Origin of the sequence: Streptomyces sp. NPDC005878 (assembly GCF_040629815.1) — a bacterium.
GTDB lineage: Bacteria > Actinomycetota > Actinomycetes > Streptomycetales > Streptomycetaceae > Streptomyces.
On record NZ_JBEXWK010000007.1, the window covers coordinates 57672 to 115342 of the forward strand.

Sequence of the window (57671 nt, forward strand, 5' to 3'; positions counted from 1 at the left end):
CCGGGTCCACAGCAGGATGCCGTCGGGCAGCGGATCGCCGGAGGCGACGCCGTGCAGGAAGGCGGGGGCCGCGGCGGAGTCCGCGGCGGCGGCGGTCGCGCCGGCCACCAGGGGCGCGGCGACGACGGCGGTGGCGGCGGCGGCCTTGACGACCGTGCGGCGCGTGGGAGTTGAGGAGGTGAATCGACTGGTCACAGCCGGACACCTTACTGATGGGTAGAGCGAACGGGCAGACTCGCGACAGATGTTTGTCCGCCCGTCCGCCCGCGGCCACCTGAGCGTACGTCAGCGCCAGGGGGCCGCGGCGGGACCCGGGAGGGGCCTCAGCCCTTCAGGGCCTTGTCGATGGCGGCGGTGAACGCGGCCGGGTCCTGGGGGGCGTTGTCGCTGCCCGCACCGGTGATCTTCTTGCCGTCCATCTTCAGGGTCGGTGTCGCGGTCACACCGCTGTCGTCGAACTTCTTCGACATGGTGAGCGCCCACTTGTCGAACGTGCCGTCCTGCACGTCCTTCTGGAACTTGGCGTTGCCCTTGAGCGCCGGGACGCTGTCGGCGACCTGGAGCAGGTAGGCGTCCTTGGCGAACTTGTCGCTGGTCTCGGCCGGGTGCCACTTGGCCGAGTACAGCTGCGCCTTGTACTCCATGAACGCCTCGGGGCTCACGTTGAGCGCGGCGCCCAGCGCGCTGAGCGCGTTCTTGGAGCCGGTGCCCGGGCTGCCGTTGTCGATGAAGGTGGCGCCGATGAACTGGACCTTGTACTTGCCCGCGTCGACGTCCTTCTTGACCGTGGCACCGACCTGCTGCTCGAAGACCGAGCAGACCGGGCAGCGCGGGTCCTCGTACATCTCCAGGGTCTTCTTGGCGGTGGGCTTGCCGATGACGACGGTGGTGCCGTCGTCGCCCGTGGTGTTGGCCGGCTTGACCAGCGTCTTGTCCTTGGCCGCGTCCCACTCGCCGGGCTTGTTGGCCTGCATGACCGCGTAGCCGATGCCGCCGGCTATCGCGAGGACGCCGACGATCGAGGCGGCCACGACCACCTGGCGGCGCACCTTGTCCTTCTTGGCCTGGCGCTCGCGCTCCAGTCGCAGCCGCTCACGGGCGGCTGCCTTGTTGGCCTGGCTGTTGCGCTTGCTCATGATCGTTTTCTCCGTGTGGCAGGTGGGGCAGGTGAGAAGTGCTGGGGGCCCGGGTGCCCGGGCGGCGTGCTCGGCGGGCCGTCGCTCGGACGGCGGGGCCATCGCTCAGACGGCCAGGAGCAGCGCGGCGCGGGGCGGTCCCCGCCGGCCCACGCAGTGCACGAGCAGCCGCGCGCGCGAGGGCGGGGCCGCGCGCCGCGCGGGCCGCACCCGCGCCCGTACGGGACGGACCGCGCCGCCCACCGCGGCGACCGCCAGCAGCAGCGGCCGGAACGCCAGCACCCCGACCGTGCGCACCAGGCGCGCGAGGGCGGCCTCGCCGCGCCGCAGCCAGGCCGCGGCCAGCAGCCCGACCGTCAGGTGCGCGGCGAGCAGCAGCCACGGCACGGCCGGTCCCGGCCCCCCGAGCAGCACGGCCGCGCTCGCCCGGGACCCGGCGACGCCCGGCAGCTCGGCGCCCACGCCCCCACCGCACAGCACGTCCACGCCCACCGACCGCAGCGCGCCCGCGACCGGGCCGCCGGAGGGTCCGTAGCAGACGTGCTGACCGGTCGAGAAGACGGTGTCGGCGGCCAGCTCCAGCGGGACCAGCAGTCCGGCGATCGACCAGAAGCCGCGCTCACGGCCCGCCAGCGCGTACGCGATCAGGAACACGGCGCCGGCCGCGCCGGCGACCAGCCCCGCCGGCAGCGGGACGCGGGAGAGCAGGACGTGGGACGCGCTGGAGAGCGCCACGACGAGCGCCGTGAAAAGCGCCGCGCGTGCCGCTCTGAGCCGGGTCCCTGATACGTCCATCGGTGCTGAAGTCTGCCACGGCCCGCTGTCGGCGGAGCCTAAGAATTCAGTGAGACCCGAGACCCGGGATCCGACCGTTACGGAACAGGTCGACGAAGATCTGGTGGTCCGCGCGCGCCCGCGCGCCGTAGCCGTGCGCGAACTCCACGAGCAGGCCCGCGAAGCCCTCCTCGTCGGCCGCGATGGCCGCGTCGATGGCCCGCTCGGTGGAGAACGGCACCAGCTCCGAGTGGCCGCTCTCGTCGTCGGCCGCCGCGTGCATGGCCGCGGTGGCGCGGCCGAGGTCGGCGACGACCGCCGCTATCTCCTCCGGGTCGTCGATGTCCGACCAGTCCAGGTCCACCGCGTACGGCGACACCTCGGCGACGAGCTGGCCCGCCCCGTCCAGTTCGGTCCAGCCCAGCCACGGGTCGGCGGCGGCCTGGAGGGCGCGCTGCGAGATCACCGTGCGGTGGCCCTCGTGCCGGAAGTAGCCGCGCACCGCCGGGTCGGTGACATGGCGGGAGACCGCCGGGGTCTGGGCCTGCTTCATGTAGATCACGACGTCGTTCTCCAGCGCGTCGCTGTGGCCCTCCAGAAGGATGTTGTACGAGGGCAGACCGGCCGAGCCGATCCCGATGCCGCGCCGCCCCACCACGTCCTTGACCCGGTAGGAGTCCGGGCGCAGCAGGCTGGAGTCCGGCAGCGTCTCCAGATAGCCGTCGAAGGCGGCCAGGACCTTGTAGCGGGTGGCCGCGTCCAGCTCGATCGAGCCGTCGCCCTCGGCGAAGCGGCGCTCGTACTCGCGGATCTCGGTCATGGAGTCGAGCAGCGAGAAACGCGTACGCGCGCGTGCCGAGCGCAGCGCGCCGAGCAGCGGCCCCTCGGCCGTGTCCAGCGTGAAGGAGGGCGCCTCGTCATCCTTGGCGCCGGTGGCCAGCGCGTGGATCCGCTCGCGGTAGGCGCCGGCGTAGATCCGCACCAGCTCGGTGATCTGGTCGTCGCTGAGCGCCTTGGCGTGGCCGATCAGGGCCAGGGAGGCGGCGAAGCGCTGGAGGTCCCAGGTGAAGGGGCCCACGTACGCCTCGTCGAAGTCGTTCACGTTGAAGATCAGCCGGCCGTTGGCGTCCATGTACGTACCGAAGTTCTCGGCGTGCAGGTCGCCGTGGATCCACACCCGGCCGGTCCGCTCGTCCAGGTACGGCCCGCTGTGTACGCCCCCGGCGCCGCGCCCGGCGGTCTCCGCGTCCAGGTCCGCGTAGAACAGGCAGGCCGTGCCCCGGTAGAAGGCGAACGCGGAGGCCGCCATCTTGCGGAACTTGACCCGGAAGGCGGCCGGGTCGGCGGCCAGGAGCTCGCCGAAGGCGGTGCCGAAGACGGAGAGGATCTGCTCGCCGCGCTCATCGGCGGTGTGCTGCGGGACCGACATCGCCGGGTGCCTCCTGGTGCGTACGTGCGGGTAGAGATGCGCAACGGATGGGACGGGTGCTTCCGTCCCTTCCAACGCGTGACCGTACCCCGGAGTGCCCGCCCGCCGTCCGGCCGCCTCCCTTCGCCGGGGCGCCGGGTGCCGCGGCGGTTCCCCCACGGCTGTCAGTCGGCCGACGTAGACTTCTGGGCTGTCCCCCTCTCCCCGCCCTGGAGGCCCCCACCGTGTCGAAGCCGCCGTTCACGCACCTTCACGTACACACCCAGTACTCGCTGCTGGACGGTGCCGCGCGGCTCAAGGACATGTTCGACGCGTGCAACGAGATGGGCATGACGCACATCGCGATGTCCGACCACGGCAACCTGCACGGGGCGTACGACTTCTTCCACTCGGCGAAGAAGGCGGGGGTCACGCCGATCATCGGCATCGAGGCGTACGTGGCGCCCGAGTCCCGCCGCAACAAGCGCAAGATCCAGTGGGGCCAGCCGCACCAGAAGCGCGACGACGTGTCCGGTTCGGGTGGTTACACCCACAAGACGATCTGGGCGGCGAACGCGACGGGCCTGCACAACCTCTTCCGCCTCTCCTCCGACGCGTACGCCGAGGGCTGGCTCCAGAAGTGGCCCCGGATGGACAAGGAGACCATCTCCCAGTGGTCGGAGGGCCTGATCGCCTCCACCGGCTGCCCCTCCGGCGAGCTCCAGACCCGGCTGCGCCTGGGGCAGTACGAGGAGGCCCGCCAGGCCGCCTCGGACTACCAGGACATCTTCGGCAAGGACCGGTACTTCCTGGAGCTGATGGACCACGGCATCGACATCGAGCGCCGGGTCCGCGACGACCTCCTGAAGATCGGCAAGGAGCTGGGCATCCCGCCCCTGGTCACCAACGACTCGCACTACACGTACGCGCACGAGGCCACCGCGCACGACGCGCTGCTGTGCATCCAGACCGGCAAGAACCTCTCCGACCCCGACCGCTTCAAGTTCGACGGCACCGGCTACTACCTGAAGTCGACCGACGAGATGTACGCGATCGACGCCTCGGACGCCTGGCAGCAGGGCTGCGCCAACACCGCCCTGGTCGCCGAGCAGGTCGACGTCACCGGCATGTTCGAGGCGAAGAACCTCATGCCGAAGTTCGACATCCCCGAGGGCTACACCGAGGTCACCTGGTTCCGCGAGGAGACCATGCGGGGTCTGCACCGCCGCTTCCCGGGAGGCATCCCGGAGGACCGCATGAAGCAGGCGGAGTACGAGATGGACACCATCATCTCGATGGGCTTCCCCGGCTACTTCCTCGTGGTCGCCGACTTCATCATGTGGGCGAAGAAGCAGGGCATCGCGGTCGGCCCCGGCCGCGGCTCCGCGGCCGGCTCGATCGTGGCGTACGCGATGGGCATCACCGACCTCGACCCGATCCCGCACGGTCTGATCTTCGAGCGGTTCCTCAACCCCGAGCGCGTCTCGATGCCCGATGTCGACATCGACTTCGACGAGCGCAGGCGCGTCGAGGTGATCCGGTACGTGACCGAGAAGTACGGCGCCGACAAGGTCGCCATGATCGGTACCTACGGAAAGATCAAGGCCAAGAACGCGATCAAGGACTCCGCGCGCGTCCTCGGCTACCCGTACGCAATGGGCGACCGCCTCACCAAGGCGATGCCCGCCGACGTCCTGGGCAAGGGCATCGACCTCAACGGCATCACCGACCCCAAGCACCCGCGCTACAGCGAGGCCGGCGAGATCCGCTCGATGTACGAGAACGAGCCGGACGTGAAGAAGGTCATCGACACCGCCAAGGGCGTCGAGGGCCTGGTCCGGCAGATGGGTGTGCACGCCGCCGGCGTGATCATGTCCAGCGAGCCGATCGTCGACCACGCCCCCCTCTGGGTGCGCCACACCGACGGCGTGACCATCACGCAGTGGGACTACCCGAGCTGCGAGTCGCTCGGCCTGCTGAAGATGGACTTCCTCGGTCTGCGCAACCTGACGATCATGGACGACGCCGTCAAGATGGTGAAGTCCAACAAGGGGATCGACATCGATCTCCTCGGGCTGCCGCTCGACGACGCCACCACCTTCGAACTGCTCCAGCGCGGCGAGACCCTCGGCGTCTTCCAGTTCGACGGCGGCCCCATGCGGTCCCTGCTGCGGCTGATGAAGCCCGACAACTTCGAAGACATCTCCGCCGTGTCCGCGCTCTACCGCCCGGGCCCGATGGGCATGAACTCGCACACGAACTACGCGCTGCGCAAGAACAAGCAGCAGGAGATCACCCCGATCCACCCGGAGCTGGAGGAGCCCCTCAAGGAGGTCCTCGGCGTCACCTACGGCCTGATCGTGTACCAGGAGCAGGTGCAGAAGGCCGCCCAGATCATCGCCGGGTACTCGCTGGGCGAGGCCGACATCCTGCGCCGCGTCATGGGCAAGAAGAAGCCCGACGAGCTGGCGAAGAACTTCACGATCTTCCAGGCCGGTGCCAAGAAGAACGGCTACAGCGACGAGGCCATCCAGAAGCTCTGGGACGTCCTGGTCCCCTTCGCCGGATACGCGTTCAACAAGGCGCACTCCGCCGCGTACGGCCTGGTGTCGTACTGGACCGCCTATCTGAAGGCGAACCACCCCGCCGAGTACATGGCGGCCCTGCTGACCTCGGTCAAGGACGACAAGGACAAGTCCGCGGTCTACCTCAACGAGTGCCGCCGCATGGGCATCAAGGTGCTGCCGCCCAACGTCAACGAGTCCGAGTCCAACTTCTCGGCGCAGGGCGACGACGTGATCCTGTTCGGTCTGACCGCCGTGCGCAACGTCGGTCAGAACGTGGTGGACTCGATCATCAAGTCCCGCAAGGCGAAGGGGAAGTACACCTCCTTCCCCGACTTCCTCGACAAGGTCGAGGCGGTCGTCTGCAACAAGCGGACCGTCGAGTCGCTGATCAAGGCCGGCGCCTTCGACGAGATGAAGCACACCCGCAAGGGCCTCACCGCGCAGTTCGAGCCGATGATCGACAACGTGGTGCAGGTCAAGCGCAAGGAGGCCGAGGGCCAGTTCGACCTCTTCGGCGGGATGGGCGACGACGCCTCCGACGAGCCGGGCTTCGGCCTGGACGTGGAGTTCTCCGACGTGGAGTGGGAGAAGTCCTATCTGCTCGCCCAGGAGCGGGAGATGCTCGGCCTGTATGTGTCGGACCACCCGCTCTTCGGTCTGGAGCACGTGCTCTCCGACAAGAGCGACGCCTCCATCCAGCAGCTCACCGGAGGTGAGCACGCGGACGGCGCGGTGGTGACCATCGGCGGCATCATCTCGGGCCTCCAGCGCAAGATGACCAAGCAGGGCAACGCCTGGGCGATCGCCACCGTCGAGGACCTGGCCGGCTCCATCGAGTGCATGTTCTTCCCGGCGACCTACCAGCTGGTCTCCACCCAGCTCGTCGAGGACGCGGTGGTCTTCGTCAAGGGCCGGCTCGACAAGCGCGAGGACATCCCGCGCCTGGTCGCGATGGAGCTGATGGTGCCGGACCTGTCGTCGGCGGGGACCAACGCGCCGGTGGTGCTGACCATCCCGACGGTGAAGGTGACGCCGCCGATGATCAGCCGGCTGGGGGAGATTCTCGGCCATCACAAGGGCAACACCGAGGTGCGCATCAAACTCCAGGGGCCGCGCAAGACCACGGTGCTGCGGCTCGACCGCCACCGGGTCCAGCCCGACCCGGCGCTCTTCGGAGATCTCAAGGTGCTGCTCGGCCCGTCCTGTCTGGCGGGCTGAGCTCCGGCGAGCGGTTAATTCCCTGCGGAAGGGGCGCGTCCAATAGGGCGCGCCCCTTCCGTATTCACGGTGTCTGCTGTGCGGGGAATTATCAGTTGTGGCCGAAGCGACGCTGGTGCTTACGGGCAACATCCGCCGGGCTGCCCTGCGCCTGGGGCTGGGACAGCGCCTGCGCCTCCATCGACGACTTCTGGGCCTCCTGCTGACCGCGCTCGGCCTGCGAGGCGGGCTGCTGCTTACGGCCGGACTTGTTCTTGGCCATGGTGATGCCTCCTGGGGGGACTAGGGTCCAGGGCCGCTGTCAGACTCACACACCCCGACAAAGAACGCATTCCAGACGATTACCGTGCGTAATCCTCCGTAACGGCTGCGTAGACGCGGGTTCGCCACGCCGATGATCGAGTTCCGGCCGTCAACCCCCGCCGGGTCGGGCAGACTCGAAGGAAACCCGAAGTACGTTCCCTGATCTCTCGATCTCCTGCACTCTTATCTCCCTGATCTCCTTTGCCTCTGATCTTTTGATTTTCAAGGTTCTGAAAGAGGGTGGAACGCGTGGACCGCTGCGTCGTCCTTGTGGATGCGGGTTACTTGCTGGGCGCGGCCGCGAGCCTTCTGGCCGGAGAGCCTGCCCGTTCACGGATCACCGTCGACCACGCCGCCCTGATCCAGGCGCTGCGCGAGCGGGCGGAGGCCGACACCGAGCAGCCGCTGCTGCGGATCTACTGGTTCGACGGCGCCCCCGACCGGGTGCCCCAGCCCGAACACCGCAGGCTGCGGGTGATGTCCCGGGTGACGGTCCGCCTGGGGGCGCTGACCCGCAGCGACGGGCGGTGGGCCCAGAAGGGCGTCGACGCCGCGATGCACGCCGAACTCACCGAGTTGGCCAGAAACCGCGCTTGTTCCGATGTGGTTCTGGTGACCGGGGACGGCGATCTGCTGCCGGGGCTCATGTCGGCCAAGGAGCACGGGGTCGCCGTGCACCTGTGGGCCGTCCAGGCCGCCGACGGCGACTACAACCAGTCCGAGGACCTGGTGGCCGAGGCCGACGAGCGACGGGTCCTCGACCGGAAGTGGATCACCCAGGCGGTCCGGGTGAAGGAACTCAGCACCATGTACGCCCCGGCCGCCGCCCCCCGCCCGGAGATCGCCGCCATCCTCTCCGCGCCGCTGCCCGAGTCGGCGCTCGCCGCCTCCGCCGAGCGGGCCGCCGAGGCCGCCCAGGCCGCGGCCGTACGCAACGGGACCGCCCAGCCGCCCGCGGCCGTCGGCAACGGCACCGCGGTCGCCCCCGCGCCCGGCACCGCGGTCAAGGGCGTGCCCACCCCCAAGGACCTGGCGGCCCTGCGCGCGCCCGGCACCCAGGCCCCCGCGCCGCACACCGCGCACGCGACCCTGCGCTGGTCCTCCGACAAAGGGTGGGTGGAGCGCCCCGGAGCCACGCTCGGCGAGTCCCCGGAGACCGCCTCACTGCCCACCCTCGCCCAGCTGACCAGCGCCGAGCAGCGCTGGGCGGACCGCGAGGAGGACATCACCACCGTCGGCGGCGACCCGTACGAGGTGGGGCAGGTCTTCGCGCGCCGCTGGATGGAGCGGCTGCCGGAGACCACCCACGTACAGAAGCTGTCCACGATGTACCCGCGCATCCCGCACCGCATCGACGGCGAACTGCTGCGGTACGCGGCCCGGTTCGGGCTGCTCGCCCACAAGGACGACCAGATCGACGAGCACGACCGGTACGCGATCCGGGCCGGGTTCTGGCGGGAGATCGACGTCAGGGCGGCGGCCGAGCGGACCCCGGTCGGGGACTGAGGCGGCTTTGGGGCGGCTCCGTGCCCGCGCGGTCGTTCGGTGAACGGAACCAAACGGGGGTCCGGGGACAGCGCGGCCCGGCCGACCCCGTAGGCTCGTTGTCCGTGAGTACCGGCACAGCAGCGGCGCGGGCCGGCACCGTTTGCACGGTGCGGGGCCTCACCAAGACGTACCCCGCCGCGCGCGGACGGCGCGGCTCGGCCGGTACGCCCGAGATCAGGGCCACCGACGGGATCGACCTCGACGTGGGACGCGGCGAGATCTTCGGTCTGCTCGGGCCCAACGGCGCGGGCAAGTCGACCCTCGTGCGCCAGCTCACCGGGCTGATGCGGCCGGACTCCGGCAGCGTCGACGTCCTCGGGCACGACCTGGTGCGCCACCCCGAGCGGGCCGCCCGCCTGATCGGCTACCTCGGCCAGGAGTCCACCGCCCTGGACGAGCTCACCGTGGCGCTCGCCGCCGAGACCACCGGACGGCTGCGCGGCCTCCCCGCCCGGGCCGCGCGCGCCGAGCGCGACGCCGTACTGGAGGAGCTCGGGCTGACCGCGCTCGCCGGGCGGCCCCTGAAGAAGCTCTCCGGCGGACAACGGCGGCTCGCCTGCTTCGCCGCCGCGCTCGTCGGCGACCGGCCCGTCCTGGTCCTGGACGAGCCGACCACCGGCATGGACCCGGTGGCCCGGCGGGCCGTCTGGGCCGCGGTGGACCGCCGCCGGGCCGAGCGCGGCGCGACCGTACTGCTCGTCACCCACAACGTCATCGAGGCCGAGACGGTCCTCGACCGCGTCGCCGTCCTCGACCGCGGCAAGGTCATCGCCTGTGACACCCCGGCCGGGCTGAAGGAACGGGTCGCCTCCGAGGTCCGGGTCGAGCTGGTGTGGCGCGAGCGGGCGCCCGTCGAACTGCCCGAGGTCGCGGCGCTGCGGGCGGACGCCCAGGAGTCCGGGCGGCGCTGGGTGCTGCGGCTCGGCCCCGACGCCGCGCGCGCCGCCGTCGCGGCGGTCACCGGCGGCCCGGCGTTCGCCGCCCTCGACGACTTCACCCTGGCCACGCCGAGCCTGGAAGACGTCTACCTCGCCCTCGGCGGCCGCACGGAAGGTCTGGTGAAGGCGTGAGCGCGATTCCCCTGGAGGTTTCCGTGGAGGCTCCCGCGGAGGCGGTCGCCGTCCCGGCGCGGCCGGCCGTGGCCGCCGCGCCCCTCGCGCCCCGCGCGCGGCCGCTGCCCGCCCTCGCGGCCGTCTACCGGGCCCAGCTCTCCCGGGCGAAGGTGGCCCGCATCCCGCTGCTCTTCGTGGCGACCTTCCAGTCGATCGGGATCATGGTCCTGATGCGGGGGGTCGTGGACGGCGGGAGCGAGGCGCGCGCCGTGGTCGCCGGGTCGAGCGTCCTGGTGGTGGCCTTCGTCGCGCTCAACCTGCTCGCGCAGTACTTCGGGCACCTGCGGGCGGGCGGCGGCCTCGACCACTACGCGACGCTGCCGGTGCCGCCCGCCTCGGTGGTGCTGGGCACGGCCGCCGCGTACGCCTCGTTCACCGTGCCGGGGACGCTGGTCACCGCGGTCACCGGCTGCGTCCTGTTCGGGCTCCCGGTGGCGCACCTGTGGGTGCTCGCCGCGGTGATCCCGCTGGCGGGCGCCGCGCTCGCCGGGCTCGGCGCGGCCCTCGGACTGCTGGCGCCGCGCCAGGAACTGGCCACCCTGCTGGGCCAGTTGGGCATGTCGGCGGCGCTGCTGCTCGGCGTCCTGCCCGCCGACCGGCTGCCCGGACCGATCGCGTACGCCCGTGACCTGCTGCCGTCCACGTACGGGGTGGAGGCCTTCGCGCACAGCTTCGGCGCCCACCCCGACTGGGCCGTCATCGGACTCGACCTCGCGGTCTGCGCGGGCGTCGGCGTGGTGTCGCTGCTCGTCGCGACCTGGGCGTACCGGCGGGCGGCGGTCTCCCGGTGAGGCGCCGCACAGGAGCGCCTGGCACGATGGCGGGGTGACCGCACCTCTGACTCCGCCTCACCAGCCGCCGCCGGACGACGACGCCTGGCAGGACTCCGTACACCCCCGTTCCGGCCCGGGCGCCGAGGGCCCCGGGGCCCCGGCGAGCGAGGAGGGCACCGCGATGAGGACGGAGCTGCGGGACGCCGTGGTCGCGGCGGTCGCGGTGACGGTCATGGGCGTGCTGCTCGGGCTGCTGTGGGTCTGGCTGGCGCCCCGGGTGCCGCTCGTCTCCGACGACAAGGCGGTGTTCCTGAAGGACACCGAGGGCGAGGAGGCGATCGGGGCGGACGGAACGTTCATCCTGCTCGCGCTCGGATTCGGGGTGCTCTGCGCGGCCCTCGCTTTCCTGCTGCGCAAGCGCGGCGGCATCCCGCTGGTGGTGGGGCTCGCGGCCGGTGCGCTGCTGGGGTCCTGGGTGGCGATGGAGCTGGGGGAGTGGCTGGGGCCCACGGACGACGTGGTCGCCGCGGCGCGGGCGGCGGGGAAGGGGGTCGTCTTCGACGCGCCGCTTCGGCTGAACGCGAAGGGGGCGTTGTTGGCGTGGCCGTTGGCGGTGATGGGGGCGCATTTGGCTCTTACGGCGCTGTTCGCTCCGCGGGATCCGGAAGTGTGGCCGGCGCCGGAGCTTTGAGCCCCTCCCCGCCCCTTCCCCAAACCCTCCGGGGGTGGGCGGGCGTCCCGGAGCCTGCACCCCCGCCCCGCGCGCCGGGCTCCGCCCCGGCCCCCCTGGCGGGGGCTGCGCCCCCTGCACCCCTGGTACGTCTGCGACCCGGTGGCGGGCTGCTCGCGCAGTTCCCCGCGCCCCTCAAGAGGCCGGTGTTCGTCGGACGGTCGGGATGGGCTGGTCGCGCAGTTCCCCGCGCCCCTTAAGAGGCCGGTGTTCGTCTGACGGTCGGGGTGGGCTGGTCGCGCAGTTCCCCGCGCCCCTTAAGAGGCCGGTGTTCGTCGGACGGTCGGGGTGGGCTGGGTCGCGCAGTTCCTCGCGCCCCTTAAGAGGCCGGTGTTCGTCTGGCGGTCGGGGTGGGTTGCTCGCGCAGTTCCCCGCGCCCCTGGAAGCGGGTGGCTGAGCTGGGTTCTCCGGCTGCGGCGGACTACCCAGGGGCGCGGGGAACTGCGCGACCAGCCCCCACCGGCCCGCAGACGGATTCAGGCCCTTGAGGGGCGCGGGGAACTGCGCGAGTAAGCCACCACCGGGCCGCACACGACTCCCGGCCCATCAGGGGCGCGGGGAACTGCGCGACCGGCCCCCACCGGGCCGCGGACGTAATCAGGCCTTTGAGGGGCGCGGGGAACTGCGCGAGTAAGCCAGCACCGGCCCGCACACGACTCCCGGCCCATCAGGGGCGCGGGGAACCCCGCGAGCGAGCCCCACCGGACCGCAGGCGTACCCCCGGGCCGGCAGCCCGCCGCCGGCCGCACGCGGCCCCCGGCCGGCAAGGGAGCGCCCCCGGGCAAACCTATGCCGGGCGGCGTCCATGGTTTGAGCGGCCCTTGCGTACGCGCCACTTCCGCTTGCGGGTTCGTTTCGACATGGGGGCAACCTGCTCGCCCCGCGGGGAAGTGTCCAGGGGGATTACCGGACATCCCCGTCAGGGACGCCCCACCGGCGCCAGCACCGCCCCCGTCAGGGACACCAGGTCCTCGGGGGACAGTTCGACCTCCAGGCCGCGTCTGCCCGCCGAGACGCAGATCGTGGCGTGCGCCGACGCCGACGCGTCCACGACCGTGCGCAGCCGGCGGCGCTGGCCGAGCGGTGAGATGCCGCCCCGGACGTAGCCCGTCGTGCGCTCCGCCGCCACCGGGTCCGCCATCGCCGCCCGCTTGCCCCCGACCGCCGCCGCCAGCGCCTTGAGGTCGAGCGAGCCCGCCACCGGGACCACGGCGACCGTCAGCTCGCCGTCGACGTCCGCGACCAGCGTCTTGAAGACGCGGTCGGGGGAGACGCCCAGCGCCCGCGCGGCCTCCTCCCCGTACGACGCGGAGGACGGGTCGTGCTCGTACGCGTGCACGGTGAACGCCACGCCCGAGGCCGTCAGCGCCACCGTCGCGGGGGTGCCGCCCCCGGCCGCCTTCTTCTTCGCCACCGAAGCGTTCCCCGGGTCAGTTGGGGCTCGTGGGCGAGCGGGTCAGGTCCACCGCCGGGAGCGAGGGGAGATGGCGGATCACCGCGGTCTCCGCGCGCAGCAGCGTCAGCTCCTCCCGCAGCCGCGTCGCCGTGTCCGGCGCCTGGAGCAGCCGCTGCTTCGCCGGGACGTCGAGCACCGCGGCCGCCGCCACCAGGTAGGACACCACCGAGGGCTCGTCGGGCAGCTCGGCCGAGCCGGTCACCGAGCGCTCCCGGGCCCCGGCCAGCCGCTTCTGGTACGCCCGGAACGCCCGCAGCACCCCCTCCGCCAGCGCCCCCGCCTCCTCGCCCGGCTCCTCGGGCAGCTCCTCCACCTCGGCCGTCAGATAGGGGCCGCTCGCGTCGACCGAGAGGAGCTTGACCCGGGTCGTGCCCGTGGCCAGGACCTCGAAGCTGCCGTCCGCGCGCTCCCGGATCGTCGCCGCGTCCGCGATACAGCCCACCTGGTGGAACGCCTGGATCGGGTCGGGGCCGAAGCCGGCCGCCGGGCCCTTCTCCGGGACGGACGTCTGGTCGGGCAGTCCGGGACCGGTCGGCGCGACCTCCCGGCCGTCGCGGATCGCGACCACGGCGAACCGGCGCGGTTCGTCGCCGTCGGGGTCGGCGCCGGAGTCCGGGCCGGACTTCAGCAGATCGCGCATCATGGCGCGATAGCGCTCCTCGAACACGTTCAGCGGCAGGACGAGGCCGGGGAACAGGACCGAGTTGAGCGGGAAGAGGGGGAGGCGAGCGGTGGTCACAACGCTCAAGCGTAATGGTCGCCGGACCGGCTGCGTCCGGGCTTGCCCAGGGCGCCCGCGCCCGGGACCCCGGCGGCCCGGCCGGGCACGGGTGCGGGCGGCCGCCCCAGAGCGCCCAGGGGCGCGACCCGGATGCCCGCGGGATTCCGTTCGCGCCCCGGCTTTCGCGCGGCCACCTGCCGGCGCACCTCGTCGCGCAGCTCGGTGAACCGGCCCAGCGGATCGTCGTCGAGCCGCGCCCAGGGGAACGCCGTGGCATAGGGCCCGATCCGGCCGAACTGCTCCAGGGCCTCCTCCCACCGCTCCCGTACGACCAGGACGTACGCCAGCAGGTTGCGCACCTCGGCGGGCCACGGGTCGCCCGGCTCGTACGCCGAGGAGAGCGCGATGGCGAGGTCCGCCGCCGCGTCGATCCGGTCGGCGAACAGCTCCGGCGGGCTCTGGCGGCCGGTCGGCGCCCCGGTGGTCCCGGCGGCCAGGCAGGCGAACGCGGCCCGCACCGGCAGCGCCCGTACCAGCGAGCCGGGCAGCGCGTCCGCCGCGGCCTCCTCGGCGAAGCCGAAGCACTCCCGGTGCGAGCCGTACCACTGCGCCGAGAGGTACTGAAGGGCCGCGACATGGCAGCCGTAGTGGTGCGAGGAGCGCCCGACCGCCTCCGCCCACAGCGCCTCGAAGACGGTGTGCGGCGCGTGGGTGCCGCGCGCGTGGTCCAGCGCGATGCGCCACGGCACCGGGTCCGCGGGCTCGGCCGAGGCCGCCGCGTCGATCAGCGGGGCGATCTCGCGCAGCAGCTCCGCGCGGGCCGGCGAGCCCCACGCCCGTACGATCGCCAGCTCCGCCTTGACCAGCAGCGCGTCCGGGTCCCTGGGCGCGGCGGCCAGCCAGGCGGCGAGCCAGTCCGGGCGGCTCACCGCGAAGGCCGCCAGGCGCATGGTGTAGCGGTCGCGGTTCTCCCACTCGGCGGCTTCCCGGGTGGTGGCCAGCAGCTCGGCCGCGCCCGCGAACTCGCCCGCGGCGGCGGCCACCAGCGCGGGGCCGAGCCGCCCGTCGGGCGCGTCGAGGAGCAGATCCTCGTCGGCCGGGAGACCGGGGGAGGGCTGCGGGGTGTGCCTGCCCGCACGGGCGGCGCGGAGCAGGGCGCGTACGAATGACATGGTGCGAACCATTCAAAACCGCAGGTCGGAGCTTTGCCAGAGGTGTGCGGTGAAGAGTGTGTGGCGGCCGTGACGGTTGTACGGGGACGGGTCAAGGACCGGCAAATTTCAGCCACGCCGCAGCAGGCGCGAGGCTCCCGCCGCCACGGTCGTGGCCAGGATCCAGCCGAGCACGATGAGCACCGCCGAGACCCACTGCCAGCTGCCGTGCAGCTTCCAGTAGCCGTCCTGCCCCAGATTGATCACCGGGACGAGCAGATCGAGGGCGTACAGCGAGGCGTTCCAGTCCGGGTGCTCGTCCGGCTTGATGGGCTGCGGGTCGTAGTGCGAGAACGCCAGCGCGCCCATCGCCCACAGCACCGCCATCCACAGCGCCGCCCGGCCCGGCCGGTAACCGTAGGCGACGGTGATGTCCTGGAGCACGCCCCACGCCTTGCCCGCCAGCGGCAGGGTCTCGCGGCGCCGGCGCTGCTTGGCGAGCAGCACCTCGCGCGCGTCCGCGTCCTCGCCGCTGCCGCGCAGCACGGTGGCGAGCCGCTCGTACGGCTCCGGCGCGTACTCCGGAGTCGCCGCCGCCACCCACTCCAGCCGTCTGGTCAGCGGGAACTGTCCACGCGGGATCAGGTTGTCGTAGCTGAAGCCGCCCATCGCGAGGCCGCCGGGCCCCGGCCAGCTCGTCGACATGTCGACCAGGTTGACCACCCGGGCGCCCGAGAGCACCACCCGCCCCCGCTCCGGCCGCTCGCCCAGGAAGCGCAGCTCCGGCGTCTGCACCCGGCGCAGCGACACCTCCTGGTAGTCGCGCATCACGAAGCGCGCGCTCTGGAAGTCCACGGCGTCCCCGAACCGGCCGTCGTCCAGCCGCAGCCCGCCCTCGCAGACGAACGGCTGGACGCGGGTGCCCCGGGCCGGGGTGCCCTGGTAGGTCGTCCCGTACGGCGGCGTGGTGGTCTCGGTGGCGCCGGGTGTGACGGCCGCCGCCGTCATGTAGAGCGTGCGCTCCACGGTCAGCTGGGGGGCGTTCAGCGCGCGCCGCCCGTCGGGGTTCACCAGCCGGCTGCCGCGCAGGCTCAGCGTCACGCCCACGTTCGCCGCCCGCAGGCTCACCTCCCCGTAACTCTCGATCAGCTCGGCCTGGAGGTCCTGGGCGACCGAGAGGCCGTCCGCCGCGATCGAGCGGCCCTTGCGGTCGGCGCGGATCACGGCCTCGTTGAGCAGCAGGTCGGTCCCGATGTGGGCGTCGGTCAGCCGGATGCCGCGGGCGATGCGGCAGCGGGGCAGATGCAGGTCGCCCTCGGTCTGCAGGCGGGCCGCCTCGATCCGCGGGATCGCGCAGTTCACCATCCGCACGGTGGTGACCCGGCACTCCGGCATCAGCACCTCGCCCTCGAACCGGCAGTTGGTCAGCTCCACGTACGGGGTGACCGTGCCGCCCGACAGGTTGAGCGTCCCGGTGATCTGCACCCCGTTCAGCTTCAGCGCCGCGACCCGGCCGGGCAGCGCCGGCGGTCCGCTGAGCAGCAGCAGCGCCACCGCCCGGGCCTTCACATAGCGCTCCGGCCCCCAGACGCGCCCGGAGAACGGGTCGTCCCGCACCCGGTTGCGGCTGCTCAGGTCGTAGGTGCTGCCGTTGCGGAAGGCCTCCCACATCCCGAGCTCCACCGGACTGAACCAGTCCGGCGCCACAGCGACATCCGGCGCCTCGCTCACAGCCGTCCCCCTGTCCCCTGCTCACCCCGCGCGGTCGTGTGCGGGCTGTACACGCGTGTGTAACGGAGTGAACGCTAGTGGTCACGGCCGGCTCCCGGGGCAGGCGGGATATGTATCAGCCAGTGATACGGGCGTCCGGTGGCGGGATGTGGTCTGAGAGAATTGGTTCCGTGATCTCCCGAATCGATCTGCGCGGCAACGCCCTCCCCGAGGGTGGCGCCCTGCGCGACCTGCTGCCCCGTGCCGAGTTCGACGTGGAAGCCGCCCTGGAGAAGGTGCGGCCCATCTGCGAGGACGTGCATCATCGCGGCACGGCGGCGCTGATCGAGTACGCGGAGAAGTTCGACGGTGTGGTCCTGGAGCGGATCCGGGTGCCCGCCGAGGCGCTCACCGAGGCCCTGGAGCAGCTCGACCCGCAGGTCAGGGCGGCTCTTGAGGAGTCCATCCGGCGCGCCAGGATCGTGCACCGAGCCCAGCGCCGCACCGAGCACACCACCCAGGTCGTCCCCGGCGGCACGGTCACCGAGAAGTGGGTGCCGGTCGAGCGCGTCGGCCTGTACGCGCCCGGCGGCCGGTCGGTGTACCCGTCCTCCGTGGTCATGAACGTGGTCCCGGCGCAGGAGGCGGGCGTGGCGTCCATCGCGCTGGCCTCCCCGCCGCAGAAGGACTTCGGCGGACTGCCCCACCCGACGATCCTCGCCGCCTGCGCCCTCCTCGGCGTGGACGAGGTGTACGCGGCGGGCGGCGCCCAGGCCGTCGCGATGTTCGCGTACGGGACGACCGGGCCCGACGCGTGTGCGCCCGCGAACATGGTGACCGGCCCCGGCAACATCTGGGTCGCCGCCGCCAAGCGCTACTTCACCGGCCGCATCGGCATCGACACCGAGGCCGGGCCGACCGAGATCGCCGTCCTCGCGGACGAGACCGCCGACCCGGCGCACGTCGCCGCCGACCTGATCAGCCAGGCCGAGCACGACCCGATGGCCGCCGCCGTCCTGGTCACCGACTCCGTGGCCCTGGCCGAGGCGGTCGAGCGCGAACTGGAGACGCAGATCGCGGCCACCAAGCACGTCGAGGACCGGATCAGGCCCGCCCTGGCCGGCAAGCAGTCCGCGATCGTCCTGGTCGACGGTCTGGAGGAGGGTCTGAAGGTGGTCGACGCCTACGGCGCCGAGCACCTGGAGATCCAGACCGCCGACGCCGCCGCCGTGGCCGGCCGGGTCCGCAACGCGGGCGCGGTCTTCGTCGGCCCCTGGGCGCCGGTCTCCCTCGGCGACTACTGCGCGGGCTCCAACCACGTCCTGCCCACCGGCGGCTGCGCCTGCCACTCCTCGGGCCTGTCGGTGCAGTCCTTCCTCAAGGGCATCCACATCGTCGACTACACCCGCGACGCCCTGGCCGAGGTCGCCCACCACGTGGTCACCCTCGCCGAGGCCGAGGACCTGCCCGCGCACGGCGCCGCACTCAAGGCGAGGTTCGCATGGAAGGTGCCGGGCCAGTGACCGACCGTCTCACCCTGGACGACCTGCCCGTACGCGAGGAGCTGCGCGGCAAGTCCCCCTACGGCGCGCCCCAGCTGGACGTGCCGGTCCAGCTCAACACCAACGAGAACCCCTACCCGCTGCCCGAGCCGCTCGTCGCGCGGATCGCGGAGCGGGTCGCCGAGGCGGCGCGCGGCCTCAACCGCTACCCCGACCGGGACGCGGTCGAGCTGCGCACCGCACTCGCCCGCTACCTCACGCGGACCGCCGGGCACCCGGTCGCCACCGAGAACGTCTGGGCGGCCAACGGCTCCAACGAGGTCATCCAGCAACTGCTCCAGACCTTCGGCGGCCCCGGCCGCACCGCCATCGGCTTCGAGCCCTCGTACTCGATGCACGGCCTCATCGCGCGCGGCACCGGCACCGGCTGGATCTCCGGGCCGCGCGACGAGGACTTCACCATCGACGTGGCGGCGGCGCGCGAGGCGATCGCCGAGCACCGGCCGGACGTCGTCTTCATCACCTCGCCCAACAACCCCACCGGCACGGCCGTCGAGGCCGAAACGGTTCTGGCCCTCCACGAGGCCGCGCAGGCCGCCAAGCCGTCGCTGGTGGTCGTCGACGAGGCGTACGTCGAGTTCAGCCACCGCGCCTCGCTGCTGCCGCTCATCGAGGGCCGCCCCCATCTGGTCGTCTCGCGGACCATGTCCAAGGCGTTCGGCGCGGCCGGGCTGCGGCTCGGCTACCTCGCCGCCCACCCGGCGGTGGTCGACGCCGTCCAGCTGGTCCGCCTGCCGTACCACCTCTCCGCCGTCACCCAGGCGACCGCGCTCGCGGCCCTGGAGCACACCGACACACTGCTCGGCTACGTCGAGCAGCTCAAGGGGGAGCGGGACCGGCTGGTCACCGAGCTGCGCGCGGCGGGATACGAGGTGACCGAATCGGACGCCAACTTCGTCCAGTTCGGCCGCTTCGAGGACTCCCACGCCGCCTGGCGGCGGATCCTCGACCACGGCGTCCTGGTCCGTGACAACGGGGTACCCGGGTGGCTGCGCGTCACCGCCGGCACCCCCGCCGAGAACGACGCGTTCCTGGACGCGGTCCGTCAACTCAAGAAGGAGCAGAGCGCATGAGCCGCGTCGGCCGTGTCGAACGCACCACCAAGGAGACGTCCGTCCTCGTCGAGATCGACCTCGACGGAACCGGAAAGGTCGATGTGTCGACCGGGGTCGGCTTCTACGACCACATGCTCGACCAGCTCGGCCGCCACGGCCTCTTCGACCTCACGGTCAAGACCGACGGCGACTTGCACATCGACTCGCACCACACCATCGAGGACACCGCCCTCGCGCTCGGCGCCGCCTTCAGGCAGGCGCTCGGCGACAAGGTCGGCATCTACCGCTTCGGCAACTGCACGGTCCCCCTCGACGAGTCCCTCGCCCAGGTCACCGTGGACCTCTCCGGCCGCCCGTACCTGGTGCACACCGAGCCGGAGAACATGGCGCCGATGATCGGCGAGTACGACACCACGATGACCCGGCACATCCTGGAGTCCTTCGTGGCGCAGGCGCAGATCGCCCTGCACGTCCACGTCCCGTACGGACGCAACGCGCACCACATCGTGGAGTGCCAGTTCAAGGCGCTGGCGCGGGCGCTGCGTTACGCATCCGAGCACGACCCGCGTGCCGCGGGCATCCTTCCTTCGACCAAGGGCGCGCTGTGAACGGCCTCAACTCCATCCTGATCGTCCTCGGGCTCTTCCTCGCGGGCGGCGTCTACTCCTTCGTCAAGCAGGACATGTCCAAGAGCCTGATCACGCTGCTCGCGATCAGCTCGGCGCTCTGCCTCGCCGCGGGCGTCCTGCGCCTGGAGGTGTGGAATTGAGCACGGCCACTCCTCGTAAAAAGGTCGTCGTCTTCGACTACGGCTTCGGCAACGTGCGCTCCGCCGAGCGCGCCCTCGCCCACGTCGGCGCGGACGTCGAGATCACCCGCGACTACGACAAGGCCATGAACGCCGACGGGCTGCTCGTCCCGGGCGTCGGGGCCTTCTCGGCCTGTATGCGGGGGCTGCGCGAGGCGCGCGGCGACTGGCTGGTGGGCCGGCGCCTGTCGGGCGGGCGGCCCGTCATGGGCATCTGCGTCGGCATGCAGATCCTCTTCTCCCAGGGCATCGAGCACGGCGTGGAGACCGAGGGCCTGGACGAGTGGCCCGGCACGGTCGAGCCGCTCAGGGCGCCGATCGTCCCGCACATGGGCTGGAACACGGTCAAGGCGCCCGAGGACAGCGAGCTGTTCGCGGGCCTGGACGCCGACGCCCGGTTCTACTTCGTGCACTCCTACGCGGTGCACGACTGGAGCCTGGAGGTCACCAACCCCAAGATCCGCGCGCCCAGGGTCACCTGGGCCACCCACGGCGAGCCGTTCGTGGCCGCGGTGGAGAACGGCGCGCTGTGGGCCACCCAGTTCCACCCCGAGAAGTCCGGCGACGCCGGCGCGCAGCTGCTGACCAACTGGATCGGAACCCTGTGATGTCCGCGAAGCCCCCCGTGAAGCCCTCCCCGAAGCCCTCCGCGAAGCTCGAACTGCTCCCCGCCGTCGACGTCCGCGACGGCCAGGCCGTCCGCCTCGTGCACGGCGAGTCCGGCTCGGAGACCTCCTACGGCTCCCCGCTCCAGGCGGCGCTCGCCTGGCAGGCCTCGGGCGCCGAGTGGCTGCACCTGGTCGACCTCGACGCGGCCTTCGGCACCGGCGACAACCGGGCGCTGATCGCCGAGGTCGCGGGCGCGATGGACATCAAGGTGGAGCTGTCCGGCGGCATCCGCGACGACGCCTCCCTGGAGGCCGCGCTCGCCACCGGCTGCCGCCGCGTCAACCTGGGCACCGCCGCCCTGGAGACCCCCGAGTGGGTCGCCAAGGTCATCGCCGAGTACGGCGACCGGATCGCGGTCGGACTGGACGTACGGGGCACGACCCTGCGCGGCCGCGGCTGGACCCGCGACGGCGGCGACCTCTACGAGACGCTGGCCCGCCTCGACTCCGAGGGCTGCGCGCGGTACGTGGTGACCGACATCGCCAAGGACGGCACGCTCACCGGCCCCAACCTGGAGCTGCTGCGCGACGTCTGCGCGGCCACCGACAAGCCGGTGGTGGCCTCCGGCGGCGTCTCCTCCCTCGACGACCTGCGGGCGATCGCGGGGCTCGTGGGGCAGGGTGTGGAGGGCGCCATCGTGGGCAAGGCCCTGTACGCGAAGGCGTTCACCCTCGAAGAGGCCCTGGAGGCTGTGTCCCGATGAGCGACGTACGGCGTGTGCAGAGTGGCAGTCCCTGGGAGGACACGATCGGTTTCGCGCGCGCCGTCGCCGCGGGCGACCATGTGCACGTCTCGGGCACCACGCCGTTCCGGGGCACGGTGCTGTACGGCGAGGGCGACCCGTACGAGCAGGCCAAGGTGGCCTTCTCCAACGCCCTCGCCGCGCTCGCGGAGTTCGGACTCGGCGCCGGGTCCGTGGTCCGCACCCGGATGTACCTCACCCACGCGCGGGACATCGACGAGGCGTCCAGGGCCCACAAGGAGCTCTTCGGCGCGGTCCGTCCGGCGGCCACGCTGGTGATCGTGAGCGGTCTCATCGACCCGCGCATGCTGGTGGAAGTGGAAGTGGACGCCTATCGAGGCGCCCCCGAAGGAGCCCCAGAAGGAGCCCCCGAATGACCCTCGCGGTCCGCGTCATCCCCTGCCTGGACGTCGACGGCGGGCGGGTGGTGAAGGGCGTCAACTTCCAGAACCTGCGGGACGCCGGTGACCCGGTGGAGATGGCGAAGCTGTACGACGCCGAGGGCGCGGACGAGCTGACGTTCCTGGACATCACGGCGTCCTCCGGCCACCGCGAGACGACGTACGACGTGGTACGGCGCACCGCCGAACAGGTCTTCATCCCGCTGACCGTGGGCGGCGGCGTCCGCTCGGCGGAGGACGTCGACAAGCTGCTGCGGGCCGGGGCGGACAAGGTGGGCGTCAACACGGCGGCGATCGAGCGGCCCGAGCTGCTCCGCGAGATCGCGGAGCGCTTCGGGCGCCAGGTGCTCGTCCTGTCGGTGGACGCGCGCCGCACCCCCTCCGGCACCTTCGAGGTGACGACCCACGGCGGGCGCCGGGGGACGGGCATCGACGCGGTGGAGTGGGCGCACCGGGCCGCGGAGCTGGGGGCGGGGGAGATCCTGCTGAACTCGATGGACGCGGACGGGACGAAGGACGGGTACGACACGGCCATGATCTCGGCGGTGCGGCGCCATGTCACCGTGCCGGTGATCGCGTCCGGCGGGGCGGGGCGGCTGGGTGACTTCGCGCCGGCGGTGGGGGCGGGGGCGGATGCCGTGCTGGCGGCGTCGGTGTTCCACTTCGGGGAGTTGCGGATCGGGGATGTGAAGAGCGCTCTGCGCGAAGCGGGCCACCCGGTGCGCTAGCCCCTCCCCACCCCTTCCCCAAACCCTCCGGGGGCGGGCGCTTTCCCGAGGGCTACGCCCCCGGCCCCCCGTAGCGGGACCTGCGGCCCCGCACCCCGGGCTTCCCGAGGGCTGCGCCCCCGGACCCCCCTAGCGGGGCCTGCGGCCCCTGCACCCCGCTTCTTTCGTCCGCGGACCGTGCTGGGTTGCTCGCGCAGTTCCCCGCGCCCCTGACTACCTAGGGGCGCGGGGAACTGCGCGCTCAGCCACAGACAACGCGCAGACGACCACCGAGCCCTAAAGGGGCGCGAGGAACTGCGCGACCGGCCCACCGCCAACCCGCAGACGAACCTCCGGCCGATAAGGGGCGCGAGGAACTGCGCGACCAGCCAGAGGCAACCCGCAGCGGACCACCGAGCTCTGAAGGGGCGCGGGGAACTGTGCGACCGGCCCACCACCGGCCCGCAGTCGAAATCCGGCCCCGAAAGGGGCGCGGGGAACTGCGCGGCCAGCCACCCACGGCCCCGCAGTCGAAATCCGGGCCTTGAAGGGGCGCGGGGAACTGCGCGACCGGCCCACCACCGGGCCGCAGTCGAACCGCCCCGGCGCGTGGTCGGAGGCGAAACGGGGCTCGGGGGGACGTGGGACGCGGCTAGACCCCCAGCTTCGCCTCCAGGGCCCGCGCCGCCGCCGCCTTCTCCCCCTCGATCTCCACCCGCGCCGCCTCCTGGCGACCCGAGGCGAACAGGCACAGCTCGCCCGGCTCACCCGTCACCGTCACCACCGGCGTCCCCCGCCGCGCCACCGCCGTCTGGCCGTCGGGGCGTCGCAGGACCAGGCCCACGGGGGAGCGGCGGCCCATCAGGCGGGCCATCTTCTCCAGGCGGGACCAGAGCGCGTCCGCGAAGACCGGGTCGACCGGGCGCGGGGTCCAGTCGGGCTGGGCGCGGCGGACGTCCTCGCCGTGGACGTAGAACTCGATCGCGTTCGCCCCCTCGTCGACCTGCTTGAGGTTGTACGGGGAGTACTTCGACGGCCCCGTACGGAAGAGCCGCACCAGCTCCTCGTACGGCTTCGCGGCGAACTCCGCCTGCACCCGGTCCAGACGGGACTTCAGCGCGCCGAGGAGTATCCCGCCGGCCGCGTCGAGGCGGCGCTCGCGGACCACCAGATGGGCGGCGAGGTCGCGCGTCGTCCAGCCCTCGCAGAGGGTGGGGGCGTCGGGGCCCGCCGCCTCCAACAGGTCGGCGAGCAGAAGCCGTTCACGCTTGGCATGGGTCGACATGGGGGCCAGCGTACGGCCCGTACCGGCGTCCGCCCAGTGGACGCACCGCCGCCGGCGCCTTCGCGTCGCGGCACAATGGGGCCATGACCAGCACTCTCGACCCCGCCGTCGCCGCCCGCCTCAAGCGGACCGCCGATGGACTGGTCCCGGCCATCGCCCAGCAGTACGACACCGGCGAGGTGCTCATGCTCGGCTGGATGGACGACGAGGCCCTGCACCGCACTCTGACCACCGGCCGCTGCACCTACTGGTCGCGCAGCCGGAACGAGTACTGGGTGAAGGGGGACACTTCCGGTCATTTCCAGCACGTCAAATCCGTCGCGCTCGACTGCGACGGCGACACCCTGCTGGTCAAGGTCGATCAGGTCGGCGCCGCCTGCCACACCGGTGACCGGACATGCTTCGACGCCGACGTCCTGCTGCCCGCCCCCGCTCAGTAGGGTCGCGCCATGGATCTCGAAACCTTCCGCAAGCTCGCGGTGGACCGCCGCGTCATCCCGGTCAGCCGCCGCCTCCTCGCGGACGGCGACACCCCCGTCGGGCTCTACCGCAAGCTCGCCGCCGAGCGCCCCGGCACCTTCCTCCTGGAGTCCGCCGAGAACGGCCGCTCCTGGTCGCGCTACTCCTTCGTCGGCGTGCGCTCCGCCGCGACGCTCACCGCCCGCGACGGCCAGGCCCACTGGATCGGCACCCCGCCCGTCGGCGTCCCCGCGTCGGGCGACCCGTTGGAGGCCCTGCGGGCGACCGTCGAGGCGCTGCACACCCCGCGCGACCTGGTCGCCGGGATGCCGCCGTTCGCCGGCGGCATGGTCGGCTACCTCGGCTACGACATCGTGCGCCGGCTGGAGAAGATCGGCGAGCACGGCCGCGACGACCTGCGGCTGCCCGAGCTGACCATGCTGCTCACCGCCGACCTGGCGGTCCTCGACCACTGGGCCGGCTCGGTGCTGCTGATCGCCAACGCGATCAACCACAACGACCTGGACACCGGCGTCGACGAGGCCTACGCGGACGCCGTGGCCCGCCTCGACGCCATGGAGGCGGACCTGGCGAAGCCCGTCGAGTCCGCGCCCACCGTCCTGCCGCCCTCCGAGCTGCCCGAGTACACCGCCCTGTGGGGCGGCCCGGCGTACCAGCACGCCGTGGAGGACATCAAGGAGCGCATCCGCGCGGGCGAGGCCTTCCAGGTCGTGCCCTCGCAGCGGTTCGAGACGCCCTGCACCGCGAGCGCGCTCGACGTCTACCGGGTGCTGCGGGCCACCAACCCGTCCCCGTACATGTACCTCTTCCGCTTCGAGGACTTCGACGTCGTCGGGTCGAGCCCCGAGGCCCTGGTCAAGGTCGAGGACGGGCGGGCCATGGTCCACCCGATCGCCGGGACCCGGCACCGCGGCGCCACCCCGCAGGAGGACAACGACCTCGCCGAGGAGCTGCTCGCCGACCCCAAGGAGCGGGCCGAGCACCTGATGCTGGTGGACCTGGGCCGCAACGACCTCGGCCGGGTCTGCGAGCCGGGCAGCGTCGAGGTCGTCGACTTCATGTCGGTCGAGCGCTACTCGCACGTCATGCACATCGTGTCGACGGTGACGGGCCGGGTCGCCCCGGGCCGTACCGCGTTCGACGTGCTCACCGCCTGTTTCCCGGCGGGGACGCTCTCCGGGGCGCCCAAGCCGCGCGCGATGCAGATCATCGAGGAGCTGGAGCCGAGCCGCCGCGGGCTCTACGGCGGCTGCGTCGGCTACCTCGACTTCGCCGGTGACTCCGACACCGCGATCGCCATCCGGACGGCCCTGCTCCGCGACGGCACGGCCTACGTCCAGGCCGGGGCGGGCGTGGTGGCCGACTCCGACCCGGTGTCGGAGGACAACGAGTGCCGCAACAAGGCGGCGGCGGTGCTGCGGGCCGTCCACACGGCGAACCGGCTCGGCGGGCGAAGCGCGCACTCCTGAGGGGCGGACCGGCCCCGCGCCGCGATTTCGCGCCATAACATGCCCCCGGCTGACAAGATCACCCCCGCGCAGGCGATAGTGGAGTACGTGAGTGCCGTACCCGTACCCCAGTCGCGTGCCGAATCCGCGTCGTCCGCCCGCGCCGGAGGCGGCGGCCGCCGTGCCCTCGCCGCCGCCCTGCTCTTCGGCGCGGCCGGGGCCGCCGTCGTCCTGCTCGCCTCCGGGCAGACCTGGGCCGAGGGCCACGCCGCGGTCGGGGGCGGCTCCGTGCCGCTGCGCGCCACCGGGCAGAACGTGACGGGTGTGCCCGCCGCCCTGGCCATCGTCGGACTCGCCGCGCTCGTCGCGGTGTTCGCCGTGCGCCGGGCCGGCCGGCTGCTGGTCTCCGCGCTGCTCGCGCTGAGCGGCGCCGGAGCCGCGCTCGCCGCGTTCCTCGGCGCCGACGACAGCACCGCACTGGACGAGAAGGCCGCCAGGACCAGCGGCGACGCCGCCGCGGTCATCGGCGGCCTCACCCACACCGCCTGGCCCTACGTCACCTTCGTGGGCGGTCTGCTGCTGCTGGTCGCCGGGCTGCTCGCGCTGCGCTTCGGCGCCGCCTGGCCCGCGATGGGCGGGCGCTACGAGCGCGACGGCAGCCCCCGGCCCCGCAAGCCCCGCCCGGCCCAGGACCCGGACCGGCCCGAGGAGCTGTGGAAGGCCCTGGACCGGGGCGAGGACCCGACCGGAGTGTGAACTCCCCCACGGGGGCGACCCCAGGCTCGGGGCACGCGCGCGCGTACGCGACAATGGTCGGTGAGCGGTCGCGGTCCCCGGACTGGGCGGCCGACTCCGCGACCCAGAGATTCACCAACGAGGAGCAACTCATGGCGGGCAGCAGCGGCGGCCACGGACACACCCCGGCCGCCTGGACCGGTGTCATCATCTCCTTCATCGGCTTCTGTGTGGCCTCGGTCTTCATCGTCGCCGCCAACCCGGTCGGCTTCTGGGCCGGTACGGCGCTCACCCTGCTCGGCGCGGTCGTCGGCGGCGTCATGAAGATGGCCGGCCTCGGTACGCCGAAGGAGTCCGCCGAGATGGCCGCGGCCCGCGAGGCGGCCGGCGCCAAGGCGCGCGCCCGTCTCGCCGAGGCCCGCTGAGCCACGCGGCACCCCGTCCACGGCATTCCACGAGAGGCGCGGCCCCCTGGGGCTGCGCCTCTCGCCGGATCCGGGGACAATCACCGCGTGGACGCCACCCCGACCCCGACCAGCCCGGTCCCCGGCACCCCGGCTCCCGGCACCCCGGCTCCCGGGGCCACCGCCGCGGCGCGCCGGCTGCTCGTGCCGCTGGGCACCCTCGCCGGGGTCGCCGCGGCCTTCGCGTACGTGGGCACGGTCGACCCGAACGAGCCCGGCCACTACCCCGTCTGCCCGCTGCTGCGGCTCACCGGGATCTACTGCCCCGGCTGCGGAGGGCTGCGCAGCGCCCACGCCTTCGTCACGGGCGACTTCGGCGCGGCCCTCGGCGCCAACGCCCTGGCCGTCGCCGGCTATGTCCTCTTCGCGGTCCTGTGGGCGGTCTGGGCCGTCCGCGCCGCGCGCGGGCTGCCCTTCCGTATCGCGCTCAAGGACGCCCACTGGTGGGGCGTCGGCGCGGTCCTGCTGGCCTTCTCGATTGTCCGGAATCTACCGTTCGGTTCTGTGCTCGCGCCGTGACATTCCGTATATCTCCCCACGTCCCGGCTGTCCGAGGAGTGGGACGGGCGTCAACCGGATGCGGGCCCTTCGCTCCGGTGCGGATACCATCGTCATGGCTGATCCTGGCCGATCGTCAACGTCACCGTCCTGGAAGGGGGCCGCTCGCGTGAGTGTGCTCGACGAGATCATCGAGGGCGTCCGCGCCGATCTGGCGGAGCGGCAGGCGCGGGTCGGCCTCGACGAGCTCAAGGAGCGCGCCGCCAAGGCGCCCCAGGCTCGGGACGGTGTGGCGGCCCTGCGCGGCGAAGGCGTCAAGGTCATCTGCGAGGTCAAGCGCTCCAGCCCCTCCAAGGGCGCGCTGGCGGCCATCGCTGACCCGGCGGGCCTCGCGGCCGACTACGAGGCGGGCGGCGCCGCCGTCATCTCCGTGCTCACCGAGGAGCGCCGCTTCGGCGGCTCGCTCGCCGACCTGGAGGCCGTTCGCGCCAAGGTCGACATCCCGGTCCTGCGCAAGGACTTCATCGTCACCGCGTACCAGCTGTGGGAGGCCCGGGCGTACGGGGCCGACATGGCGCTCCTGATCGTCTCCGCCCTGGAGCAGGACGCCCTGGTCTCGCTGATCGAGCGGGCCGAGTCCATCGGGCTCACCCCGCTGGTCGAGGTGCACGACGAGGACGAGGTCGAGCGGGCGGTCGACGCGGGCGCGAAGATCATCGGCGTCAACGCGCGCGACCTGAAGACCCTGAAGGTGGACCGCACCACCTTCGAGCGCGTCGCCCCGGAGATCCCCTCGCACATCGTCAAGATCGCCGAGTCGGGTGTGCGCGGCCCCCACGACCTGATCGCGTACGCCAACGCGGGCGCGGACGCCGTCCTGGTCGGCGAGTCCCTGGTCACCGGCAAGGACCCCCGGGCGGCCGTCGCCGACCTGGTGGCCGCCGGCGCCCACCCCGCCCTGCGGCACGGACGGAACTGACCCCGCGATGCCGATTGCCGCCCGTCTCGCCCCCGGCTGCCGCCCCCGCGGCTGCCGCGCCCCGGCGCGCCGGGTGCACGGGCGGCGCGTGCGCTACGTGATCGGTTCGGAGCCGGGCCAGGTCAACGGGATGCGATGGCGCGGCGGTGCCCTGAGCGCCGCCTGAGCCAGAGCGCCCCACGGGGCGCGGGGACTGCGCGACCAGCCGCATACGGCCTGCGGTCGCACACCCGGCTCACCACGTACGGCGCCTGGGCGAACCCGTGACCACACGTAACCCAGGACCGGGGCCGCACCGCCCCGGGGAGGTATCCCCATGTCCCAAGAGCACGAGTTCTTCCTCCCGGACCCGGAGGGTCGAGTCCCCACCGCCGAGGGCTACTTCGGCGCGTTCGGCGGCAAGTTCATCCCCGAGGCCCTCGTCGCCGCGGTCGACGAGGTCGCCGTGGAGTACGAGAAGGCCAAGGCCGACCCCGCCTTCGCCGCCGAACTCAACGACCTCATGGTCAACTACACCGGGCGCCCGAGCGCGCTGACCGAGGTGCCCCGGTTCGCCGAGCACGCGGGCGGCGCCCGGGTCTTCCTCAAGCGCGAGGACCTGAACCACACCGGCTCGCACAAGATCAACAACGTCCTCGGCCAGGCGCTGCTCACCAAGCGCATGGGCAAGACCCGCGTGATCGCCGAGACCGGCGCCGGCCAGCACGGCGTCGCCACCGCGACCGCCTGCGCCCTCTTCGGCCTCGAATGCACCATCTACATGGGCGAGGTCGACACCCAGCGCCAGGCGCTGAACGTCGCCCGGATGCGGATGCTCGGCGCCGAGGTCATCCCCGTGAAGTCCGGCAGCCGCACCCTGAAGGACGCCATCAACGAGGCGTTCCGCGACTGGGTCGCCAACGTGGACCGCACGCACTACCTCTTCGGCACCGTCGCGGGCCCGCACCCGTTCCCGGCGATGGTCCGCGACTTTCACCGGGTCATCGGCGTCGAGGCCCGCCGCCAGCTCCTGGAGCGCGCCGGAAGGCTCCCGGACGCGGCCGTCGCCTGCGTCGGCGGCGGCTCCAACGCCATCGGCCTCTTCCACGCCTTCATCCCCGACGCGGACGTCCGCCTGATCGGCTGCGAGCCCGCCGGGCACGGCATCGAGACCGGCGAGCACGCGGCGACCCTGACCGCGGGCGAGCCCGGCATCCTGCACGGCTCCCGCAGCTACGTCCTCCAGGACGACGAGGGCCAGATCACCGAGCCGTACTCGATCTCGGCCGGTCTGGACTACCCGGGCATCGGACCCGAGCACTCCTACCTCAAGGACATCGGCCGCGGCGAGTACCGCGCGGTGACCGACGAGGCCGCCATGCGGGCGCTGCGGCTGCTCTCGCGCACCGAGGGCATCATCCCGGCCATCGAGTCGGCGCACGCCCTCGCGGGCGCCCTGGAGATCGGCCGGGAGCTTGGCAAGGACGGCCTGCTCCTGGTCAACCTCTCCGGTCGCGGCGACAAGGACATGGACACCGCCGCCCGCTACTTCGGGCTGTACGGCACCGACGCCGAGGTGGCCGCCGACGCCGCGGGCCTCGCCGAGATCGAGGGAGACGCCAAGTGAGCGGGAACGTGACTCTGCTGGACGACACCCTCGCCCGCGCGAAGGCCGAGGACCGGGCCGCGCTCATCGCCTATCTGCCCGCCGGGTTCCCGACCGTCGACGGCGGCATCGAAGCGATCAAGGCCGTCTTCGAGGGCGGCGCCGACGTGGTCGAGGTCGGTCTGCCGCACAGCGACCCGGTCCTGGACGGGCCGGTCATCCAGACCGCCGACGACATCGCCCTCAAGGGCGGGGTGAAGATCGCCGACGTGCTGCGCACGGTCCGCGAGGCGCACGCCGCCACCGGCAAGCCGGTGCTGGTGATGACCTACTGGAACCCCGTCGACCGGTACGGCGTGGAGCGCTTCACCGCCGAGCTCGCCGAGGCCGGCGGCGCCGGCTGCATCCTGCCCGACCTGCCGGTCCAGGAGTCCGCGCTGTGGCGCGAGCACGCCGACAAGCACGGCCTCGGCACCGTCTTCGTGGTCGCGCCCAGCAGCAAGGACGAGCGGCTCGCGCAGATCACGGCCGCCGGCTCCGGCTTCGTGTACGCGGCGTCCCTGATGGGCGTCACCGGCACGCGCGCGTCGGTCGGCGCCCAGGCCGAGGACCTGGTGCGGCGCACCCGGGCCACCACCGAACTGCCGGTCTGCGTCGGCCTCGGCGTCTCCAACGCGGACCAGGCCCGGGAGGTCGCCGCCTTCTCCGACGGCGTGATCGTCGGCTCGGCGTTCGTGCAGCGGCTGCTCGACGCCCCGGACCACGCCACCGGGCTCGCCGCCGTGCGCGCCCTCGCGGGTGAACTCGCCGCGGGCGTCCGCCGTACGCCGTAAGGGTGCGGCCGTACGCGGCGACGCTCCGTAACCCTGCCAGGTTCGGACGGACCCGGAACGCGTTAGCTCGTACGGGTGGATCTGGACCGGGGAGGCACGTGGGTGCCTCCCCGGTTCGTTGCTGCGGGTGTGAGCGAGAAGAACCAAGAAGGCAAGAGAACGGCCCGCGAGCGGCTGGCCCAGGAGCGCGAGCGGCAGCGGACCCAGGACCGCCGCAGACGCACGATGATCGTCGCCGCGGCGGTGGTGTGCGTCCTCGGGCTGGCCGCGGTGATCGGCGTGATCGCCGCCAACACCAAGAGCGGCGACAAGAAGAGCACGGCGGGCCCGCTGCTCGCGCCCGCCGGGGCGGAGGGCAAGGACAAGCCGGCCATCCCGGTCGGCGCCGCCGACGCGCCGTCCACGCTCACGGTCTGGGAGGACTTCCGCTGCCCGGCGTGCGCCGCGTTCGAGAACGGCTTCCGGTCCACGATCCACGAGCTCCAGGCCGGCGGCCGGCTCCGCGTGCAGTACCACCTCGCCACCCTGATCGACCGCAACCTCGGCGGCCGCGGCTCGCTGCGCGCGGCGAACGCGGCGGGCTGCGCCCAGGACGCCGGAAAGTTCCAGGCGTACCACGACGTGCTCTACACCAACCAGCCGCAGGAGACGAACGACGCGTACGGGAAGGACGACAAGCTGATCGAGCTGGCCCGGAAGGTCCCCGGCCTGGACACGGCCGCCTTCCGCTCCTGCGTGCGGGAGGGAAAGCACAACAGCTGGGTCACCAAGTCCAACGACGCGTTCCAGAACGGCGGCTTCAGCGGGACGCCGACGGTCCAGCTGAACGGGGAGTCGGTCTTCCCCCAGAAGGGCAGCGAGCAGATCAGCCCGGCGAACCTGAAGAAGTGGGTCACCGAGGCGAACGAGGGCAAGGAGCCGGGCACGGCCTCGCCGTCGGAGGCGACCGCGGCGCCGAGCCCGCCGCCCCCGGGCGCGCCCGCCGGGTCCGGGACGCCGAGGCCGAAGGCCCCGCACGGGACCGCGCACGCGCCGGGGGCGGCGCCGACCGCCCCGAAGAAGGCGCCGGCCCCCGTCCCGTCGCATCCGGGCGCCCCGGCGGTCCCGGCTCCGCTGGAGCCCTAGGAGCCCCCAAGCCCCTCCGGGGCCCCGGCGCACCGCCTGTTACTCAGAAGTTGCCGGGTGGGTGGTCCGACCGCCCGCCCGGCAGGGTAGCGTCGACCCTGCCATGAACCTCGCCTTCATTCCCAGCCCGTCGACCGGCGTGATCCACCTCGGACCCATCCCGCTGCGCGGCTATGCCTTCTGCATCATCATCGGTGTCTTCGTCGCCGTCTGGTACGGCAACAAGCGCTGGGTCGCCCGGGGCGGCCGGCCCGGCACGGTGGCCGACATCGCCGTCTGGGCGGTGCCCTTCGGCCTCGTCGGCGGCCGGCTCTACCACGTCATCACCGACTACCAGCTGTACTTCAGCGACGGTGAGGACTGGGTCGACGCCTTCAAGATCTGGCAGGGCGGGCTCGGCATCTGGGGCGCGATCGCGTTCGGCGCGGTGGGCGCGTGGATCGGCTGCCGCCGCCGGGGCATCCCGTTGCCGGCCTGGGCCGACGCACTGGCTCCCGGCGTCGCCTTCGCCCAGGCGGTGGGCCGCTGGGGCAACTGGTTCAACCAGGAGCTGTACGGCAAGCCCACCGATGTGCCGTGGGCGCTGAAGATCTCCGAGGGCACGAACCGGGTCGAGGGCACGTACCACCCGACCTTCCTGTACGAGTCGCTGTGGTGCCTCGGCGTCGGCTTCCTCGTCATCTGGGCGGACCGCCGCTTCAAGCTGGGCCACGGGCGGGCGTTCGCGCTGTACGTGGCGGCGTACTGCGTGGGGCGCGGCTGGATCGAGTACATGCGGGTCGACGAGGCCCACCACGTGCTGGGCCTGCGGCTCAACGACTGGACCGCGATCACGGTGTTCGTGCTCGCCGTGACGTACATCGTGATTTCTGCGCGGGTGCGGCCGGGGAGGGAAGCGGTGGTGGAGCCTTCGGCAGATGTGCCGTCCGGCCTGCCGTCCGACGCCCTGGCCGACGCGTCGGCCGACGCGCCCGCGGAGGGGACCGTGGCCGGGCCGGCCGACGGGACGACCGTGCCCGTCGACGACGGCGAGAAGCCGGTACCGTCCGACAACGGAACCCCGAGCAAGGGCTGATCCACACTTCCCGCCTGCGGACCGGTGGCGGCTGGTCGCGCAGTTCCCCGCGCCCCTGTTCTGCCCGGGGTTCGTCTGCGGGCCGGTGGGTGGCTTGCCGCGCAGTTCCCCGCGCCCCTTCAGGGCCCGGTGGTCGTCTGCGGGTTGTCTGTGGCTGAGCGCGCAGTTCCCCGCGCCCCTGACTACCCAGGGGCGCGGGGAACTGCGCGAGCAAGCCAGCACGGTCCGCAGACGAAAGAAGCGGGGTGCGGGGGCCGCAGGCCCCGCGAAGGGGTTCGGGGCGCAGCCCCGGGGAAACCGCCTCCCCCCCCCCGCCCCCCGGAGGGCCTCCCCCCGGAGGGTTAAGGGAACGGGCGGGGTGGGGGAACAGACCGGTTCGCCAGCGACAGGGTGCGGCGGGCGGCCTCCAGCACCGCCGCGTCCACGAACCGCCCATCCGCCAGCGCCAGCGCCCCCGTATCGGTCGGCGACGCCGTGACGATCTCCTGTGCCGCCGCCACCTCGGCGGGCGGCGGCAGATAGGCCCGCTCGATCACCGGCAGCTGCGCCGGATGGATCGCCGCGCGCCCCAGAAACCCCAGCGCCCGCCCCCGGGCGCAGGACGCGGCCAGACCGTCCAGATCGCTGATGTGCCGGTAGACGGACTGCGCGGGCGGGTCGAGGCCCGCCGCCCGCGCGGCCACCACCACCCGACTGCGCGGCCACTCCAGGCCCGACTCGTCGCGTACGCCCAGATCCGCGCAGAGGTCCGCCTCCCCGAGCGCGATGCCCCGCACCGCCGGGTGCGCGGCGGCGATCGTGTACGCGTGCTCCACCCCCAGGGCGCTCTCCACCAGTGGATAGAGCGCGACGCCGGGGGCCAGGGCCGCGACCCGCTCGACCTGGAGGGCGTGGGTGACCTTGGGCAGGCGCAGGCCCGAAAGACCCGGCAGCCCGGCCACCGCCCGTACGTCCTCCTCCGTGGCCACCCTGACGTGGACCGGCGTGGACGGCCGCCGCGCCAGCAGCTCCGTCGTCGCGGCCCGCGCGTACGCCTTGCGGTCGGGCCCGACCGCGTCCTCCAGGTCCACGATCACCACGTCCGCCCCCGCCGACAGCGCCTTCTCGACCACCTGCGGCCGGTCGCCGGGGGCGTAGAGCCAGGTCAGCGGGATCGTGGTCACAGCGCGCCCGCCCGGCGCAGCGCGTCGATCTCCGGGGCGGACAGGCCGAGTTCGGTCAGGACGTCGTCCGTGTCGGCGCCGTGCGGGCGGCCCGCCCAGCGGATCGCGCCGGGCGTCTCGGAGAGCCGGAAGAGGACGTTCTGCATCCGGACGGGTCCCAGCTCCGGGTCGTCGACCGTGGTGAGCGTGTCGAGCGCCCGGTACTGGGGGTCCTCCATCACCTCGCGGATGTCGTAGACCGGCGCGATCGCCGCCTCCGCCTTCTCGAACGCCGTCATCGCCTCCTCCCGGGTGCGCCGCCCGATCCAGTGGCCCACCGCCTCGTCCAGGACGTCCGCGTGCTCGGCCCGCCCCGATCCGCTCGCGAACCACGGCTCCTCGATCAGCTCCGGCCGCCCCACCAGCCGTATCACCCGCTCCGCGACCGACTGGGCGGAGGTGGAGACGGCGAGCCAACTGCCGTCCGCCGTGCGGTAGGTGTTGCGCGGGGCGTTGTTGCGGGAGCGGTTGCCGGTGCGCGGCTGGACGTAGCCGAGCTGGTCGTACCAGATGGGCTGCGGGCCCAGCACGGTCAGGATCGGCTCGATGATCGCCATGTCGACCACCTGCCCGCGCCCGGTGGCGGCGCGCGCGGTGAGGGCGGTCAGTACGGCGTACGCGGTGGCCAGCGCGGCGATCGAGTCCGCGAGGCCGAACGGGGGCAGCGTCGGCGGGCCGTCCGGCTCACCGGTGACGGCGGCGAAGCCGGACATGGCCTCGGCGAGCGTGCCGAAGCCGGGGCGGTGGGCGTACGGACCGTACTGGCCGAAGCCGGTGACGCGGGTCAGCACCAGCCGTTCGTTCGCGGCGGACAGTTCGGGCCAGCCCAGGCCCCAGCGCTCCAGGGTGCCGGGACGGAAGTTCTCGATGATCACATCGGTGGAGGCGGCGAGCCGGAGCAGCGTCTCGCGGCCCCCCGGCGTGGACAGGTCCAGGGTCATCGTGCGCTTGTTGCGGCCGAGCAGTTTCCACCAGAGCCCCACACCGTCCTTGGCGGGGCCGTGCCCGCGCGAGGGGTCGGGGCGGCGGGGGTGCTCGACCTTGATGACCTCGGCGCCGAAGTCGCCCAGCATCGTCGCCGCGAGCGGCCCGGCGAAGAGGGTGGCCAGGTCCAGGACCCGCAGCCGCTGGAGGGGAGCGGGGGAGGGGGAGGGGGCCGGTGGGCGTGGCCCGCCCGGGGGAGTCGTCACCGGCCCGCGCCCCCGGCCGCGGACGCCGCCGCGTCGATCTCCGCGCGGTAGGGCATGGCGGCGACCGCGCCGGGCCGCTGGACCGAGAGCGCGGCGGCCTGGGACGCCCACGCCAGTGCCTGCGGCATCGCCCGGCCCTCGCCCAGGGCGACGGCGAGCGCGCCCACGAAGGTGTCACCCGCGCCGGTGGTGTCGACCGCGGTGACCTCGGGGGCCGCGACCGCGACCGGGTCCTGGCCGCGGGCCGCGTACAGGCAGCCCCGGGAGCCGAGCGTGACCACCACTTCGGGGACCAGGTCCAGCAGCGCGCGGGCGGCCGCCTTCGGGTCGTCGACGCCGGTCAGCGAGGTGGCCTCGTGCTCGTTGGCCACCACCAGGTCGGTGGCGGCGAGGAGTTCGGGCGGCAGCGGCTGGACGGGGGAGGGCGTGAGGACCGTCCGCACCCCGTGGCGCCGGGCCGCCGCGGCGCCCTCGACCACCGTGTCCATCGGCAGCTCCAGTTGGAGCAGCAGCGCCTCGGCGCCGGCGATCAGCGCCTCGTCACCGGGGCCGAGGTGGGTGACGGAGGCGTTGGCGCCGGGGATGACGACGATCGCGTTGCCGCCGGAGGCGTCGACCACGATATGGGCCGTGCCGGAGGGTCCCTCGGTGGTGCGGACGAGGTCGGTGTCGACGCCCGAGCCGTCGAGCGCGGCCCGCAGCCGGGTGCCGAACTCATCCGTGCCGACGGCCCCGATGAGCGCCACGTCGCCGCCCGCGCGGGCCGCCGCGACGGCCTGGTTGGCGCCCTTGCCGCCGGGGATCGTACGGAATTCGCGGCCGGTGACCGTCTCACCGCGGCGGGGGGCGGTCGTCACATAGGCGACCAGGTCCATGTTGGTGCTGCCGAGCACCGCGATACGCGTCATGCGTGTCGTACCTCCTGGGGGATGGGGTGGGTGGTGAGGCTCGCGGTCAGTTCCGCGAGAGTGTCGAATCCGGTGCCGTCGAAGTCGGCGACGGAGGTGGCGAGGCGGTTCTTGAGCGGGGCCGTCCAGCGGGCGGGCAGGGCGTCCGGGTGCCCCGCCAGGAGTCCCGCGATCGAGCCGGCGGTCGCCCCGTTGGAGTCGGTGTCCCAGCCGCCGGACACCGCGCGGCAGATGGAGCCGGAGAAGTCGCCGTCGGCGTGGGTGAGGGCGGCGGCGAGCAGGGCGGCGTTGGGGACGGCGTGCACCCAGTGGTACGCGCCGAGCGCCGTGTGCAGCCGGTCCACCACCGTCTCGAAGCCGTCCTCCTCGCGGGCGAGCCGGATGCCGAGCCGGACCGCGGCGGCGAGGCGGGAGTCCGGGGGGATCACGGTGAGCCCGCCGGCGAGGCAGCCGTGTACGTCGTACGCGCCGGTGGCGGCCAGGGAGATCGCCGCCGCCGTGAACATGGCGCTGTACACGCCGTTGGCGGTGTGGGTGAGGACGGCGTCGCGGTGCGCCTGCGCGGCGGCGGCCGCCGGGTCGCCGGGGTTGGTCCAGCCGTGGACGTCGGCGCGGATGGCCGCGCCGATCCACTCGCGGAACGGGTTGCGGTGGGTGGCGGTGTGCGGGGGTTCGACGCCGTCGAGGAGGTTGCGGTACGCGACGCGCTCGGCCGTGAACGTCCGCCCGGCCGGGAGTTCGTCCAGCCACAGCCGTGCCACGTCGGCGGTGGTGAAGGCGCGGCCGTGGCGCTGGAGGAGGAGCAGCCCGAGGAGGGGGTAGTTGAGGTCGTCGTCCTCGGGCATCCCGTCGATGTTCTCGGCGAGGGAGGTGGGGGCGGAGCGGCGGTTCCAGGGGTGGGCGGCGGCGAGGCCGGCGGAGAGGCCCCGGGCGGTGAACCAGGTGTGGAGCGGCCAGTTGCCGGTGGCACGGGCGATGGCTCTGATGCCGGTGAGGGTGAGCTTCTCGACGGGCTTGCCGAGGAGGCAGCCGGCGGCCCGGCCGAGCCAGGCGGCGTGGAGGGCGTCGACCTCCGCCGTCCCGCCCCTTCCCGCCGTGACGGGTGCGGTTCCGCCCGGGCTCCCGGGGCGGGGGCGGGCAGCGGGCGTTCCCGGGGGCGCTGCCCCCGGCCCGCCGGGCGGGCGCCGCGCCTCCTCCCGCGCGACGGGCGCCCCCGCGCGCCCGTACGCCCGTGTGATGGCCGCGAGGTCCGTCGGTTCGGCCCGCGCGACGGGCGCCTCCGCGCCTCCGTACGCCCGCGTGATGGCGGCGAGGTCCGTCGGTTCGGCCCGCGCCACGGGTGCCTCCGCGCCTCCGCACGCCCGCGTGATGGCGGCCAGTTCCGTCGGCTCGACCCTGGCCAACGGGCTGGGCGTCAGCGCCAGTTCGTCCAGCAGGCGTAGCGCCAGCGACCTCAGCGCCGGGGGCGCGGGGGGCAGGGACGCGCCCCCGTGGACGGGGGTCGCGCTGCCGCCCGCCGCCACCCAGCGCCGCGCGATCCCGCTCGCGTCGCGGCCGTCCTCGGCCGCCTGGCGCAGTTCGTGGGCCAGCAGGTCCTCCGGCTGGACCCAGGTCACGCGCAGCGGGGTCATCGGGTCAGGGCCTCGAAGGCAGCGTGGTGCGCGGACCGGCGGGCGCGGTCCTTCCCGTGCACCTCGACGGCCACCTCCGTCAGTGCCCGCGCGGGCGCGTGCAGGTCCAGCCGGCTCGCCTCGGCGATCCGCTGGGACCAAGCGGCCGGAACGGGGCCCTCGCCCCGCAGCGCGCCCGCCAGCGCACCCGCCATCGTCGCGATGGAGTCGCAGTCGCGGCCGTAGTTCACCGCGCCCAGGACCGCCGTGCGGAAGTCGCCGTCGGCCACCAGCAGCATGCCGAGGGCGATGGGGAGTTCCTCGACGGCGTGCAGACGGGACGGGCGGCGGGCGCCCAGGGACGGGGCGCGGTAGTCGGGGCCGACCGTGTCGAAGGGGGCGACGGCCGCCCGCAGCGGGGCGAGCGCGGACTCGAAGTCCGTGTGGCCGGACGCCGCTTCGGCCACCGCCTCGATCGCCGCGCGGGTCCCGTCCTTGGCCAGGCGGAGGCAGGTGTCGACGACCGTCGCCGCCGTCGCGCCGGGCGCGCACGCCGCCGCCACGGCCGCCGCGAAGACGCCCGCGGCCTCCCTGCCGTACGAGGACTGGTGCGGGGCCGCCACCTCCAGGGCCTCGGCGTACGCCCCCGCCGGGTCGGCCGCGTTGACCAGGCCGACCGGGGCCATGTACATCGCCGCCCCGCAGTTGACGATGTTGCCCGCGCCCGCCTCGCGGGGGTCGACGTGGCCGTAGTGCAGCCGCGCCACCAGCCACTTCTCGGCGAGGAAGATCCGGTGCAGGGGGATGGTCTCCGCCTCCAGTTCGGGGATCCACACCGGGCGGGAGAGCAGGTCGGGGACCAGGTGGTCGGCGATCGCGTACGCGTCGAGGTGGTCGCGGACCTTCTCGTACACGCGGATCAGCGCATGCGTCATCAGGGTGTCGTCGGTGACGTGTCCGTCGCCCTTGTGGTACGGGGCGATCGGGCGTGCCGTACGCCAGTCGTCGCCGTGCCAGGGGCCGACGATGCCGTGGACGCGGCCGCCGTGCCGCTCCACGATCTGGTCGGGGGAGTAGCCCTCGACGGGGCCGCCGAGGGCGTCCCCGACGGCCGCGCCGACCAGGGCGCCGGTGATGCGGTCCGCGAGAGTGAGCGTCGTGTACGACGTCGTGAGCGTCATGCCGGAATTGTCCACCCTGGGCGGTCAGTTCGAGGTGGTTCGCGGCACTTTGGTGAAAACCTCAGCCGCCCGGGGGGTGGCACAGCGTGTCGGCGAGGAGCCCGGCGAGCTCCACGAGGTCGGTGCCGGCCAGGCGCGGGAGGGCGCAGCCGGACAGGGTGCGGCAGGCGTCCAGCCAGGGGGCGGGGATCGCGGCGCCGCCGCCGAGCGCCCCGGTGAGGGCTCCGGCGAGGGCGGGCGCCGAGTCCGCGACCCGGGACAGGCAGGCGGCGGCCGGGACCGCCGCGGCCACGGTGCCGCGCGAGGCGAGGGTCAGGGCGAGGGCGACGGGGACGGTCTCGGCGGCGGCGATCCCGTAGCTGTAGACGTGGTCCACGATCTGGTGCTCCAGGAGCGGGACCAGGGCGAACGCCCCGGCGGTGTCGTCGGCGAAGTCGTGCGCGAGCTTGACGGCGTGGCGGGCGTTGCGGCCGATCTCGGTGTCGGGCGGGAGCTGGTCGAGGGCGGCGTCGACGGCGTCCTCGGTGGTGGCGCCGCCGAGCGCCGCCGCGACGGCGGCGGCGACGGCCCGGGCGCCGTGCACGCCGTCGCCGTCCTGGGTGTAGCGGGCGTCGAACTCGGCCAGGTCGGCGGCCTGGTGGGGCGCGCCCGGGTGGACCACGGCCAGGACGGCGGCGCGTACGCAGGCGGCGTCGTCGAAGTAGTGCGGGTTGTCGTGGCCGGTGGCGGGCGGGCGCAGCCCGGTGGCGAGGTTGCCGAGACCCGCCCGTACGGAGATGCGGGCGCGCAGCGGGAGCACCGCGGACTCGACCTCGGGGGCGCGCTCGGCGGCGGCGGCGACCTCGGCGGCGAGCAGGTTCCAGGCGCGGTCCACCGCGGCGCGGACGCGGCGGGCCGGGGTGAGGTGGGCGAGCAGCGGCTCGGCCGCGGTCAGGACGCTCTCGGCGGCGAACGCGGCCCACTCGGCGTCGTCCGAGGGACCGAGCCGCAGGGGTTCTGGGGGCTGGTTGAGGGCGATGGGGACGGGGAGGGTGGTGGTGGCGTTCTGTTCGGCGAAGGTGTCGAGTTCACGGGTGAGCCGCCGGGTCCACTCGGGCATACGGGCGGCACGGTGCCGCGCGGCGGGCCACCCCGCGGCGTCACCGGCGGCGAGCCCGAGGAGCAGGCCCTGGATACGGGTGCGCGCGGGAGAACCGGATACCGCGAGCCCACCCTCCGACCCCGGCTCACCACGTCCGGCCGCCGCGGTCCCGCCGACGCCCGACCCCGGCCCGCCCGGCCCGGTCGTCGCGGTCCCGTCGGCGTGCGGCGATGGCCCGCCCCGTCCGGCCATCGCAGTCCCGTCGGCCTCCGGCACCGGTTCGCCCGGGCCGGCCGTTGCCGCCTTGCCGCTGGCCTCTGGCACCGGGCTGCCACGTCCGGCCGCCGCGGTCCCGCCGACGCCCGACCCCGGCCCGCCCGGCCCCGCCGTCGACGCCCCGTCGTCCGCCTCCCGCGCGGGGCCCCCGCCCCCCGGCGCCCCGCCCCCGCCCGAGCCCTCCTCGTCCCGGTAGATCTCCATCACGCGGTCTCCTCCTCCGGGTCCGGTGTCAGCAGGTCCGCGATGTCCAGGACGTGGTGGCCGCGCATCTCGGGGAGGCAGCTGCCGCGGACCGGGCCGATGCGGCTGGACCAGGCGGCGGGGATCGCGGCGGCGCCGCCGTACGCCCCGGCCAGGGCGCCCGCCACCGCCGCCGTCGTGTCCGCGTCGCGGCCCATGTTCACGGCGGTCAGGACCGAGGCCGTGAAGTCGCCCCGGGCCGTGGCGAAGGCGCCGAAGGCGAGGGCCACCGCCTCGGGGGCCAGGTCCGTCCAGGGGTAGCCGCCGATCACCACGGCCGAGCGGACCGCGCGCTCGCCCTGGTGGGCCACGGCCACCGCGCGGCGCAGCGAGCGCGCGGTCCAGGAGTCCATCGGGATCACCGACAGGGCCGCGGCGATGACGGAGGTGAGGTCCGCGCCCGCCATCGCCACCGCGACACCGGCCGCCACCGCCTGGCCGCCGTAGATCCCCTCGCCCTCGTGGCTGACGCAGCCGTCGATCGCCACCAGCCGTGCCGCCTCCCTCGGCGCGCCCGCGGCGAAGACGCCGAAGGGGGCCGCCCGCATGGCGAGGCCGTCGCTCCAGGCGTGCCGGTGCTGGGCGGAGATGGGGGCGGCCAGGCCCCGGCGCAGGTTCTCCAGGGTGCCGCGCTCACTGAAGCCCGCGCCGCGGAACGGGCCCTCGTCGCGGTCGGCGATCCAGTGGTGCCAGGCGTGTTCGACATGGGTGACGGTGAGCGCGGACCCGTGCCGGGCGAGCAGCAGCCCGGAGAAGATCGCGTACTCGGTGTCGTCGGTGCCCGCCGGGTCCTCGCGGACGAACCCCTCGATCCGGCCCCAGCGGCGCCGGATCTCCGAGGGTTTGAGGTTCTCGGCGGGAGCCCCGAGCGCGTCCCCGACCGCGAGGCCCAGCAGCGCGCCCCTGGCTCGCTCGCGGATGGCCTCGGCGGTACCCGGGCCGCTGGCGATCAACTCCATGGGAGGGCCTTTCGCGTCGCCTGATCCTTCGCTTGATCTCTGCCACACCGAACGACCCGGGAGTCCATCCGTCACACCAATGGCCACATGTGTGCATGCACGGGCACGCATGAGCGAAACAGGGCTCTGACCTGGGTAAGTACGGCCTGCCTTGCTAGCGCGGGACTTACATCGCGCGTACTTTCGACACCGAAGAGGCGACGAGGGGAGCGGACGCACGGTCCGCCGCCGCAACGCAAGGGGAGAGCTGTGTCCGTCATCGACACCCGGGCCACGCTGCACGAGGCGCACCGGGACAACCACACCCACCGGGACGTCAACGGCGGCTGGCTGCGTCCGGCCGTCTTCGGCGCGATGGACGGACTCGTCTCCAACCTCGCCCTGATGACCGGTGTCGCGGGCGGCGCCGTCTCGCAGCACACCATCATCGTCACCGGCCTCGCCGGGCTGGCCGCCGGGGCGTTCTCCATGGCGGCCGGTGAGTACACCTCGGTCGCCTCGCAGCGCGAGCTCGTCGAGGCCGAACTCGACGTGGAGCGCCAGCAGTTGCGCAGGCATCCGGTGGACGAGATGGAGGAGCTGGCCGAGCTCTACGTGTCGCGCGGCGTCGAGCCCGCGCTCGCCCGCGAGGTCGCCATGCAGCTCTCCCGCGACCCCGAGCAGGCGCTGGAGATCCACGCCCGCGAGGAGCTGGGCATCGACCCGGACGACCTGCCCTCGCCGCTCGTGGCCGCCGTCTCGTCCTTCGGCTCGTTCGCGCTGGGCGCGATCCTGCCCGTACTGCCGTATCTGCTCGGGGCCAGTGCCCTGTGGCCCGCCGTGCTGCTCGCGCTGGTCGGCCTCTTCGCCTGCGGCGCCGTGGTCGCCAAGGTCACCGCGCGCTCGTGGTGGTTCAGCGGGGTGCGCCAGCTCGCCCTCGGCGGCGCGGCCGCGGCCCTCACCTTCGGCCTCGGCTCGCTCTTCGGCACCGCGGTCGGCTGACCGGGCGGCCGGTTTCCGGCCCGCCCGCCGCCCGCTCCCCGCAAGGCCCGTCCGGACGTCTCCCCGTCCGGGCGGGCCTTCGCCGTGCGCGCGGACGCGTCGCGGGTCACCATGTGACCTACGTCCTGCTCGGGAACGGCCCGAGGCCCGTAGGATGCGGGACTATGCAGGACGCCACATAAGTAATCGTTACTCCACGGTTTCGTGGCTTCCGTGGACGGGCATAGGCCGTACACACTCCGCCGCCGCAGGCAATGAAGCCTGCCCCGGACGGCACGGCGAGCGCCGCTGAGTGTCCGCATGCTGGAATGGGCTATCCGGTTCCCGAGATCCGACCCATCATGTAACCTGCACGAAATTTCGCAGAGGGCCAACGTCGTCCCTCGGCACTCAACATGCCACGACGACGACGGGAGAGCCGATGCGTTCCGACGCCTGGTCGCCCATGGACGGTCGACCCGCCCCGCAGGGGCTGTACGACCCCCGTAACGAACACGACGCCTGCGGAGTCGGGTTCGTGGCCACCCTGACCGGTGAGGCCAGCCATGAGCTGGTCGAGCAGGCGCTGACCGTACTGCGCAATCTCGAACACCGTGGCGCCACCGGCTCCGAGCCGGACTCCGGCGACGGCGCCGGCATCCTGCTCCAGGTCCCGGACGCGTTCCTGCGCGAGGCCGCCCCCTTCGAGCTGCCCGAGGCCGGTGCGTACGCCGTCGGCATCGCCTTCCTGCCCGTCGAGGACAGCGCCGCCGCCGTGGCGCGGATCGAGGCCATCGCCGCCGAGGAGGACCTGCACGTCCTCGGCTGGCGCGAGGTGCCCGTCACGCCCGAGCTGCTCGGCAACGGCGCCCGCGCCACCATGCCCGCCTTCCGGCAGCTCTTCGTGGCCGGGGGCACCTCCCGGACGGAGTCCGGGGGAGGGACGATCACCGGCATCGCCCTGGACCGCAAGGCGTTCGTGCTGCGCAAGCGCGCCGAGCGCGAGGCCGGGGTGTACTTCCCCTCGCTCTCCGCCCGGACGATCGTCTACAAGGGCATGCTCACCACCGGGCAGCTGGAGCCGTTCTTCCCCGACCTCTCCGACCGCCGGTTCGCCACCGCCGTCGCGCTGGTCCACTCGCGCTTCTCGACGAACACCTTCCCGTCCTGGCCGCTCGCCCACCCGTACCGCTTCGTCGCCCACAACGGCGAGATCAACACGGTCAAGGGCAACCGCAACTGGATGGTGGCCCGCGAGTCGCAGCTCGTCACCGACGTGTTCGGCGGCGACGGCAGGGACCTCGCGCGGATCTTCCCGGTCTGCACGCCGGACGCCTCCGACTCCGCCTCCTTCGACGAGGTGCTCGAACTCCTCCACCTCGGCGGGCGCTCGCTGCCGCACTCGGTGCTGATGATGGTTCCCGAGGCGTGGGAGAACCACGCCTCGATGGACCCGGCCCGGCGCGCCTTCTACCAGTACCACTCCACGATGATGGAGCCCTGGGACGGCCCGGCCTGCGTCACCTTCACCGACGGCGTCCAGGTCGGCGCGGTCCTGGACCGCAACGGTCTGCGCCCCGGCCGCTACTGGGTCACCGACGACGGCCTGGTCGTGCTCTCCTCCGAGGTCGGCGTCCTCGACATCGACCCCGCCAAGGTCGTCCGCAAGGGCCGCCTCCAGCCCGGCAAGATGTTCCTCGTCGACACCGCCGAGCACCGGATCATCGAGGACGACGAGATCAAGGCGGCGCTGGCCGCCGAGGCCCCGTACGCCGAGTGGCTGGAGGCCGGCGAGATCGAGCTGGAGGACCTGCCCGAGCGCGAGCACATCGTGCACACGCACGCCTCGGTCACCCGCCGCCAGCAGACCTTCGGCTACACCGAGGAAGAGCTGCGCGTCATCCTCGCGCCGATGGCCCGCACCGGCGGCGAGCCGCTCGGCTCGATGGGCACGGACTCCCCGATCGCGGCCCTCTCCGAGCGCCCCCGGCTGCTCTTCGACTACTTCACCCAGCTGTTCGCGCAGGTCACCAACCCGCCGCTGGACGCCATCCGCGAGGAGCTCGTCACCTCGCTGCGCTCCTCGCTGGGACCGCAGGGCAACCTCCTCGACCCGACCGCCGCGTCCTGCCGCTCCGTCACCCTGCCGTTCCCGGTGATCGACAACGACGAGCTGGCCAAGCTGATACACATCAACGCCGACGGCGACATGCCGGGGATGAAGGCGGCCACGCTCTCCGGCCTCTACCGCGTCTCCGGCGGCGGCGCGGCCCTCGCCGAGCGCATCGAGGCCATCCGGGCCGAGGCCGACGCCGCCATCGAGAACGGCGCCCGCCTCATCGTCCTGTCCGACCGGCACTCCGACGCCGAGCACGCGCCGATCCCGTCGCTGCTGCTCACCTCGGCCGTCCACCACCACCTCATCCGTACCAAGCAGCGCACCCAGGTGGGGCTGCTCGTCGAGGCCGGTGACGTCCGCGAGGTGCACCACGTCGCCCTGCTCATCGGCTACGGCGCCGCCGCCGTCAACCCGTACCTGGCGATGGAGTCCGTCGAGGACCTGGTCCGCGCGGGCACCTTCATCGAGGGCTTGGAGCCCGAGCAGGCCATCCGCAACCTGATCCACGCCCTCGGCAAGGGCGTCCTGAAGGTCATGTCCAAGATGGGCATCTCGACCGTCGCCTCCTACCGGGGCGCCCAGGTCTTCGAAGCCGTGGGCCTCGCCGAGGAGTTCGTCGGCACGTACTTCAGCGGGACCGCCAGCAAGATCGGCGGCGCCGGGATCGACGTCATCGCCAAGGAGGTCGCCGCCCGGCACGCCAAGGCCTACCCCGTCTCCGGCATCGCGGCCACCCACCGCGCGCTGGAGATCGGCGGCGAGTACCAGTGGCGCCGCGAGGGCGAGCCGCACCTGTTCGACCCGGAGACGGTCTTCCGCCTCCAGCACGCCACCCGCGGGCGCCGGTACGACATCTTCAAGAAGTACACCGAGCGCGTGAACGAGCAGTCCGAGCGCCTGATGACGCTGCGCGGGCTCTTCGGCTTCTCCTCCGACCGCCCCTCGATCCCCCTCGACGAGGTCGAGCCGGTCTCGGAGATCGTCAAGCGTTTCTCCACCGGCGCCATGTCGTACGGCTCGATCTCGCGCGAGGCGCACGAGACGCTCGCCATCGCCATGAACCAGCTGGGGGCGAAGTCCAACACCGGTGAGGGCGGCGAGGACGCGGACCGCCTGTACGACCCGGCGCGCCGCTCCTCCATCAAGCAGGTCGCCTCCGGCCGCTTCGGCGTCACCAGCGAGTACCTGGTCAACGCGGACGACATCCAGATCAAGATGGCCCAGGGCGCCAAGCCCGGCGAGGGCGGTCAGCTGCCCGGCCACAAGGTCTACCCGTGGGTCGCCAAGACCCGGCACTCCACCCCGGGTGTGGGTCTGATCTCGCCGCCGCCGCACCACGACATCTACTCCATCGAGGATCTGGCGCAGCTGATCCACGACCTCAAGAACGCCAACCCGGCCGCGCGCATCCATGTGAAGCTCGTGTCCGAGGTCGGTGTCGGCACGGTCGCCGCCGGTGTCTCCAAGGCGCACGCGGACGTCGTCCTCATCTCCGGCCACGACGGCGGAACGGGCGCCTCCCCGCTCACCTCCCTGAAGCACGCGGGCGGCCCCTGGGAGCTCGGGCTCGCCGAGACCCAGCAGACGCTGCTGCTCAACGGCCTGCGCGACCGGATCGTGGTGCAGACCGACGGCCAGCTCAAGACCGGCCGCGACGTCGTCATCGCCGCGCTGCTGGGCGCCGAGGAGTTCGGTTTCGCGACCGCCCCGCTCGTCGTCTCCGGCTGCGTCATGATGCGCGTCTGCCACCTGGACACCTGCCCGGTGGGCATCGCCACCCAGAACCCGGTGCTGCGGGACCGCTTCTCCGGCAAGCCCGAGTTCGTCGTCAACTTCTTCGAGTTCATCGCCGAGGAGGTCCGCGAGCTCCTCGCCGAGCTGGGCTTCCGTACGATCGAGGAGGCCGTCGGCCACGCCGAGCTGCTGGACACCAGCCGCGCGGTGCGCCACTGGAAGACCCAGGGCCTGGACCTGGACGCGCTCTTCCACGTGCCCGAGCTGCCCGAGGGCGCCGTGCGCCACGCGGTGACCGCCCAGGACCACGGTCTGGAGAAGGCGCTCGACAACGAACTCATCGAGCTCGCCGCCGACGCGCTGGGCGCGGCCACCGCCGAGGACGCCCGGCCGGTCCGCGCGCAGATCGCGATCCGCAACATCAACCGGACCGTCGGCACCATGCTCGGCCACGAGGTGACGCGGAAGTTCGGCGGCGCGGGCCTGCCCGACGACACCATCGACATCACCTTCACCGGCTCGGCGGGCCAGTCCTTCGGCGCCTTCGTGCCCCGGGGCGTCACCCTGCGCCTGGAGGGCGACGCCAACGACTACGTCGGCAAGGGCCTCTCCGGCGGCCGGGTGATCGTCCGCCCCGACCGGGGCGCCGACCACCTCGCCGAGTACTCCACCATCGCGGGCAACACCATCGCGTACGGCGCGACCGGCGGCGAGCTGTTCCTGCGCGGCCGCACCGGCGAGCGGTTCTGCGTCCGCAACTCCGGCGCCCTGGTGGTCTCGGAGGGCGTGGGCGACCACGGCTGCGAGTACATGACCGGCGGCCACGCGGTGGTCCTGGGCGAGACGGGACGCAACTTCGCGGCCGGCATGTCCGGCGGTGTCGCGTACGTGATCGACCTCGACCCCCACCACGTCAACGCCGGCAACCTGGCCGCGGTCGAGGCCCTCACCGAGGCCGACGAGCGGTGGCTGCACGACGTCGTGCGCCGCCACCAGGAGGAGACCGGCTCCACGGTCGCCGAGAAGCTGCTCGCCGACTGGCCCGCCGCCGTACAGCGCTTCAGCAAGATCATCCCGTCCACGTACAAGGCAGTGCTCGCCGCCAAGGAAGCCGCTGAGCTCGCCGGTCTCTCCGAGCAGGAGACCACCGAGAAGATGATGGAGGCGGCGACCCATGGCTGACCCCAAGGGCTTTCTCACCACCGGTCGCGAGGTCGCGCCGACCCGCCCCGTGGCCGAGCGCGTCAAGGACTGGAACGAGGTCTACGTCCCCGGCTCGCTGCTGCCGATCATCAGCAAGCAGGCCGGACGCTGCATGGACTGCGGCATCCCGTTCTGCCACAACGGCTGTCCGCTGGGGAACCTGATCCCCGAGTGGAACGACTACGCCTACCGCGAGGACTGGTCGGCGGCGTCCGAGCGGCTGCACGCCACCAACAACTTCCCGGAGTTCACCGGGCGGCTGTGCCCGGCTCCCTGCGAGTCGGCGTGCGTGCTCGGCATCAACCAGCCGGCCGTCACCATCAAGAACGTCGAAGTCTCCATCATCGACAAGGCGTGGGACAGCGGCGATGTCACCCCGCAGCCCCCGGAGCGGCTGTCCGGCAAGACCGTCGCGGTCATCGGCTCGGGCCCGGCGGGGCTCGCCGCCGCCCAGCAGCTGACCCGGGCCGGCCACACGGTGGCGGTGTACGAGCGCGCCGACCGCATCGGCGGTCTGCTGCGCTACGGCATCCCCGAGTTCAAGATGGAGAAGGTGCACATCAACCGCCGCATCGAGCAGATGCGCGCGGAGGGCACCAAGTTCCGCACCGAGGTCGAGATCGGCCGTGACATCGACGCGGCGAAGCTGCGCAAGCGCTACGACGCGGTCGTCATCGCGGCCGGCGCCACGGTCTCGCGCGACCTGCCGGTCCCCGGCCGCGAGCTCAACGGCATCCACTTCGCCATGGAGTACCTGCCGCTGGCGAACAAGGTGCAGGAGGGTGACTTCGTGGCGCCCCCGCTGACCGCCGAGGGCAAGCACGTCGTCGTGATCGGCGGCGGCGACACCGGCGCGGACTGCGTGGGCACCGCCCACCGCCAGGGCGCGGCGTCGGTCACCCAGCTGGAGATCATGCCGCGGCCGGGCGAGGAGCGGAACGCCAACCAGCCCTGGCCGACCTTCCCGATGCTCTACAAGGTCACCTCGGCCCACGAGGAGGGCGGCGAGCGGGTCTACTCCGTCTCCACCACCCACTTCGAGGGCGACGAGGACGGCAACGTCCAGTTCCTGCACCTGACCGAGGTCGAGTTCATCGACGGCAGGCTCACCCCGAAGCCCGGCACCGAGCGGAAGATCCCCGCCCAGCTGGTCACCCTCGCCATGGGCTTCACCGGCACCGACCAGTCCAACGGTCTGGTGGCGCAGTTCGGCCTGGAGCTCGACGAGCGCGGCAACATCGCCCGCGACGCGGACTTCGCGACGAACGTCGACGGAGTGTACGTGGCCGGTGACGCCGGGCGCGGGCAGTCCCTGATCGTGTGGGCGATCGCGGAGGGCCGTTCGGCAGCACGTGGTGTGGACCGGTACCTTACGGGGAGGAGCGAACTGCCCGCCCCGATCCGTCCGACGGACCGGGCCCTGACGGTCTGAGTCGCTCCACCCCAAAACGTTCCGTACAACGGTGTACGGGCTGCGCCGGACCGGGGGACGCCCCCGGCCCCCCGCAGCGTGGCGCCTGCCCCACTGTCCCCGACCGGACGACTGGGCGGGCGCCGCGGCGCGTCACCGCTGCTCGCCCTCGGCCCGCAGCCCCCGGAACTCCACCCGGGCGTCCTCCGTGTACGCGCCCAGGGCGCCCCGGAGATAGGGGCGTTCGGTGTCGGTGAAGTCGGCGAGGCCCGCCGTGTCCACGGCCACCCGGAGCCGGCCGCCCCGCTGCTCGACCCGGACCGTGTACCAGGCGCCGACCGGGAAGGCCCGCTCGCCGGTGGCCAGGAAGCGCTGGCCGCCGGGATAGGCGGGATCGCGTTTGCCCAGCTCCCAGCCGTTGGGCTTCAGGGTGATGTAGTAGAAGTGCTCCGGGTCGGTGTACGCCCAGATCAGCCAGGCCACCTCCCAGCTGTTCGGCGCGGGCGTGCGCAACTGCGCGACCGTGCGCATCCGGGCCTCGTAGCCCACGTCCCCGTACACCGCGCGGCTCACCACCAGGCCCGCGTGGGTGGTGCCGGGGTCGGTGGCCGCCCTCGGCGCCAGCTCCAGGGCGTCGTCGTCCCCCGTGTTGACGCCGTGGCCGTTGAACACCGACTGCCAGCGGCCGTGCGCCGTGCCGTCCGCCCACGGCTCGCGCGGCGCCGGGCCCCGGTCGGCCACGCACCGGCTCAGGCCGAAGGCCCCGGCCGCCAGCAGCGCGGCGGCCAGGACCAGGGCGGTGACTCGGCTTCTGCGGCCGCCGCGCCCGGCCGGTGGGACCGGGCGCCGCAGCCGTGGGGCTGTCGTCATGCCGTCGAGTATGGCCCCGCTCCGCCGCCCGCGGGGGGCACGGGAAGAAGAGGGTCGGCGGCGCACGGCACCTCGGCCGCGAAGTCCTCCGCGAGCTGGGTGACGATCCGGGCGGTGGCGCCGCCGTCGCCATAGGGGTTGCCCGCCGTCGCCATCCGCCGGTACGCCACGGGGTCGTCCAGGAGCGCCGCCGCCGCGCCCACGATCATCTCCGGATCGGTGCCGATGAGCCGGGCCGCGCCCACCTCCACCGCCTCCGGCCGTTCGGTGGTGGTCCGCAGTACCAGGGCGGGCTTGCCCAGGCTCGGGGCCTCCTCCTGGATGCCGCCGGAGTCGGTCAGGACGAGGTCGCAGCCCGCGAGTGTGGCGGTGAAGTCCGGGTAGTCCAGCGGCTCGACCAGGGTGATGCCGGCCCGGCCGGTCAGCGGCAGCAGCGCGTCGCGCACCGCCGGGCTCTTGTGCAGCGGGATCACGATCTCCACGTCGCCGCGTTCGGCGAGCCGCCCCAGCGCCCGGCCCATCGCCCGCATCCGGGGCCCCTGGTTCTCCCGGCGGTGCAGGGTGACCAGGACCCGCCGCCGGGCGGTGCGGAACGCGCAGGTCCCGATCCCCTCGGCGAGCGCCCACTGGAGGTTGTCGATGACGGTGTTGCCGGTGGTGAAGATCTGGCCCGTCGCGATGCCCTCCTCCCGCAGGTGCCGGGCGGCGCGCTCGGTGGGGGCGAAGTGCCAGCGGGCGATCCGCCCGATCAGGCAGCGGTTGAGCTCCTCGGGGAACGGGTTGTCCAGCACCCCGGTGCGCAGCCCCGCCTCCACGTGCGCCACCGGGATGCGCTCGTAGAACGCGGCCAGCGCCCCGGCCAGCGCGGTCGTGGTGTCGCCCTGGACCACCACGAGGTCGGGCCGCTCCCTGCGCAGCAGTTGGCCCAGCCCCTCCACCAGACGGGACGTCAGATCGGAGAGCTGCTGGCGGTTGCGCATGACGTCGAGGGCGTAGCGGACGTCGACGCCCAGCAGCCCCAGCATCTGGTGGAGCATCTCGCGGTGCTGGCCGGTGGTCACGACGACCGGCTCGAACTCCGTACCTGCGGCCAGCGCCCGGGCCAGCGGCGCCAGCTTGATCGCTTCGGGCCGGGTGCCGAGCACCAGCATGGCGCGCACGGGCACACCGGATGAGAACGCGGACATGGGTCCCCCCTAGGACATTGACGAGCACGATGAGAGAGAGCGAGAGAGAGCGAGAGAGGCGAGGAGCAGGCCGGGAGGCGTACGGGGTCCGGCCCCGTCCACCTCCGGGCCGCTCAGGTGCGGGCGGTCTTCAGCCAGGTGCGCTTGCCGGTCGCCATCCGCCACAGCCCCCACCAGCCGGCCGCGAACCAGATGTAGCCGTAGAACACGAAGACGTGGGCGACCAGCACCGACCGCACCAGACCGAGGTCCCGCTCCCGCTTGGCGTAGACGAATCCGTACGCGTACGCCGCGGTGAAGGAGAGCAGGTACGGGCCGAGCAGCCACATCGGTGACACCAGCGCCCGGCCCGCCTCGACGGAGGCGAGCACCGTGCCGCCGAGGGCGACCAGGAAGGACAGCGGCAGCAGCGAGGTGAGCAGGATCAGCACCGGGCTGGAGAGGTGGTAGAGCAGATCGAGCGCGGGGCGCGTCGGGACCTCCCGCAGGATGAGCGGGACGAGGCCGGCCGACTGGAGGTGGCCCTGGAACCAGCGGGACCGCTGCCGTACCAGGCGCCGCAGCGAGAGCACGGCCTGCTGGGAGACCGAGGCCGTGGTGCAGTGCTGGGTGACCCAGCCCCGGGCGATCAGCCGGACGCCGAGGTCCAGGTCCTCGGTGAGGCTGTCGCTCCAGGGGCCGCCGGGCCCCAGGGTGTGGAGCGCCGACAGCCGCATGAACTGTCCGTTGCCGCCCATGCCGACGCTGCCGATGAAGCGGCGCGCGCTCTGGAAGACATCGCCGTAGACCACGAACTCCATGTCCTGGAGGCGGGCGAGCAGTCCGGTGGTCCGGTTGTACATCCGCACGCAGATCTGCGCGGCTCCGGTGCGGGGATCGTCGAAGAACGGGTCGACGGCCTGCACGACATGGCCGTCCAGGCGCCCGTCCGCGTCGACCACGCAGACGATGACGTCGTCCGGGTGGTGCCCGTCGAGCACCCCGGAGCCGGTGAGGAACCGTATGCCGTCGTTGAGCGCGGCGCCCTTGCCGCGCCGGGCGTCGGGCAGTTCGCGCCGGTGCAGCAGGACCCGGTCGCCCGCGGCCCGGGCGATGTCCGAGGTGCGGTCGTCGGAGGCGTCGTCGATGACGAGCGCCAGGAAATTCCCGGCCGGCAGACCCGTGATCCGCGCAAGACTTTCGGCCAGGACCTGCTCTTCGTTGAGGCAGGCGAGGAGGAATACATAGAGCCGCTCTTTGCGTGGCCCTTTCCGGCGGGGTGCGCGGCGTCTGGAGAGAGCGAAGAGGCCGGTGTTGTAGCAGCCCGCCATCAGGATGATGGAAATGCTGGACCAGAGGAGCAGTTCGAGAATCATGTGCGCCCCCGGTGCCCGTGGGACTGGCCCGCACCGGCTGTTTTCGAATTCTTCCGCCACCTCATTCGAATTCTGATCGATATGAGGACGCAGGCGGTGAGGCAGTAGAGAGCGAAGCCGGCACCCGCCGTGGCCTGCAGAGCTTTGGCCAAAGGCAGGCCCGGTACGGTCTCGGGCGCGGCCGCCATCCCGGCCAGGGGCAGCACTGTGCCCCAGGCTGGCTTTCCGTACATGGGTCCCCCCCATTTGTTCACGCAGCAGGTCATGTCTCTGCGCGAGATGGCGAACGTAGCAGACCCGGACACCCTCGTGAGGGGTGATGTTAAAACTTCATGGATCGTTTTTTACCGAGCCCGGACGGCCAAGTTCCGGGGAGCCCCTTCGCCTATTGACAGGCTTTGTGGTCCGCCAGAAGAATCGTGGCCATAATTCGGCCATGTTTCATCGGCCCCGGGGGAAAACGGGCCGGGGTGGCCGTTTTTCTGGGAAGAGGGGGGAAAGCGGATCATGAAATCCGTGAGAAGAACGTCCGGTGGGCGCCGTCGGCGCGGGCTGTCCCTGGTCCCGCTGCTGATCGCCGCTCTGCTGGGCACGGGCGTGGTGGCCTCCGCCGCCGCGCCGGACGGCAGGCCGCCGCGCTCCGAGCCGCTGAGCCCGGCCGCGAGCCTGGGCAGGGCGGGGCTGGGGGACTGGGCCACGGCCCAGCTGGCGGCGGACGCGCAGCGCCGTGCGGCGCCGCGCACACCGCTGACCCCGGTCCTGGGCACGGTGACGGACACCGTACGGAGACTGCTGTCGCTCGCCGCGCCCGACACCACCTCCACGCTGGTGCTCTACGACGACGCGGGCCCGTACGGCTACCTCGGTGAGCTGTACGCCATGGCGGCGGCGAACCTCGGCGGCCACTTCGGGAGCGTCACGGCCAAGCCCGTACAGCAGTACACCGCGGGCCTGCTCGGCCAGTACACCGCGACGGTCTACCTGGGCTCCACCTACTACGGCGGCGGCATCCCCGACGCCGTGCCGGCCGCGTTCTACCAGGACGTCCTGGCCGGTACGAAACCGGTGACCTGGGTCGGGGACAACATCTGGAACATGGGCAACGCGGTGGGGGTGCCGCAGTTCACCCAGAAGTACGGCTGGGACCCGACCACGTCCTACTTCACGGACGCGAACGGATCGGTCGGCAACGTCAGCCAGGTCACCTACGGCGGACAGGCCCTGACCCGCAAGATCCCGGCGGGCCAGGACGGCGGCGTACTGCGCCCGAACATCCTCACCGGGGCCGGGTATCCGGCGGTGAGCCGGGTCGCGGAGGCGCTGGACGCGTCGACCGGGACGAGCTTCCCGTGGGCCGTCCGGTCCGCGAACCTCACGTACATCGGTGAGCTCCCGTTCAGCTACGTTTCCGAAAGCGACCGGGTGATCGCGTACGAGGACATGCTGTTCGACGCCCTCGCGCCCGGGACCGCCGCCCGGCACCGGGCCATGTTCCGCCTGGAGGACATCAGCCCCGACTCCGACCCCGCGCAGCTGCGGGCCATGGCGGACTACCTCTACAGCCAGCACATCCCGTACGGCATCAACGTCATCCCCGTCTACACGGACCCCAACGGCGTCTACAGCAACGGCGTCGCGCAGACCGTGACGCTGGCGCAGCGCCCGCAGGTGGTCTCCGCGCTGAAGTACATGCTGGCGCGCGGCGCCGTGCTGATGGAGCACGGCTACACCCACCAGTACGGCACCACCGACAACCCGTACACCGCGGTGACCGGCGACGACTTCGAGTTCTACCGGGCGCACGTGGACGCGTCCGACAACGTCGTCTACGACGGGCCGGTCGCACAGGACTCCACGGCCTGGGCGCAGTCCCGGGTGAACTCCGGCCTCGCCGGTTTCACCCTGGCCGGCCTGCCGCGCCCGCAGCTGTGGACGACCCCGCACTACGCGGGCTCCGCCACCGACTACCGCGTCTTCGCCCAGAACTACTCGGCCCGGCTGGAGCGGTCGCTCTACTTCGCCGGGACGCTCACCGGCGGCACGGCGGACCCGAACCGGTTCATCGGCCAGTTCTTCCCGTACGTCGTCAACGACGTGTACGGAACGAAGGTGCTTCCCGAGAACATCGGGAACTATGAACCCGTGGCACAGAACAACCACCCCGCGCGGTTCCCCGCGGACCTCGTCGCGTCGGCCAGGGCCAACCTGGCGGTCCGGGACGGCTTCGCGAGCTTCTTCTACCACCCCTACTATCCGGTCCAGCCGCTGAAGGACACGATCGACGGCATCAAGGCCCTCGGTTACACCTTCGTCAGCCCCGCGGCGCTGTGAGCGGCATGACGAAGAAGGCGGTCGCGGCCCTGGCCGCGGCCGCCGCCCTCGTGCTCACCGGCTGCTCGGGGGAGGAGGGCGGCGGCGGTACGCAGCCGAGCGGATCCGGGTCGCGGCCCGGCTCCGCCGGGGACGGGCGGGTGCGGGGGATGACCCTGCCGTCGTGGTCGGCGGACGACTACGACAGCCCGCGCGCCGAGGCGTATCTGCGCGACATCGCGCACACCGGGGCGCGCTGGGTCGTCTTCACGCCCACCTGGTACCAGCGCACCACCCGGGACAGCGAGCAGCACCCCACCGAGGAGACCGCGAGCGACGGGAGCCTGCGCCGGATCACCGCCCTCGCCCACCGGGCCGGGCTCCAGGTGATGCTGAAGCCGCACGTCGACCTGGTGGACGGCGGCGACCGGGCCGGGATCCGCCCCGCCGACCGGGCGGCCTGGTTCGCCGCGTACGAGAAGTTCATCACCCACTACGCGGCGCTCGCGCACGAGACGGGGACCGAGCGGTTCGTGGTCGGCACCGAACTCGCGGGGGTGTCCGCCGACGCGGCGCCCTGGCGCAGGGTGATCGCGGCGGTCCGCGCCCGCTACCGGCAGCCGCTGACGTACGCGGCCAACTACGACGAGTACGCCCGGGTCCCCTTCTGGCCGGAGCTGGACGTCATCGGCATCGACGCCTACTGGCCGCTGGGCGAGGCCCCCACGGCGGACGCGGCACGGCTGGGCCGGGCCTGGCAGCCGGTCGCCGAGGAGCTGGCGGCCTTCTCCGGCCGGCAGCACCGCAAGATCCTGTTCACCGAGGCGGGCTACACCAGCCAGCGCGGCTCGACCACGGCCCCGTACTCGTGGACGGTCAGCAAGCGCGCGGCCCCCGACGAACAGGCCGCCGGATACCGGGCGCTGCTGGACACCTTCACCGGCCGGGACTGGTGGGCCGGGGTGTGCTGGTGGATGTGGGACGACTGGCCGGACAGCGGCGAGACCCCGGCGCGGCTCGCCTACACCCCGCACGGCAAGCCGGCGGAGGAGGTGCTGCGCGCGCACTGGGCGGCCTCAGAGGACGGCTCCCACGGCTCTTCCGGCTAGGAGCGGCGCCCCGCCCGCGTCGCGGCACCCGACCGCGATCATCGCGACCCCGGAGAAATCCGGACAGCGGATGTCGGGTATCCAGGGTTTGCTGGGCGCATGGCACCGCAGACATTCAGCTGGACGGACTTCGAAGCGGCCGAGGCGCAGTTCGCCGACGCCGTGCGCGAGCGTTTCCTTCTCTACAAGCACCACGTCCTCGCGACCCTGCGCGCGGACGGCAGCCCCCGGGTCACCGGCCTGGAAGTCGAGATCCGGGTCGGCGAGCTGTGGCTCGGGATGATGCCCAACTCCCGCAAGGCGTACGACCTGCGGCGCGATCCGCGCTTCGCGGTCCAGGCCAATCCGGGGCCGGACGCGGAGATGGCCGACGGGGACGTCCGGATCAGCGGGCGGGCGGTCGAGGTCCTCGACGCGCGGGAGCGCGCCCGGTACGCGCACGAGGTGCACCCGCCCGAGCCGTTCCTCCTCTTCCGCGCGGAACTCACCGAGGTGGTCCACACGGGCATCGACAAGGAGACGGAGGAGATCGTGCTGCGCGTGTGGCGGCCGGGCGCCCCCTTGCGCACCATCCGCCGGGGCGGCGGGACGGAGCCGCCGCGCGAGAGCGCGTGAGCGCTCTGCCGGGAGGGCGGGTTTTCGCCTGCGGGTCGTGGGGGGGGCTGCGCAGTTCCCCGCGCCCCTTTGGGTCTGGAGTTCGTGTGCGGGTCGTGGGGGGGGTGCTCGCGCAGTTCCCCGCGCCCCTCGGAATGCCGCTGCGCGGCAATCCCCTGGGCGACCCCGGAGGGGCGCGCTTCCAGGGGCGCGGGGAACCGCGCGGCCAGCCCCCCCGCCGGGCCGCAGGCGAACGGGGCTGCCAGGAGTAAGCCCTCACCGGCCCGTGGGCGAACGGGACTGCTTAACGGTAAGCCGCCAGTACCTCCGCCCGGCACTGAGCCGGTGTGCCCCACGCGTCCCGCAGTGGGCGGGCCCTGCGCAGCCAGAGCGAGAGGTCCAGCTCCTCGGTGTAGCCGATCGCGCCGTGGAGCTGGAGCGCGGCGCGGGCCGCCGTGTACGCGGCCTCGCCCGCCGCCGCCTTCGCCGCCGCGAGGTCGCCGGGGGCGAGGGTGAGCGCCGCCCCGTACACCAGCGGCCGGGCGAACTCCACCGCCAGCAGCGTGTCCGCGAGACGGTGCTTGACCGCCTGGAACGAGCCGATGGGCACCCCGAACTGGACGCGTTGGCGGACGTACGCGACGGTCCGGCGCAGCAGCTCCTCGGCCACCCCGACCGCCTGTGCCGCCGCCGCGAGCCGCGCCCAGCGCACCGCGCACCCGACCGCCTCGTCCAGGACGGGACCGGCGGCGAGGAGCTCCCCGCCGGGGTGGGGCCGGGCGAGCCGCCGGGCGGGGTCGAGGGAGGCGTGGAGGGGGCCGTGGCCGGGGGCGAGCCGCAGCTCGGCCGCCCCGCCGGGGCCCGCCGCCACCACCAGCACCGCGTCCGCCCCGTCCGGATCCAGCACCCACCCCCCGCCCTCCGGCACGGCCAGCGTCACCACGGCCTCGCCCGCCAGCACCCCCGGCAGCAGGCGCTCGGCCGGACCCGGGACGCCCGCGTCCGCGAGACGGCCGAGCAGGGCCGTCGCCGCCGCCGTCTCCACCAGCGGGCCCGGCACCGCGTGGCGGCCCAGCTCCCGGTGGGCCATGGCCAGCTCCGGCGGCAGACG

51 protein-coding genes (2 of these 51 cut by a window edge) are annotated in these 57671 nt (G+C 73.0%); 30 read left to right on the top strand and 21 right to left on the bottom strand.

The window, feature by feature from the left end; translation table 11 throughout:
- The 4 genes from ABZ404_RS13910 to ABZ404_RS13925 all read right to left on the bottom strand — a co-directional run.
- A protein-coding gene (locus ABZ404_RS13910) for an alkaline phosphatase D family protein (protein ID WP_358835867.1) crosses the window boundary here: on the bottom strand, window positions 1-195 show its 5' end (the start). Its footprint begins 1458 nt before the window's first position; 195 of the gene's 1653 nt are visible here — the first part of the coding sequence; its start codon is at window positions 193-195; its stop codon lies beyond the left edge, outside the window.
- 128 nt (window positions 196-323) lie between these two features.
- A complete protein-coding gene (locus tag ABZ404_RS13915; protein ID WP_358835866.1) occupies window positions 324-1136 on the bottom strand; it encodes a DsbA family protein in 813 nt (270 codons plus the stop codon).
- Between the two features lie 105 nt (window positions 1137-1241).
- Window positions 1242-1931 carry a hypothetical protein gene (locus ABZ404_RS13920; protein WP_358990410.1) on the bottom strand — a complete coding sequence of 230 codons (690 nt, stop codon included), beginning with the start codon at window positions 1929-1931 and terminating at the stop codon, window positions 1242-1244.
- Window positions 1932-1977: 46 nt separating this feature from the next.
- Window positions 1978-3339, bottom strand: coding sequence for a DUF2252 domain-containing protein (locus tag ABZ404_RS13925; protein ID WP_358834497.1), 1362 nt, complete (start codon window positions 3337-3339; stop codon window positions 1978-1980).
- A gap of 224 nt (window positions 3340-3563) precedes the next feature.
- Here ABZ404_RS13925 and dnaE point away from each other — a divergent pair, with 224 nt between their 5' ends.
- A complete protein-coding gene (gene dnaE, locus ABZ404_RS13930; protein ID WP_358834498.1) occupies window positions 3564-7103 on the top strand; it encodes a DNA polymerase III subunit alpha in 3540 nt (1179 codons plus the stop codon).
- A gap of 91 nt (window positions 7104-7194) precedes the next feature.
- Here dnaE and ABZ404_RS13935 read toward each other — a convergent pair whose 3' ends face one another.
- Window positions 7195-7365, bottom strand: coding sequence for a hypothetical protein (locus tag ABZ404_RS13935; RefSeq protein WP_358834499.1), 171 nt, complete (start codon window positions 7363-7365; stop codon window positions 7195-7197).
- A gap of 290 nt (window positions 7366-7655) precedes the next feature.
- Here ABZ404_RS13935 and ABZ404_RS13940 point away from each other — a divergent pair, with 290 nt between their 5' ends.
- The 4 genes from ABZ404_RS13940 (at window position 7656) to ABZ404_RS13955 (ending at window position 11530) form a co-directional block, all read left to right on the top strand.
- Window positions 7656-8912 (top strand): NYN domain-containing protein, encoded by a 1257-nt coding sequence (locus tag ABZ404_RS13940; RefSeq protein WP_358834513.1) that lies wholly within the window; start codon window positions 7656-7658, stop codon window positions 8910-8912.
- Window positions 8913-9016: 104 nt separating this feature from the next.
- Complete coding sequence (locus tag ABZ404_RS13945) at window positions 9017-10024, top strand: ABC transporter ATP-binding protein (protein WP_358834500.1); 1008 nt, start codon at window positions 9017-9019, stop codon at window positions 10022-10024.
- Between the two features lie 23 nt (window positions 10025-10047).
- Entirely contained in the window at window positions 10048-10857 is an 810-nt protein-coding gene (locus ABZ404_RS13950; RefSeq protein WP_358834514.1) for an ABC transporter permease, read from the top strand.
- A 34-nt stretch (window positions 10858-10891) separates the two neighbouring features.
- Window positions 10892-11530, top strand: a complete 639-nt coding sequence (locus ABZ404_RS13955; protein WP_358834501.1) for a DUF2567 domain-containing protein — start codon at window positions 10892-10894, stop codon at window positions 11528-11530.
- Between the two features lie 958 nt (window positions 11531-12488).
- On the opposite strand, the gene ybaK is transcribed toward ABZ404_RS13955, so the two are convergent.
- The 4 genes from ybaK to ABZ404_RS13975 form a co-directional block, all read right to left on the bottom strand.
- Complete coding sequence (ybaK, locus tag ABZ404_RS13960) at window positions 12489-12983, bottom strand: Cys-tRNA(Pro) deacylase (RefSeq protein ID WP_358834502.1); 495 nt, start codon at window positions 12981-12983, stop codon at window positions 12489-12491.
- Window positions 12984-12999: 16 nt separating this feature from the next.
- Window positions 13000-13764, bottom strand: coding sequence for an LON peptidase substrate-binding domain-containing protein (locus tag ABZ404_RS13965; protein WP_358834503.1), 765 nt, complete (start codon window positions 13762-13764; stop codon window positions 13000-13002).
- A 5-nt stretch (window positions 13765-13769) separates the two neighbouring features.
- Complete coding sequence (locus ABZ404_RS13970; protein ID WP_358990412.1) at window positions 13770-14930, bottom strand: hypothetical protein; 1161 nt, start codon at window positions 14928-14930, stop codon at window positions 13770-13772.
- A gap of 96 nt (window positions 14931-15026) precedes the next feature.
- On the bottom strand, window positions 15027-16568 hold the full coding sequence (locus ABZ404_RS13975; RefSeq protein WP_358834515.1) for an oxidoreductase: 1542 nt from the start codon (window positions 16566-16568) through the stop codon (window positions 15027-15029).
- Window positions 16569-16798: 230 nt separating this feature from the next.
- On the opposite strand from ABZ404_RS13975, the gene hisD reads away from it, so the two are divergent.
- Genes hisD through hisF form a run of 8 tightly spaced genes read left to right on the top strand, consistent with a single transcriptional unit; the run spans window position 16799 to window position 22572 of the window.
- On the top strand, window positions 16799-18130 hold the full coding sequence (gene hisD, locus ABZ404_RS13980) for a histidinol dehydrogenase (RefSeq protein WP_358834505.1): 1332 nt from the start codon (window positions 16799-16801) through the stop codon (window positions 18128-18130).
- Window positions 18109-19242: a histidinol-phosphate transaminase gene (locus ABZ404_RS13985; RefSeq protein ID WP_358834506.1), complete on the top strand. Its 1134-nt coding sequence runs from the start codon at window positions 18109-18111 to the stop codon at window positions 19240-19242. The genes hisD and ABZ404_RS13985 overlap by 22 nt, the downstream gene beginning before the upstream one ends.
- A complete protein-coding gene (hisB, locus tag ABZ404_RS13990) occupies window positions 19239-19832 on the top strand; it encodes an imidazoleglycerol-phosphate dehydratase HisB (protein ID WP_358834507.1) in 594 nt (197 codons plus the stop codon). The genes ABZ404_RS13985 and hisB overlap by 4 nt, the downstream gene beginning before the upstream one ends.
- Complete coding sequence (locus tag ABZ404_RS13995; protein ID WP_358834508.1) at window positions 19829-19993, top strand: hypothetical protein; 165 nt, start codon at window positions 19829-19831, stop codon at window positions 19991-19993. Before hisB ends, ABZ404_RS13995 begins: the two co-directional genes overlap by 4 nt.
- Window positions 19990-20640 carry an imidazole glycerol phosphate synthase subunit HisH gene (hisH, locus tag ABZ404_RS14000; protein WP_358834509.1) on the top strand — a complete coding sequence of 217 codons (651 nt, stop codon included), beginning with the start codon at window positions 19990-19992 and terminating at the stop codon, window positions 20638-20640. The genes ABZ404_RS13995 and hisH overlap by 4 nt, the downstream gene beginning before the upstream one ends.
- A complete protein-coding gene (priA, locus tag ABZ404_RS14005; RefSeq protein ID WP_358834510.1) occupies window positions 20640-21404 on the top strand; it encodes a bifunctional 1-(5-phosphoribosyl)-5-((5-phosphoribosylamino)methylideneamino)imidazole-4-carboxamide isomerase/phosphoribosylanthranilate isomerase PriA in 765 nt (254 codons plus the stop codon). Before hisH ends, priA begins: the two co-directional genes overlap by 1 nt.
- Window positions 21401-21820, top strand: a complete 420-nt coding sequence (locus ABZ404_RS14010; protein WP_358834511.1) for a RidA family protein — start codon at window positions 21401-21403, stop codon at window positions 21818-21820. The genes priA and ABZ404_RS14010 overlap by 4 nt, the downstream gene beginning before the upstream one ends.
- Entirely contained in the window at window positions 21817-22572 is a 756-nt protein-coding gene (gene hisF, locus ABZ404_RS14015; RefSeq protein WP_358834512.1) for an imidazole glycerol phosphate synthase subunit HisF, read from the top strand. The genes ABZ404_RS14010 and hisF overlap by 4 nt, the downstream gene beginning before the upstream one ends.
- Before the next feature lie 631 nt (window positions 22573-23203).
- On the opposite strand, the gene ABZ404_RS14020 is transcribed toward hisF, so the two are convergent.
- The gene (locus ABZ404_RS14020) at window positions 23204-23836 is read right to left on the bottom strand and encodes a TIGR03085 family metal-binding protein (protein WP_358836571.1); all 633 of its coding nucleotides are present in this window, start codon (window positions 23834-23836) and stop codon (window positions 23204-23206) included.
- An 83-nt stretch (window positions 23837-23919) separates the two neighbouring features.
- Here ABZ404_RS14020 and hisI point away from each other — a divergent pair, with 83 nt between their 5' ends.
- The 11 genes from hisI (at window position 23920) to lgt (ending at window position 33058) form a co-directional block, all read left to right on the top strand.
- On the top strand, window positions 23920-24276 hold the full coding sequence (gene hisI, locus ABZ404_RS14025) for a phosphoribosyl-AMP cyclohydrolase (RefSeq protein ID WP_358836572.1): 357 nt from the start codon (window positions 23920-23922) through the stop codon (window positions 24274-24276).
- Between the two features lie 9 nt (window positions 24277-24285).
- A complete protein-coding gene (locus tag ABZ404_RS14030) occupies window positions 24286-25785 on the top strand; it encodes an anthranilate synthase component I (RefSeq protein ID WP_358836573.1) in 1500 nt (499 codons plus the stop codon).
- 78 nt (window positions 25786-25863) lie between these two features.
- A complete protein-coding gene (locus ABZ404_RS14035) occupies window positions 25864-26520 on the top strand; it encodes a TIGR02234 family membrane protein (protein WP_358836579.1) in 657 nt (218 codons plus the stop codon).
- Window positions 26521-26651: 131 nt separating this feature from the next.
- Window positions 26652-26924 (top strand): HGxxPAAW family protein, encoded by a 273-nt coding sequence (locus tag ABZ404_RS14040; RefSeq protein WP_358836574.1) that lies wholly within the window; start codon window positions 26652-26654, stop codon window positions 26922-26924.
- Between the two features lie 177 nt (window positions 26925-27101).
- On the top strand, window positions 27102-27482 hold the full coding sequence (locus ABZ404_RS14045; RefSeq protein ID WP_358836580.1) for a DUF2752 domain-containing protein: 381 nt from the start codon (window positions 27102-27104) through the stop codon (window positions 27480-27482).
- 148 nt (window positions 27483-27630) lie between these two features.
- Window positions 27631-28440: an indole-3-glycerol phosphate synthase TrpC gene (gene trpC, locus ABZ404_RS14050; RefSeq protein ID WP_358836575.1), complete on the top strand. Its 810-nt coding sequence runs from the start codon at window positions 27631-27633 to the stop codon at window positions 28438-28440.
- A 7-nt stretch (window positions 28441-28447) separates the two neighbouring features.
- Window positions 28448-28606 carry a hypothetical protein gene (locus ABZ404_RS14055; RefSeq protein ID WP_358990415.1) on the top strand — a complete coding sequence of 53 codons (159 nt, stop codon included), beginning with the start codon at window positions 28448-28450 and terminating at the stop codon, window positions 28604-28606.
- A 150-nt stretch (window positions 28607-28756) separates the two neighbouring features.
- Window positions 28757-30046 carry a tryptophan synthase subunit beta gene (trpB, locus tag ABZ404_RS14060; protein WP_358836576.1) on the top strand — a complete coding sequence of 430 codons (1290 nt, stop codon included), beginning with the start codon at window positions 28757-28759 and terminating at the stop codon, window positions 30044-30046.
- Entirely contained in the window at window positions 30043-30858 is an 816-nt protein-coding gene (gene trpA, locus ABZ404_RS14065) for a tryptophan synthase subunit alpha (RefSeq protein ID WP_358836577.1), read from the top strand. The genes trpB and trpA overlap by 4 nt, the downstream gene beginning before the upstream one ends.
- Window positions 30859-30987: 129 nt before the next feature.
- Entirely contained in the window at window positions 30988-31983 is a 996-nt protein-coding gene (locus ABZ404_RS14070; RefSeq protein WP_358990418.1) for a thioredoxin domain-containing protein, read from the top strand.
- A 103-nt stretch (window positions 31984-32086) separates the two neighbouring features.
- A complete protein-coding gene (lgt, locus tag ABZ404_RS14075; protein ID WP_358837912.1) occupies window positions 32087-33058 on the top strand; it encodes a prolipoprotein diacylglyceryl transferase in 972 nt (323 codons plus the stop codon).
- A 341-nt stretch (window positions 33059-33399) separates the two neighbouring features.
- On the opposite strand, the gene ABZ404_RS14080 is transcribed toward lgt, so the two are convergent.
- From ABZ404_RS14080 to ABZ404_RS14110, 7 genes are all read right to left on the bottom strand, one after another.
- Window positions 33400-34221: a CoA ester lyase gene (locus tag ABZ404_RS14080; RefSeq protein WP_358837500.1), complete on the bottom strand. Its 822-nt coding sequence runs from the start codon at window positions 34219-34221 to the stop codon at window positions 33400-33402.
- Window positions 34218-35450, bottom strand: coding sequence for a CoA transferase (locus ABZ404_RS14085; protein ID WP_358837501.1), 1233 nt, complete (start codon window positions 35448-35450; stop codon window positions 34218-34220). Before ABZ404_RS14085 ends, ABZ404_RS14080 begins: the two co-directional genes overlap by 4 nt.
- Window positions 35447-36358, bottom strand: coding sequence for a ribokinase (rbsK, locus tag ABZ404_RS14090; RefSeq protein ID WP_358837502.1), 912 nt, complete (start codon window positions 36356-36358; stop codon window positions 35447-35449). The genes ABZ404_RS14085 and rbsK overlap by 4 nt, the downstream gene beginning before the upstream one ends.
- Window positions 36355-37989, bottom strand: a complete 1635-nt coding sequence (locus ABZ404_RS14095; RefSeq protein WP_358990421.1) for an ADP-ribosylglycohydrolase family protein — start codon at window positions 37987-37989, stop codon at window positions 36355-36357. The genes rbsK and ABZ404_RS14095 overlap by 4 nt, the downstream gene beginning before the upstream one ends.
- Complete coding sequence (locus ABZ404_RS14100; RefSeq protein ID WP_358837713.1) at window positions 37986-39149, bottom strand: ADP-ribosylglycohydrolase family protein; 1164 nt, start codon at window positions 39147-39149, stop codon at window positions 37986-37988. Before ABZ404_RS14100 ends, ABZ404_RS14095 begins: the two co-directional genes overlap by 4 nt.
- A gap of 61 nt (window positions 39150-39210) precedes the next feature.
- The gene (locus ABZ404_RS14105; RefSeq protein ID WP_358990424.1) at window positions 39211-40710 is read right to left on the bottom strand and encodes an ADP-ribosylglycohydrolase family protein; all 1500 of its coding nucleotides are present in this window, start codon (window positions 40708-40710) and stop codon (window positions 39211-39213) included.
- Window positions 40710-41708 carry an ADP-ribosylglycohydrolase family protein gene (locus ABZ404_RS14110; RefSeq protein WP_358990427.1) on the bottom strand — a complete coding sequence of 333 codons (999 nt, stop codon included), beginning with the start codon at window positions 41706-41708 and terminating at the stop codon, window positions 40710-40712. The genes ABZ404_RS14105 and ABZ404_RS14110 overlap by 1 nt, the downstream gene beginning before the upstream one ends.
- Window positions 41709-41957: 249 nt before the next feature.
- On the opposite strand from ABZ404_RS14110, the gene ABZ404_RS14115 reads away from it, so the two are divergent.
- The 3 genes from ABZ404_RS14115 (at window position 41958) to ABZ404_RS14125 (ending at window position 49156) form a co-directional block, all read left to right on the top strand.
- Window positions 41958-42689 carry a VIT1/CCC1 transporter family protein gene (locus ABZ404_RS14115; protein WP_358834111.1) on the top strand — a complete coding sequence of 244 codons (732 nt, stop codon included), beginning with the start codon at window positions 41958-41960 and terminating at the stop codon, window positions 42687-42689.
- Window positions 42690-43110: 421 nt separating this feature from the next.
- On the top strand, window positions 43111-47703 hold the full coding sequence (gltB, locus tag ABZ404_RS14120) for a glutamate synthase large subunit (RefSeq protein ID WP_358834112.1): 4593 nt from the start codon (window positions 43111-43113) through the stop codon (window positions 47701-47703).
- Window positions 47696-49156, top strand: a complete 1461-nt coding sequence (locus ABZ404_RS14125; RefSeq protein WP_358834113.1) for a glutamate synthase subunit beta — start codon at window positions 47696-47698, stop codon at window positions 49154-49156. The genes gltB and ABZ404_RS14125 overlap by 8 nt, the downstream gene beginning before the upstream one ends.
- A 132-nt stretch (window positions 49157-49288) precedes the next feature.
- Here the strand turns inward: ABZ404_RS14125 and ABZ404_RS14130 are convergent, their stop codons facing one another.
- The 3 genes from ABZ404_RS14130 to ABZ404_RS14140 all read right to left on the bottom strand — a co-directional run bounded on the left by ABZ404_RS14130 (window position 49289) and on the right by ABZ404_RS14140 (window position 52547).
- Complete coding sequence (locus tag ABZ404_RS14130) at window positions 49289-50005, bottom strand: family 16 glycoside hydrolase (RefSeq protein WP_358834114.1); 717 nt, start codon at window positions 50003-50005, stop codon at window positions 49289-49291.
- Window positions 50002-51192 carry a UDP-N-acetylglucosamine 2-epimerase (non-hydrolyzing) gene (gene wecB, locus ABZ404_RS14135; protein WP_358834115.1) on the bottom strand — a complete coding sequence of 397 codons (1191 nt, stop codon included), beginning with the start codon at window positions 51190-51192 and terminating at the stop codon, window positions 50002-50004. Before wecB ends, ABZ404_RS14130 begins: the two co-directional genes overlap by 4 nt.
- A 113-nt stretch (window positions 51193-51305) precedes the next feature.
- Complete coding sequence (locus ABZ404_RS14140) at window positions 51306-52547, bottom strand: glycosyltransferase family 2 protein (RefSeq protein ID WP_358834116.1); 1242 nt, start codon at window positions 52545-52547, stop codon at window positions 51306-51308.
- A 516-nt stretch (window positions 52548-53063) separates the two neighbouring features.
- On the opposite strand from ABZ404_RS14140, the gene ABZ404_RS14145 reads away from it, so the two are divergent.
- From ABZ404_RS14145 to ABZ404_RS14155, 3 genes are all read left to right on the top strand, one after another.
- Entirely contained in the window at window positions 53064-54878 is a 1815-nt protein-coding gene (locus tag ABZ404_RS14145; RefSeq protein WP_358834117.1) for a polysaccharide deacetylase family protein, read from the top strand.
- A 5-nt stretch (window positions 54879-54883) separates the two neighbouring features.
- Window positions 54884-55966: a hypothetical protein gene (locus ABZ404_RS14150; RefSeq protein WP_358834118.1), complete on the top strand. Its 1083-nt coding sequence runs from the start codon at window positions 54884-54886 to the stop codon at window positions 55964-55966.
- Between the two features lie 99 nt (window positions 55967-56065).
- Complete coding sequence (locus ABZ404_RS14155; protein ID WP_358834119.1) at window positions 56066-56581, top strand: pyridoxamine 5'-phosphate oxidase family protein; 516 nt, start codon at window positions 56066-56068, stop codon at window positions 56579-56581.
- A 283-nt stretch (window positions 56582-56864) separates the two neighbouring features.
- Here the strand turns inward: ABZ404_RS14155 and ABZ404_RS14160 are convergent, their stop codons facing one another.
- Window positions 56865-57671, bottom strand: the 3' portion of a protein-coding gene (locus ABZ404_RS14160; RefSeq protein ID WP_358834120.1) for an acyl-CoA dehydrogenase family protein. Its footprint extends 195 nt past the window's final position; 807 of the gene's 1002 nt are visible here — the last part of the coding sequence; its start codon lies beyond the right edge, outside the window — the gene reads right to left on this strand; the stop codon is at window positions 56865-56867.

Coding starts and splice junctions, on each gene's coding strand:
- ABZ404_RS13915 (WP_358835866.1), bottom strand. CDS start 1,136: ATGAGCAAGCGCAACAGCCAGGCCAACAAGGCAGCCGCCCGTGAGCGG.
- ABZ404_RS13920 (WP_358990410.1), bottom strand. CDS start 1,931: ATGGACGTATCAGGGACCCGGCTCAGAGCGGCACGCGCGGCGCTTTTC.
- ABZ404_RS13925 (WP_358834497.1), bottom strand. CDS start 3,339: ATGTCGGTCCCGCAGCACACCGCCGATGAGCGCGGCGAGCAGATCCTC.
- ABZ404_RS13935 (WP_358834499.1), bottom strand. CDS start 7,365: ATGGCCAAGAACAAGTCCGGCCGTAAGCAGCAGCCCGCCTCGCAGGCC.
- ABZ404_RS13970 (WP_358990412.1), bottom strand. CDS start 14,930: ATGGTTCGCACCATGTCATTCGTACGCGCCCTGCTCCGCGCCGCCCGT.
- ABZ404_RS13975 (WP_358834515.1), bottom strand. CDS start 16,568: ATGTGGGAGGCCTTCCGCAACGGCAGCACCTACGACCTGAGCAGCCGC.
- ABZ404_RS13985 (WP_358834506.1), top strand. CDS start 18,109: ATGGAAGGTGCCGGGCCAGTGACCGACCGTCTCACCCTGGACGACCTG.
- hisB (WP_358834507.1), top strand. CDS start 19,239: ATGAGCCGCGTCGGCCGTGTCGAACGCACCACCAAGGAGACGTCCGTC.
- priA (WP_358834510.1), top strand. CDS start 20,640: ATGTCCGCGAAGCCCCCCGTGAAGCCCTCCCCGAAGCCCTCCGCGAAG.
- ABZ404_RS14010 (WP_358834511.1), top strand. CDS start 21,401: ATGAGCGACGTACGGCGTGTGCAGAGTGGCAGTCCCTGGGAGGACACG.
- hisF (WP_358834512.1), top strand. CDS start 21,817: ATGACCCTCGCGGTCCGCGTCATCCCCTGCCTGGACGTCGACGGCGGG.
- ABZ404_RS14020 (WP_358836571.1), bottom strand. CDS start 23,836: ATGTCGACCCATGCCAAGCGTGAACGGCTTCTGCTCGCCGACCTGTTG.
- hisI (WP_358836572.1), top strand. CDS start 23,920: ATGACCAGCACTCTCGACCCCGCCGTCGCCGCCCGCCTCAAGCGGACC.
- ABZ404_RS14030 (WP_358836573.1), top strand. CDS start 24,286: ATGGATCTCGAAACCTTCCGCAAGCTCGCGGTGGACCGCCGCGTCATC.
- ABZ404_RS14040 (WP_358836574.1), top strand. CDS start 26,652: ATGGCGGGCAGCAGCGGCGGCCACGGACACACCCCGGCCGCCTGGACC.
- ABZ404_RS14055 (WP_358990415.1), top strand. CDS start 28,448: ATGCCGATTGCCGCCCGTCTCGCCCCCGGCTGCCGCCCCCGCGGCTGC.
- trpB (WP_358836576.1), top strand. CDS start 28,757: ATGTCCCAAGAGCACGAGTTCTTCCTCCCGGACCCGGAGGGTCGAGTC.
- lgt (WP_358837912.1), top strand. CDS start 32,087: ATGAACCTCGCCTTCATTCCCAGCCCGTCGACCGGCGTGATCCACCTC.
- rbsK (WP_358837502.1), bottom strand. CDS start 36,358: ATGACGCGTATCGCGGTGCTCGGCAGCACCAACATGGACCTGGTCGCC.
- ABZ404_RS14095 (WP_358990421.1), bottom strand. CDS start 37,989: ATGACCCCGCTGCGCGTGACCTGGGTCCAGCCGGAGGACCTGCTGGCC.
- ABZ404_RS14100 (WP_358837713.1), bottom strand. CDS start 39,149: ATGACGCTCACGACGTCGTACACGACGCTCACTCTCGCGGACCGCATC.
- ABZ404_RS14105 (WP_358990424.1), bottom strand. CDS start 40,710: ATGGAGATCTACCGGGACGAGGAGGGCTCGGGCGGGGGCGGGGCGCCG.
- ABZ404_RS14110 (WP_358990427.1), bottom strand. CDS start 41,708: ATGGAGTTGATCGCCAGCGGCCCGGGTACCGCCGAGGCCATCCGCGAG.
- gltB (WP_358834112.1), top strand. CDS start 43,111: ATGCGTTCCGACGCCTGGTCGCCCATGGACGGTCGACCCGCCCCGCAG.
- ABZ404_RS14125 (WP_358834113.1), top strand. CDS start 47,696: ATGGCTGACCCCAAGGGCTTTCTCACCACCGGTCGCGAGGTCGCGCCG.
- ABZ404_RS14130 (WP_358834114.1), bottom strand. CDS start 50,005: ATGACGACAGCCCCACGGCTGCGGCGCCCGGTCCCACCGGCCGGGCGC.
- wecB (WP_358834115.1), bottom strand. CDS start 51,192: ATGTCCGCGTTCTCATCCGGTGTGCCCGTGCGCGCCATGCTGGTGCTC.
- ABZ404_RS14140 (WP_358834116.1), bottom strand. CDS start 52,547: ATGATTCTCGAACTGCTCCTCTGGTCCAGCATTTCCATCATCCTGATG.
- ABZ404_RS14150 (WP_358834118.1), top strand. CDS start 54,884: ATGACGAAGAAGGCGGTCGCGGCCCTGGCCGCGGCCGCCGCCCTCGTG.
- ABZ404_RS14155 (WP_358834119.1), top strand. CDS start 56,066: ATGGCACCGCAGACATTCAGCTGGACGGACTTCGAAGCGGCCGAGGCG.